60 protein-coding genes and 1 tRNA gene are annotated in these 53,577 nt (G+C 65.0%); 39 read left to right on the top strand and 22 right to left on the bottom strand.

The features are described from left to right. Positions 1-567 precede the first annotated feature (567 nt). Both V9K97_RS25205 and V9K97_RS25200 read left to right on the top strand, forming a co-directional pair. On the top strand, positions 568-1,092 hold the full coding sequence (locus V9K97_RS25205) for an HD domain-containing protein (protein ID WP_337321421.1): 525 nt from the start codon (positions 568-570) through the stop codon (positions 1,090-1,092). A 36-nt stretch (positions 1,093-1,128) separates the two neighbouring features. After that, complete coding sequence (locus V9K97_RS25200; protein WP_337321420.1) at positions 1,129-1,548, top strand: phospholipase D-like domain-containing protein; 420 nt, start codon at positions 1,129-1,131, stop codon at positions 1,546-1,548. Positions 1,549-1,632: 84 nt separating this feature from the next. On the opposite strand, the gene V9K97_RS25195 is transcribed toward V9K97_RS25200, so the two are convergent. From V9K97_RS25195 to V9K97_RS25185, 3 genes are read right to left on the bottom strand one after another with little or no spacing between them, the layout of a single operon-like run. Continuing rightward, positions 1,633-1,983: a hypothetical protein gene (locus tag V9K97_RS25195; protein ID WP_337298174.1), complete on the bottom strand. Its 351-nt coding sequence runs from the start codon at positions 1,981-1,983 to the stop codon at positions 1,633-1,635. Between the two features lie 24 nt (positions 1,984-2,007). After that, positions 2,008-2,415 carry a hypothetical protein gene (locus tag V9K97_RS25190; RefSeq protein WP_337321418.1) on the bottom strand — a complete coding sequence of 136 codons (408 nt, stop codon included), beginning with the start codon at positions 2,413-2,415 and terminating at the stop codon, positions 2,008-2,010. 31 nt (positions 2,416-2,446) lie between these two features. Next, positions 2,447-2,923, bottom strand: coding sequence for a hypothetical protein (locus V9K97_RS25185; RefSeq protein ID WP_337321416.1), 477 nt, complete (start codon positions 2,921-2,923; stop codon positions 2,447-2,449). Between V9K97_RS25185 and V9K97_RS25180 the strand changes: the two genes are divergently transcribed. The 6 genes from V9K97_RS25180 (at position 2,922) to V9K97_RS25155 (ending at position 7,131) form a co-directional block, all read left to right on the top strand. Then, positions 2,922-3,122 carry a hypothetical protein gene (locus V9K97_RS25180; RefSeq protein ID WP_337321415.1) on the top strand — a complete coding sequence of 67 codons (201 nt, stop codon included), beginning with the start codon at positions 2,922-2,924 and terminating at the stop codon, positions 3,120-3,122. The genes V9K97_RS25185 and V9K97_RS25180 overlap by 2 nt on opposite strands. A 21-nt stretch (positions 3,123-3,143) precedes the next feature. Further along, complete coding sequence (locus tag V9K97_RS25175) at positions 3,144-3,584, top strand: helix-turn-helix domain-containing protein (protein WP_337298177.1); 441 nt, start codon at positions 3,144-3,146, stop codon at positions 3,582-3,584. Positions 3,585-4,030: 446 nt separating this feature from the next. Continuing rightward, the gene (locus tag V9K97_RS25170; protein WP_337321413.1) at positions 4,031-4,996 is read left to right on the top strand and encodes a LysR substrate-binding domain-containing protein; all 966 of its coding nucleotides are present in this window, start codon (positions 4,031-4,033) and stop codon (positions 4,994-4,996) included. 153 nt (positions 4,997-5,149) lie between these two features. Further along, entirely contained in the window at positions 5,150-5,725 is a 576-nt protein-coding gene (locus tag V9K97_RS25165) for a Dps family protein (protein WP_337321411.1), read from the top strand. 61 nt (positions 5,726-5,786) lie between these two features. Further along, on the top strand, positions 5,787-6,647 hold the full coding sequence (gene ubiA, locus V9K97_RS25160; protein ID WP_337321409.1) for a 4-hydroxybenzoate octaprenyltransferase: 861 nt from the start codon (positions 5,787-5,789) through the stop codon (positions 6,645-6,647). A 16-nt stretch (positions 6,648-6,663) separates the two neighbouring features. Continuing rightward, positions 6,664-7,131 (top strand): MaoC/PaaZ C-terminal domain-containing protein, encoded by a 468-nt coding sequence (locus tag V9K97_RS25155; RefSeq protein WP_337321407.1) that lies wholly within the window; start codon positions 6,664-6,666, stop codon positions 7,129-7,131. Between the two features lie 6 nt (positions 7,132-7,137). Here the strand turns inward: V9K97_RS25155 and proC are convergent, their stop codons facing one another. Together proC and V9K97_RS25145 are read right to left on the bottom strand one after the other, a co-directional pair. Next, entirely contained in the window at positions 7,138-7,995 is an 858-nt protein-coding gene (proC, locus tag V9K97_RS25150; RefSeq protein ID WP_337321405.1) for a pyrroline-5-carboxylate reductase, read from the bottom strand. After that, positions 7,992-9,170: an esterase-like activity of phytase family protein gene (locus tag V9K97_RS25145; protein WP_337321404.1), complete on the bottom strand. Its 1,179-nt coding sequence runs from the start codon at positions 9,168-9,170 to the stop codon at positions 7,992-7,994. Before V9K97_RS25145 ends, proC begins: the two co-directional genes overlap by 4 nt. 215 nt (positions 9,171-9,385) lie before the next feature. Here V9K97_RS25145 and rplN point away from each other — a divergent pair, with 215 nt between their 5' ends. From rplN to V9K97_RS25055, 18 genes are all read left to right on the top strand, one after another. Further along, positions 9,386-9,754: a 50S ribosomal protein L14 gene (gene rplN / locus V9K97_RS25140; protein WP_009124801.1), complete on the top strand. Its 369-nt coding sequence runs from the start codon at positions 9,386-9,388 to the stop codon at positions 9,752-9,754. 13 nt (positions 9,755-9,767) lie between these two features. Then, positions 9,768-10,100, top strand: a complete 333-nt coding sequence (gene rplX / locus V9K97_RS25135; RefSeq protein ID WP_126748524.1) for a 50S ribosomal protein L24 — start codon at positions 9,768-9,770, stop codon at positions 10,098-10,100. 11 nt (positions 10,101-10,111) lie between these two features. Further along, the gene (rplE, locus tag V9K97_RS25130; protein ID WP_013544114.1) at positions 10,112-10,651 is read left to right on the top strand and encodes a 50S ribosomal protein L5; all 540 of its coding nucleotides are present in this window, start codon (positions 10,112-10,114) and stop codon (positions 10,649-10,651) included. Positions 10,652-10,659: 8 nt separating this feature from the next. Further along, positions 10,660-10,965 (top strand): 30S ribosomal protein S14, encoded by a 306-nt coding sequence (gene rpsN / locus V9K97_RS25125; protein ID WP_258502860.1) that lies wholly within the window; start codon positions 10,660-10,662, stop codon positions 10,963-10,965. 20 nt (positions 10,966-10,985) lie between these two features. Further along, the gene (rpsH, locus tag V9K97_RS25120; RefSeq protein ID WP_021012928.1) at positions 10,986-11,381 is read left to right on the top strand and encodes a 30S ribosomal protein S8; all 396 of its coding nucleotides are present in this window, start codon (positions 10,986-10,988) and stop codon (positions 11,379-11,381) included. A 24-nt stretch (positions 11,382-11,405) separates the two neighbouring features. Then, positions 11,406-11,939, top strand: a complete 534-nt coding sequence (gene rplF / locus V9K97_RS25115; RefSeq protein WP_009124809.1) for a 50S ribosomal protein L6 — start codon at positions 11,406-11,408, stop codon at positions 11,937-11,939. 14 nt (positions 11,940-11,953) lie between these two features. Beyond that, positions 11,954-12,319, top strand: coding sequence for a 50S ribosomal protein L18 (rplR, locus tag V9K97_RS25110; protein ID WP_157616839.1), 366 nt, complete (start codon positions 11,954-11,956; stop codon positions 12,317-12,319). A gap of 18 nt (positions 12,320-12,337) precedes the next feature. Continuing rightward, positions 12,338-12,856: a 30S ribosomal protein S5 gene (gene rpsE, locus V9K97_RS25105; RefSeq protein WP_042577478.1), complete on the top strand. Its 519-nt coding sequence runs from the start codon at positions 12,338-12,340 to the stop codon at positions 12,854-12,856. 35 nt (positions 12,857-12,891) lie between these two features. Next, positions 12,892-13,077 carry a 50S ribosomal protein L30 gene (gene rpmD / locus V9K97_RS25100; protein ID WP_009124818.1) on the top strand — a complete coding sequence of 62 codons (186 nt, stop codon included), beginning with the start codon at positions 12,892-12,894 and terminating at the stop codon, positions 13,075-13,077. Positions 13,078-13,088: 11 nt separating this feature from the next. Then, on the top strand, positions 13,089-13,520 hold the full coding sequence (gene rplO / locus V9K97_RS25095) for a 50S ribosomal protein L15 (RefSeq protein WP_126748522.1): 432 nt from the start codon (positions 13,089-13,091) through the stop codon (positions 13,518-13,520). A 26-nt stretch (positions 13,521-13,546) separates the two neighbouring features. Next, positions 13,547-14,860: a preprotein translocase subunit SecY gene (secY, locus tag V9K97_RS25090; RefSeq protein ID WP_258502853.1), complete on the top strand. Its 1,314-nt coding sequence runs from the start codon at positions 13,547-13,549 to the stop codon at positions 14,858-14,860. Positions 14,861-14,935: 75 nt separating this feature from the next. After that, positions 14,936-15,049, top strand: a complete 114-nt coding sequence (rpmJ, locus tag V9K97_RS25085) for a 50S ribosomal protein L36 (RefSeq protein WP_013544106.1) — start codon at positions 14,936-14,938, stop codon at positions 15,047-15,049. Between the two features lie 23 nt (positions 15,050-15,072). Beyond that, complete coding sequence (rpsM, locus tag V9K97_RS25080; protein WP_013544105.1) at positions 15,073-15,438, top strand: 30S ribosomal protein S13; 366 nt, start codon at positions 15,073-15,075, stop codon at positions 15,436-15,438. Between the two features lie 12 nt (positions 15,439-15,450). Next, positions 15,451-15,855, top strand: coding sequence for a 30S ribosomal protein S11 (gene rpsK / locus V9K97_RS25075; protein WP_009124825.1), 405 nt, complete (start codon positions 15,451-15,453; stop codon positions 15,853-15,855). Between the two features lie 130 nt (positions 15,856-15,985). Beyond that, a complete protein-coding gene (rpsD, locus tag V9K97_RS25070) occupies positions 15,986-16,609 on the top strand; it encodes a 30S ribosomal protein S4 (protein WP_013544104.1) in 624 nt (207 codons plus the stop codon). A 128-nt stretch (positions 16,610-16,737) separates the two neighbouring features. Beyond that, positions 16,738-17,727, top strand: a complete 990-nt coding sequence (locus tag V9K97_RS25065) for a DNA-directed RNA polymerase subunit alpha (protein WP_009124827.1) — start codon at positions 16,738-16,740, stop codon at positions 17,725-17,727. An 82-nt stretch (positions 17,728-17,809) separates the two neighbouring features. Further along, positions 17,810-18,208, top strand: a complete 399-nt coding sequence (gene rplQ, locus V9K97_RS25060; protein ID WP_028258418.1) for a 50S ribosomal protein L17 — start codon at positions 17,810-17,812, stop codon at positions 18,206-18,208. 18 nt (positions 18,209-18,226) lie between these two features. Next, positions 18,227-18,303, top strand: a tRNA-Met gene (locus V9K97_RS25055). Between the two features lie 97 nt (positions 18,304-18,400). Here V9K97_RS25055 and V9K97_RS25050 read toward each other — a convergent pair. The 6 genes from V9K97_RS25050 to V9K97_RS25025 are packed head-to-tail and all read right to left on the bottom strand — an operon-like array spanning position 18,401 to position 25,299. Next, entirely contained in the window at positions 18,401-18,799 is a 399-nt protein-coding gene (locus tag V9K97_RS25050; protein WP_126748520.1) for a RidA family protein, read from the bottom strand. Further along, complete coding sequence (locus V9K97_RS25045) at positions 18,796-20,418, bottom strand: AMP-binding protein (RefSeq protein WP_337321402.1); 1,623 nt, start codon at positions 20,416-20,418, stop codon at positions 18,796-18,798. The genes V9K97_RS25050 and V9K97_RS25045 overlap by 4 nt, the downstream gene beginning before the upstream one ends. 5 nt (positions 20,419-20,423) lie before the next feature. Next, the gene (locus V9K97_RS25040; protein WP_337321400.1) at positions 20,424-21,617 is read right to left on the bottom strand and encodes an acyl-CoA dehydrogenase family protein; all 1,194 of its coding nucleotides are present in this window, start codon (positions 21,615-21,617) and stop codon (positions 20,424-20,426) included. Between the two features lie 4 nt (positions 21,618-21,621). Then, on the bottom strand, positions 21,622-22,476 hold the full coding sequence (locus V9K97_RS25035; RefSeq protein WP_337298184.1) for an enoyl-CoA hydratase family protein: 855 nt from the start codon (positions 22,474-22,476) through the stop codon (positions 21,622-21,624). Continuing rightward, complete coding sequence (locus tag V9K97_RS25030; RefSeq protein WP_126748516.1) at positions 22,473-22,949, bottom strand: MarR family winged helix-turn-helix transcriptional regulator; 477 nt, start codon at positions 22,947-22,949, stop codon at positions 22,473-22,475. Before V9K97_RS25030 ends, V9K97_RS25035 begins: the two co-directional genes overlap by 4 nt. A 1-nt stretch (position 22,950) precedes the next feature. Continuing rightward, positions 22,951-25,299: a bifunctional salicylyl-CoA 5-hydroxylase/oxidoreductase gene (locus V9K97_RS25025; protein ID WP_443304185.1), complete on the bottom strand. Its 2,349-nt coding sequence runs from the start codon at positions 25,297-25,299 to the stop codon at positions 22,951-22,953. Positions 25,300-25,456: 157 nt separating this feature from the next. Here V9K97_RS25025 and V9K97_RS25020 point away from each other — a divergent pair, with 157 nt between their 5' ends. Next, positions 25,457-26,725: a cyclopropane-fatty-acyl-phospholipid synthase family protein gene (locus tag V9K97_RS25020; protein WP_337321396.1), complete on the top strand. Its 1,269-nt coding sequence runs from the start codon at positions 25,457-25,459 to the stop codon at positions 26,723-26,725. Positions 26,726-26,737: 12 nt separating this feature from the next. Further along, positions 26,738-27,064, top strand: a complete 327-nt coding sequence (locus V9K97_RS25015; protein WP_126748513.1) for a DUF1840 domain-containing protein — start codon at positions 26,738-26,740, stop codon at positions 27,062-27,064. 14 nt (positions 27,065-27,078) lie between these two features. Here V9K97_RS25015 and V9K97_RS25010 read toward each other — a convergent pair whose 3' ends face one another. Both V9K97_RS25010 and V9K97_RS25005 read right to left on the bottom strand, forming a co-directional pair. Beyond that, a complete protein-coding gene (locus V9K97_RS25010; protein ID WP_337321394.1) occupies positions 27,079-28,095 on the bottom strand; it encodes a Bug family tripartite tricarboxylate transporter substrate binding protein in 1,017 nt (338 codons plus the stop codon). Between the two features lie 81 nt (positions 28,096-28,176). Next, positions 28,177-29,103 (bottom strand): LysR family transcriptional regulator, encoded by a 927-nt coding sequence (locus V9K97_RS25005; protein WP_337321392.1) that lies wholly within the window; start codon positions 29,101-29,103, stop codon positions 28,177-28,179. A 111-nt stretch (positions 29,104-29,214) separates the two neighbouring features. On the opposite strand from V9K97_RS25005, the gene V9K97_RS25000 reads away from it, so the two are divergent. Beyond that, positions 29,215-29,979, top strand: a complete 765-nt coding sequence (locus tag V9K97_RS25000) for an SDR family oxidoreductase (RefSeq protein WP_337321390.1) — start codon at positions 29,215-29,217, stop codon at positions 29,977-29,979. A gap of 34 nt (positions 29,980-30,013) precedes the next feature. On the opposite strand, the gene V9K97_RS24995 is transcribed toward V9K97_RS25000, so the two are convergent. From V9K97_RS24995 to V9K97_RS24975, 5 genes are all read right to left on the bottom strand, one after another. Then, on the bottom strand, positions 30,014-30,988 hold the full coding sequence (locus V9K97_RS24995) for an alpha-ketoacid dehydrogenase subunit beta (RefSeq protein ID WP_337321388.1): 975 nt from the start codon (positions 30,986-30,988) through the stop codon (positions 30,014-30,016). Beyond that, positions 30,979-32,013, bottom strand: coding sequence for a thiamine pyrophosphate-dependent dehydrogenase E1 component subunit alpha (locus tag V9K97_RS24990; RefSeq protein ID WP_337321386.1), 1,035 nt, complete (start codon positions 32,011-32,013; stop codon positions 30,979-30,981). Before V9K97_RS24990 ends, V9K97_RS24995 begins: the two co-directional genes overlap by 10 nt. Before the next feature lie 74 nt (positions 32,014-32,087). Then, positions 32,088-32,975 carry a LysR family transcriptional regulator gene (locus V9K97_RS24985; protein ID WP_337321384.1) on the bottom strand — a complete coding sequence of 296 codons (888 nt, stop codon included), beginning with the start codon at positions 32,973-32,975 and terminating at the stop codon, positions 32,088-32,090. A 67-nt stretch (positions 32,976-33,042) separates the two neighbouring features. Next, complete coding sequence (locus V9K97_RS24980; RefSeq protein ID WP_337321383.1) at positions 33,043-33,954, bottom strand: amino acid ABC transporter substrate-binding protein; 912 nt, start codon at positions 33,952-33,954, stop codon at positions 33,043-33,045. A gap of 14 nt (positions 33,955-33,968) precedes the next feature. After that, positions 33,969-34,409, bottom strand: a complete 441-nt coding sequence (locus tag V9K97_RS24975) for a VOC family protein (RefSeq protein ID WP_337321381.1) — start codon at positions 34,407-34,409, stop codon at positions 33,969-33,971. A gap of 296 nt (positions 34,410-34,705) precedes the next feature. Here V9K97_RS24975 and xylF point away from each other — a divergent pair, with 296 nt between their 5' ends. The 5 genes from xylF (at position 34,706) to V9K97_RS24950 (ending at position 41,948) form a co-directional block, all read left to right on the top strand. Further along, a complete protein-coding gene (gene xylF, locus V9K97_RS24970) occupies positions 34,706-35,728 on the top strand; it encodes a D-xylose ABC transporter substrate-binding protein (RefSeq protein ID WP_258502824.1) in 1,023 nt (340 codons plus the stop codon). 131 nt (positions 35,729-35,859) lie between these two features. Further along, complete coding sequence (locus V9K97_RS24965; protein WP_337321379.1) at positions 35,860-37,050, top strand: sugar ABC transporter permease; 1,191 nt, start codon at positions 35,860-35,862, stop codon at positions 37,048-37,050. Between the two features lie 314 nt (positions 37,051-37,364). Next, a complete protein-coding gene (locus V9K97_RS24960; RefSeq protein WP_126748502.1) occupies positions 37,365-38,141 on the top strand; it encodes an ATP-binding cassette domain-containing protein in 777 nt (258 codons plus the stop codon). A gap of 34 nt (positions 38,142-38,175) precedes the next feature. After that, entirely contained in the window at positions 38,176-39,336 is a 1,161-nt protein-coding gene (locus V9K97_RS24955) for an ROK family transcriptional regulator (RefSeq protein ID WP_337321377.1), read from the top strand. A gap of 140 nt (positions 39,337-39,476) precedes the next feature. After that, positions 39,477-41,948 carry a membrane-bound PQQ-dependent dehydrogenase, glucose/quinate/shikimate family gene (locus V9K97_RS24950; RefSeq protein WP_337321375.1) on the top strand — a complete coding sequence of 824 codons (2,472 nt, stop codon included), beginning with the start codon at positions 39,477-39,479 and terminating at the stop codon, positions 41,946-41,948. 5 nt (positions 41,949-41,953) lie between these two features. Here the strand turns inward: V9K97_RS24950 and V9K97_RS24945 are convergent, their stop codons facing one another. Continuing rightward, a complete protein-coding gene (locus V9K97_RS24945; protein ID WP_337321373.1) occupies positions 41,954-43,237 on the bottom strand; it encodes a helix-turn-helix domain-containing protein in 1,284 nt (427 codons plus the stop codon). Between the two features lie 160 nt (positions 43,238-43,397). Here V9K97_RS24945 and V9K97_RS24940 point away from each other — a divergent pair, with 160 nt between their 5' ends. Next, positions 43,398-45,518, top strand: coding sequence for a PQQ-dependent dehydrogenase, methanol/ethanol family (locus V9K97_RS24940; protein WP_337321371.1), 2,121 nt, complete (start codon positions 43,398-43,400; stop codon positions 45,516-45,518). 79 nt (positions 45,519-45,597) lie between these two features. On the opposite strand, the gene V9K97_RS24935 is transcribed toward V9K97_RS24940, so the two are convergent. After that, positions 45,598-46,575: a tripartite tricarboxylate transporter substrate-binding protein gene (locus tag V9K97_RS24935; protein WP_258502815.1), complete on the bottom strand. Its 978-nt coding sequence runs from the start codon at positions 46,573-46,575 to the stop codon at positions 45,598-45,600. A 203-nt stretch (positions 46,576-46,778) separates the two neighbouring features. Between V9K97_RS24935 and V9K97_RS24930 the strand changes: the two genes are divergently transcribed. Beyond that, positions 46,779-47,969, top strand: coding sequence for a M48 family metalloprotease (locus V9K97_RS24930; protein ID WP_337321369.1), 1,191 nt, complete (start codon positions 46,779-46,781; stop codon positions 47,967-47,969). 125 nt (positions 47,970-48,094) lie between these two features. Then, positions 48,095-48,664, top strand: a complete 570-nt coding sequence (locus V9K97_RS24925; protein ID WP_337321367.1) for a type 1 glutamine amidotransferase domain-containing protein — start codon at positions 48,095-48,097, stop codon at positions 48,662-48,664. A 27-nt stretch (positions 48,665-48,691) separates the two neighbouring features. On the opposite strand, the gene V9K97_RS24920 is transcribed toward V9K97_RS24925, so the two are convergent. Next, the gene (locus V9K97_RS24920) at positions 48,692-49,858 is read right to left on the bottom strand and encodes a citrate synthase (RefSeq protein WP_337321365.1); all 1,167 of its coding nucleotides are present in this window, start codon (positions 49,856-49,858) and stop codon (positions 48,692-48,694) included. A gap of 77 nt (positions 49,859-49,935) precedes the next feature. Here V9K97_RS24920 and V9K97_RS24915 point away from each other — a divergent pair, with 77 nt between their 5' ends. Both V9K97_RS24915 and V9K97_RS24910 read left to right on the top strand, forming a co-directional pair. Next, entirely contained in the window at positions 49,936-51,054 is a 1,119-nt protein-coding gene (locus V9K97_RS24915) for a citrate synthase/methylcitrate synthase (RefSeq protein ID WP_337321363.1), read from the top strand. Positions 51,055-51,180: 126 nt separating this feature from the next. Then, complete coding sequence (locus V9K97_RS24910) at positions 51,181-52,191, top strand: hypothetical protein (protein ID WP_337321361.1); 1,011 nt, start codon at positions 51,181-51,183, stop codon at positions 52,189-52,191. Here the strand turns inward: V9K97_RS24910 and V9K97_RS24905 are convergent. After that, positions 52,182-53,429, bottom strand: coding sequence for a phenylacetate--CoA ligase family protein (locus tag V9K97_RS24905; protein ID WP_337321359.1), 1,248 nt, complete (start codon positions 53,427-53,429; stop codon positions 52,182-52,184). The two genes, V9K97_RS24910 and V9K97_RS24905, sit on opposite strands and share 10 nt — an antisense overlap. Positions 53,430-53,577 lie beyond the last annotated feature (148 nt).

Raw genomic sequence — 53,577 nt, 5'->3', positions numbered from 1 at the left:
TAGCACGCTGCCAAACTTCAGGAGGCTAAATGCCATCATGCTCGCTAAGCCACTGACGGCTCCCAGCGCGCTCCCGAGAAGCAGACCAATGCGGCTCAGCCCAAATGCCCGGAGACAGAGGTATCCGAGCAGAGAGTGAAGAACTCCTGAAAGCAGAGCCGGTACTACACCGACGAAATACGAAGCGACAAGCACAAACACTAGACCCGCGATGTTGGCGCTGCTTTCCCCTGCACTCGCAATAAATAGCCCAACTGGCGGTCCTATTCCAGCAAAAACAAATGGAGCAAAGTTCAGCTTGTCCGAACTCGCAGTGGTACCGGCATCAATGGTGGGTTGCCTCATGGAGGCCACTGTACCCGGGACACCGCTCCACGCACCTCGACGGTCCGGCCCCGGCCACGTACATCGCCATAGAGAACCTTAAACGCAAGACTGAATGCGCAATGAGTCTGCGCTACGTCTGCTCCGGAGCAAACCGAAAGTCGGCTTAGGGCCCCTCCGCGACGGCAGCGCGACCGGCTACAGTCGGCCATGAGAAGTCGGTCGATTCTGAGTCAGAATTCCATGATGGAACCCTCTAAACTTTCCGCTGCCCGCGCCTATGCGCTCAGCATGCACGGCGCGCAAATGTATGGGCCACACCCTTATTCGCACCACTTAGATGCGGTCGCAGCCACACTCGCGCCGTATGGTCTGACCGCTCAGGTCATCGGGTATCTGCACGATGTTGTTGAAGACACCGGTGCGACGATCGCCGAAGTCTCCTCCCGCTTTGGCGACGAAGTCGCCGCATGCGTAGCACTCCTCACGGACGAACCTGGCGCGAACAGAAAAGAGCGCAAGTCGAAGACGTACGCGAAGCTGGCGAAAGTAGCAGGGTCGGAAGAGCTCGCGCTGATCGTGAAAGTCGCCGACCGCCTCTCGAACGTGAGGGCGTGCGTGGCTGATGCCAATCGTGACCTTTGGAACCTTTATCGCAGTGAGCATGCGGTATTCAAGGCATCCGCATTTAGGGCTGGGCTCTGTGATGAACTCTGGTCTGAACTCGACGGGCTGTTGAGTGATGACAAGCTGCCGCAGGCAGCGTGACTGGAGTTGGCCGTATTCTGCCCTTACCGGGACAATATGCTTCGTGCTGGGATAGAAATATACGAGTTGCATCCACAACTTGGCCAGCGATTGCTGCTTCCCGGTGAGATTGCCAACGCACCCTTGCGTCTGCATTCCAAAGCTGCGGTCATCGATCGCAAGCAGATGTTCATCGGATCGGTAAATTTTGATCCTCGCTCACAAGGGCTAAACACCGAGTTCGGGCTTCTCATACGCAGCCCTAGTCTGGCTGCGGAGGCGCTTAGCCTGATGGAGCTGCTTAAGAAAAATGCCTCATACCAGGTTCGGTTGAAGCAAGGATCGGAGCGCGATTTGGAGTGGTTGTTTGTCGAGAGTAACACTCAAAAGACGATTGATTCCGAGCCCGGCTCGGATGTCTGGACCCGTCTAAAACTTTACATGCAATCGTTGCTGATTCCAGAGTCTTTCCTTTAGAGAGCGTTAACGTTGTTGCCGCAGACAGGGCCAGGGGCCTAACCCCGCCGGGGGACGCGAGCGCGTACTTGTGCATCGGTTCCGTTAGGCGCCGTCGTCGCTCACATCGAACTTCAATCCGCGGGCTTGCAATGCGGCTTGCAGCGATGTGCTTTCCTCAGGAGTAAATCCATCGAAGTAGATCTGCAGCGTCTTCCCGCAGCTCAGAAATAGATCTCTATCCGGAGCAGCCCAAAGCTGGACACCGTGTCCAATCGCCGCTGTAAGAAAACCGAAGGCCTCCTCAGTAGATACGAGGCCAATCTCTTCACCTAGATTGCTCCAGCCCGTGATCTCGGCGCTGACGGGATGCTCGAACTCCCACCCCAACGCTTGCAGGGCATCGAGTAGCTGGACGCAGCTTGCCGGAGAAAGGCGAGCAATCTCTTTCGTCATGACCAAATCGTAGCTGCTGCCACCTCACAGAACACGAACGGCGAAATAGGCTTCGTCGGTATCGCCCAGGTCACGGAAGCCCGCAGTCCTGGCCACATCGAAGGCTTTGATCCAGCGCTTGGACAGTGCGATCTCGCCTTTGGTGAGATCGCTCTCGCCCGACACACTCGCGTTCTGAAACGCGCGAAGCGCCGGCACCACGTCATGGCCCAGTTGCCGGTCAAGCTCGCGCCGGAAGCGTTGCTCCGCCACCTTGGCCGCATCGGCCGCCGGATGCGGATAGTCGGAGAGCCGCACGAGGTAGGCGACGCGAGGTTCCGGTTCCACCTCTTCAAACCGAAACGGTAGGTCGTCATCACTGGCCTCCTGCGGCGCGACGTCGACCGGCGCCGCGGCTACCGGCTGCGGGAAGAAGAGTTCAGCTTGGTCCATGGTCATCTCCTTGAGCAAGTTCGCAAACGCGCTATGCGCTTCCGCCGAGGCTGGAACCGCCGCGGCGCAATGGCCAGCGCTGCAGCGCCTTCGCAATCATTTCGCCGTGGCGCTGCGCCTCCAGGCGGGCGGCCTTCGCATCGGGAGGGGCGGGCGTCGGCACCGGCCGGCAGAACCAGCGCTGCGGGTAGGTGTCCGCCTTGATGTTCTTGAGCGCCCGTCCGCGCGGATTGATCTCGGTGCCTTCGATGAAGAAACCGCCCCGGACTTCAAGCATGTAAGCGCGATTGAGCAGCGGGATCACATAGCTCTCCTGGTCGTCGGCCAGCAGCATGGCGATCATCAGGCTGCGACCAGGGCGCGGGTCATCGATCCTCGGCACGTAGAGCAGCTCTCCGATGCGGCGCGTGTGCTTCACCGCCTCCTTGGTGGAAAGCGCCTGGCCCTCGAACCGGTATCTAAACACTTCGCAGTACACCTGTATGAATATACAGTAGTATGGCGCCATGAAAGACGACATTCCGACCGATCTATGGATCTACTACTGTGCGCAGCAGCTCAAGCGCCATTGGCGGACGGTGGATCCTGAGCAGCTCGAGGAGCTGGCCACCGACCTGGCGTGCGAGGCGCATCTGCGCACGCTGTCGCCCAGGGCCGCCGCGCTCAAATGGCTGGAGCCGGTGATGACGCCAGGGGAGGCCAGATAGCCGGAACGGCACAATGCGCCGATGCCAAACATTGCCTCGATCCTCAAAGCCGAGATCTCCCGCGTCGCTCGCAAAGAAGTGCGCGTCGAGATCGAAACCCTCAAGAAAGCATCTGCTACGCATCGCGCCTCGATTGCCGAATTGCGGCGTCAGGTGAATGCGCTTGAGAAGGAGCTGCATCGTGTCGCGAACGGCGCGGCGCGTTCCAGTGCGGCGTCTGAGTCAGACGCTGAAGCAGCAGGCACGAAGCGCCGATTCAGTGCAACCAGGTTGGCTGCGCATCGAGCCAAGCTCGGGCTGTCCGCGGCGATCTATGGACGGCTGGTGGGCGTTTCCGGGCAGACGATCTACCACTGGGAACAAGGCAAGGCACGCCCGCGGGCAGCGCAGCTCGAAAGCCTTGCGGCAGCAAGGGACCTGGGTGCGCGCGAGGTTGTGGAGCGTTTAACCACGCTGAAGTGAAGAAGGCGGCCCGTTTTCGCGCAGCAATGCGGTCATCGCTGAGCAGACGAGCGACCTCGTTGCTAGCAAAGGTCGTGGGTCGTTCGGAGCTCACGTTGAATGAGGCCGACAAGCTCTATCAATCCGTGGGAGGTGTCCGGGTGCTCTGAACGTCTGTCGCGTATCGGCACCAAGTCAGCGACAGACAAGCGCCCTCCGAACGTTTGCTCACCGATCTCGAACCGCCGCGAGGGCTGACGTTCTGGTCGCCAAAGCTTCTTGTTGTTAGCAGTTGCTGTTGAAGTTGGCCCCAGTCCTCCTCAGATTTTTTTGACACTCTGTTTGGGCGGGGTTTGCTTTAACGCAGAGAATTTTGACTCTCTGTTAGGAAATTTGACACTCTGTAAGGAGCTTCTAACCCCAGACCGCGCCCGGTCACACACCCTTGCGCATAATTGACGCAAGCTATGACTCTCACAGAACTCAAATACATCGTCGCAGTAGCCCGCGAACGGCACTTCGGCAAGGCGGCAGAGGCCTGCTACGTCTCCCAACCGACGCTGTCGGTGGCCATCAAGAAGCTCGAGGACGAGCTCGAGGTCAAGCTCTTCGAGCGCAGCGCGGGCGAAGTGACCGTCACGCCGCTGGGCGAGCAGATCGTGCAGCAGGCGCAAAGCGTGCTCGACCAGGCCGCCAGCATCAAGGAAATTGCCAAGCGCGGAAAAGACCCGCTGGCCGGGCCCCTGAACCTGGGCGTGATCTACACCATCGGCCCATACCTGCTGCCCGATCTGGTGCGCCAGGTGATTTCGCGCACGCCGCAGATGCCGCTGGTGCTGCAAGAGAATTTCACCGCCAAGCTCCTCGAAATGCTGCGCGCGGGCGAGATCGACTGCGCGATCATGGCCGAGCCTTTTCCCGACACCGGCCTGGCGATGGCGCCGCTCTACGACGAGCCCTTCATGGCGGCGCTGCCCACGAAGCACAAGTTCGCGGACCGGGAATCGGTGACCTCCGACGAGCTGCAGAACGAAACCATGCTGCTGCTGGGCACCGGCCATTGCTTTCGCGACCATGTGCTGGAGGTGTGCCCCGAGTTCGCCCGCTTTTCGAGCAATGCCGAGGGCATCCGGAAAAGCTTCGAGGGCTCGTCGCTCGAAACCATCAAGCACATGGTGGCGTCGGGCATGGGCGTGACCCTGGTGCCGCGCCTCTCGGTGCCGGCCGAAGCGCTCAAGCCCAAGGTCAAGGGCCGCAGGGAGCCCGAGCAGATGGTGCGCTACCTGCCGGTGCGCGACGCGCAGGACCGAGACCCGCCCACGCGGCGCGTGGTGCTAGCCTGGCGCCGCACCTTCACGCGCTACGAGGCGATTGCCGCGTTGCGCAATGCCATTTATGCGTGCGAGCTGCCGGGCGTCAAGCGGCTGTCATAAGGCTGCCGCAAGAGAGAGCAAACTCGCGAACTTGGCCTACGTGGAAGCCATTCGAATTCATTCATCGCTGGGATAGAGTGACGCTGTTGCGAAGCCGCGGGCCGGCTTTCAGAATAACGGTGTCCCTAAAACTTGAAGAAAGAGTTTCACGCCATGGCAAGAGATTCGAAGAAAGCGTCGTCGTCCTCTTCATCGGGCAAGGTGCCCAAGAAGGGTGATGCCCTGGTGGCCCAGGAGTCGGGCAGCCGCAATGCGCCGATCATCAACATCGGCATCGAGCGCCAGGACCGTGCCGCCATTGCCGAGGGCCTGAGCCGCGTGCTGGCCGACACCTACACGCTCTACCTCACCACGCACAACTTTCACTGGAACGTGACGGGGCCGCATTTCAACTCGCTGCACGCCATGTTCATGACGCAGTACACCGAGCTCTGGGGCGCGACCGACATCATTGCCGAGCGCATTCGCGCGCTCGGCCACTATGCGCCGGGCTCCTATGCGGAGTTCAGCAAGATCGCCACCGTGCCCGATGTGCCGCAGACCCCGCCCAAGGCGATGGAGATGGTGCGCATCCTGGTGAAGGGCCACGAAACCGTGTCGCGCATCGCGCGCGAGTTCATCCCGGTGGCGGAAGAGGCCGGCGACGACCCGACGGCCGACATGCTGACCGCGCGCTGCACGGTGCACGACCAGACCGCATGGATGCTGCGTTCGCTGCTCGAAGACTGAGCGGGCACGCAAACCCGAACCCCGAGAGCGGCACAATGGCCGCTCTTTTTTTGCCTGCCGCATGCTCGCCCGCCGTTTTGCGCTTTATCTCGACCTGATTCGCTGGAACCGTCCCGCCGGTTGGCTGCTGCTGCTCTGGCCCACGCTCGGTGCCCTCTGGTTTGCGGCCGAGGGATGGCCGGGCTGGCACCTGCTGGCCGTGTTCGTGCTGGGCACCATCCTGATGCGCAGCGCGGGCTGCTGCGTCAACGACGTGGCCGATCGCGACTTCGACCGCCATGTGAAGCGAACCGCGCAGCGGCCGGTCACCAGCGGAGCGGTCTCGGTCAAGGAGGCGCTGGTGCTGGGCGCGGTGCTGGCGCTGCTGGCCTTTGCGCTGGTGCTCACGACCAATCGGGTGACGGTGCTGTGGTCGTTCGCGGCGCTGGCCATCACGCTGGTCTATCCGTTTGCCAAGCGCTTCGTCTCGGTTCCCCAGGCGGTGCTCGGCATTGCCTTCAGCTTCGGTATTCCGATGGCATTTGCGGCGGTGCAGTCCTCCGTGCCGGTGTTCGCCGCCTGGCTGCTCGCCGGCAACCTGTTCTGGGTGCTGGCCTACGACACCGAATACGCCATGGTCGACCGCGACGACGACCTCAAGATCGGCATGAAGACCTCGGCCATCACTTTTGGACGCTTCGACGTGGCCGCGGTCATGGCGAGCTACGGCCTGTTCCTGGCGGTCTGGGCCTGGGCCGGTGCCAGCCGGGGGCTCGGCGTGGTGTTTTTTGCAGCCATTGCCATTGCCGCGGTGCAGGCGGGCTGGCACTGGCGGCTGATTCGCGACCGCACCCGCGACGGCTGCTTCAAGGCCTTCCGGCTGAACCACTGGCTCGGCTTCACGGTGTTTGCCGGCATCGCGGCCGGCTATGCCATCCACTAGACAGACAGGACGCACCATGCTCGAACGCCTGACGCAGAAGGTCGGCCAGGAAGGCCTGTCCGGATGGCACCTCATCACGCAGGAGATGGTCGACCGGTATGCGGCACTGTCGGGCGACGGAGAGGGCGAATGGATCCATCTCGACCCGGAGCGCGCCGCACGCGAGGCGAACTACGGCGGAACGATCGTCCCGGGCTTCTTCCAGGTGTCGCACCTGATCCGGCTGACCGGCGAGGCCATGCGGAGGCTGCTGCCCTTCGATGCGAACCACGCGTTGAACTATGGATTCGACCGGTTGCGCTTTGTCAGGCCGATGCCGGTGGGTGCGCGCTTCCGGGCGCGGGTGCGCATTCTCGAAGTGACGCCCAAGCCTGGCGACAGCTTCCTGCTGAAGGAGGAGGTGCTGCTCGAGCTCGAGGAGGGTACCGTCACGCTGGCGGCTGAGTGGCTGGTCTTCCTCGGGCCGCGCGCATTGCCGGCCTGACGAGGTTCAGGCGCGGCCGAATTCCTCGCCCAGTTCAGCGGCGCGCTGCTGGGCCGCGCGAATGGCGGTCTTGAACTTTGCCTTGACGTCGGCGCCCTCGAGCGACGTGAGGGCCGCATAGGTGGTTCCGCCCTTCGACGTCACGCGCTCGCGCAGCACCGAGGGCGGCTCGGTGGCGCTGTGCGCCAGCGCCGAGGCCCCGGTGAAGGTGCCGACCGCCAGCCGCAGGGCCTGGTCGGACGACAGGCCCATTTCGACGCCGGCCTCGGCCATGGCCTCGATGAAATAGAACACATAGGCCGGGCCCGAGCCGGACATGGCCGTGACTGCGTCCAGCGCGGCCTCGTCGTCGACCCAGAGCAGCTCGCCGGTGGGCGCCAGCAATTGCGCGACCAGTGCGCGGTCGGCAGCGTCCACGCCGGGCCGCGCGTAGAGACCGGTCATTCCCTGGCCGACCAGCGCCGGCGTATTGGGCATGGCGCGCACCAGGCGCTCGCTGCCGAGCCAGCGCGCGATGCTGCCCGACGGAATGCCCGCCGCGACGCTCAGGTGCAGTGCGTCTTCAGCAAAGGCGCGCACCGGGCGGGCGGCTTCCGCAAAGGTCTGCGGCTTGACCGCCCACACCACCACGGCGCAGCGCGAGAGGGCCTCGCTCGCCTCGGCCTGCGCGGTGATGCCGAAGGACCGCGCCAGCTTCTGGCGGGCTTCTTCGAAGGGTTCGACCACCTCGAAAGCGTCGGCGGGCGTGCCCTGCTTGATGAGGCCGCCGATGATGGCGCTGGCCATGTTGCCGCCGCCGATGAAGGCCACGGGAGGAAGCGGGGCCGGCGCGGTGCGGGGCAGGAAAGTGACGGCGATGGTCATGGTCGGTCGGTGTATTCGAATGCCGCGAACTGGGTTGTCTGCAGCGGGTTGAAATTGTCGTCGCTCACCACGACCAGCATGCGCTTGCCGTCCGGCAATGCCGGGCCCCAACAAAGGCCTTCGGTGTTGTCCAGGCGCGAAAGGCCGAGCGAGGCGAAGTCGGCGACCAGCGTTTTTGGCGCCGGCCGGTGGTTGCCTGTGGCGAGCACGTCGGTATTCAGCACATCGGTCGCGTCGCGGGTTTCGATCTCATAGAGGCGCAGCGAGTTTCCGGCGCCAGTGGCGTAGGCGCGCTCGAGCACCAGCATCCGCTTGTTGTCGAGCATCAGGATCTCGCTGATGCCGTTGTCCGCATGGCCGCCGGGGAGGAGCGGCCGCAGCGGAATCGGGTCGGGAACATAGGCGATCTGCCGAACGGCCCGACCGGTTTCCAGGTCGACCTGGGTCAGCCGGCAAGGGCCCCCGGCCGCTTGGGTGGTGGGAACCGGGCCGTCCTGGATCAGGGCGTTCTCCATCGCGAGCCAGGCATGGCGGCCGTCCGGCGTCACTGCGAGGCCTTCAAAACCCAGGTTGTCGCGCGGACCGCGTTGCCGGGCCGGATCGGGGCTGAACATGGCGGGCAGCGCGAATTCACGCAGCAGCCGGCCATCGCGCGCCGATTCATAAAAGCTCGGGCCGAACCCGCGCAACACGTCCCCTTCGCTCACCCAGAGGAGGGTGCCGGCCCCTGGCCGCAGGCGCAGCGATTCGGGGTCTGCCACAGGGGTGCCCGGCTCGGCGCGGCGCCGGTCGGGCCAAGGGCCGCCGCCGGGTCGTTGCAGCTGAACCACATCTCGCGGGGCGGGCGCCTCGGTCCAGGGTGCGGGCCAGGAGGCGATATAGAAACGTGCCGGACTCAAGTCAGATCGATCATCGCTGAGTAGCAAGTACTCGCTTCTTTCTGCGTTGTAGTCCACGCCGGAAAGGCCGCCCGCCGTCGTGCCCTGTATATTCAGCCGGTGCGGCCAGTGGGCCTCCGCGATGCGACGCAGTCGTCCCGCCCCTGGCAGCGGCACCGCCGGACTCCCGCAGCCCCACAGTCCCGAGCCTGCCAAAGCGGCGGCGCCGCCGGCCAGCAGCAGCCGGCGACGCGCGGGTGAAGGGGCTTCCTGGAGGGCTGGAATAACGGTGCGCACGCCGCCAAGTCTAGTCCCGGCGCATTTCCGGGCCAGAAGGCAGTTGACAGCCTTTTGCCTGCGTGCCACAATCGCTGGCTTCGCTTCAAAAAGGCGAAGCTTTCAGCCCAAAGCGGAAGTGCCTCGAGTGGTTCGAGGTGCAGACGACGGGCCCAAGACTGACCGCAGCGTCTCCCTCCTGGAGGCGCATCGGTACAAGTTGGGAACTACTAGCAATGATCCAAACTGAATCCCGGCTCGAAGTGGCCGACAACACAGGCGCGAAGTCCGTCCTGTGTATCAAGGTGCTCGGTGGCTCCAAGCGGCGTTATGCCAGCGTGGGCGACGTCATCAAGGTCAGCATCAAGGAAGCCGCTCCGCGTGGTCGCGTCAAGAAGGGCGAGATCTACAGCGCAGTGGTGGTCCGCACCGCCAAGGGCATCCGTCGCGCCGACGGCTCCCTCGTCAAATTCGATGGCAACGCAGCTGTGTTGCTCAACGCCAAGCTGGAGCCGATCGGCACCCGCATCTTCGGACCGGTGACGCGCGAGCTGCGCACCGAAAAGTTCATGAAGATCGTGTCGCTGGCCCCCGAAGTTCTGTAAGGACAACAACGCCATGAACAAGATTCGCAAAGGCGACCAGGTCATCGTGTTGGCCGGGCGCGACAAAGGCAAGCGCGGCGTCGTCTCGCTGCGCAAGGACGATTCGCACCTCGTCGTCGAGGGCGTGAACATCGTCAAGAAGCACGCCAAGCCGAACCCCCTCAAGGGTACGACCGGCGGCATCGTCGAGAAGACCATGCCCATCCATCAATCCAACGTGGCGATCTTCAATGCCGCGACCGGCAAGGCCGATCGCGTGGGCATCAAGATCACCCAGGGTGCTGACGGCAAGCGCGTGGCTGTTCGCGTCTTCAAGTCCAGCGGCGACGAAATCAAGTTCGCCTAAGAGGTACTCACATGGCACGTCTCCAACAACACTATCGCGAAAAGATCGCGAAAGACCTGACGGAAAAGTTCGGCTACAAGTCGCCGATGCAGGTCCCCCGCCTCACCAAGATCACCCTGAACATGGGTGTGGGTGAAGCTGTCGCCGACAAGAAGGTTCTCGACAACGCTGTCGCCGACCTCACCAAGATCGCCGGCCAGAAGCCCGTGGTCACCAAGTCGAAGAAGGCTATCGCCGGTTTCAAGATCCGCGAAAACCAGCCCATCGGCTGCATGGTCACGCTGCGTGGCGTGCAGATGTATGAGTTCCTGGACCGTTTCGTGACCATCGCGCTGCCGCGTGTTCGCGACTTCCGCGGCATCTCCGGCCGTGCGTTCGACGGCCGTGGCAACTACAACATCGGCGTCAAGGAACAGATCATTTTCCCCGAGATCGAATACGACAAGGTCGATGCCCTGCGCGGTCTCAATATCAGCATCACGACGACGGCCAAGACCGACGAAGAAGCCAAGGCGCTTCTCGCTGGTTTCCGTTTCCCGTTCAAGAACTGAGGTGATCTGTGGCTAAAGCATCTTTGATCCAGCGCGAACTCAAGCGCGACAAGCTGGTCGCCAAGTACGCTGCGAAGCACGCGGAACTGAAGGCAATTTCCAACGACGTGAAGAAGAGCGACGAAGAGCGCGCTGCTGCCCGCCTGGGCCTGCAAAAGCTCCCGCGCAACGCGAACCCCACGCGTCAGCGCAACCGCTGCGAAATCACCGGTCGCCCCCGTGGCACCTTCCGTCAATTCGGTCTGGCCCGCGCCAAGATCCGCGAACTGGCTTTCAATGGCGACATCCCCGGTGTCACCAAGGCCAGCTGGTAAGCCAGGCAGGAGCAAACAACATGAGCATGAGTGATCCCATTGCCGACCTGCTGACGCGTATCCGTAACGCGCAGATGGTGGCGAAGCCCACTGTGTCGGTCCCGTCTTCCAAGGTGAAGATCGCGATCTCGCAGGTCCTGAAGGACGAGGGCTATATCGACGGTTTCCAGGTCAAGACCGAAGACGGCAAGTCCGAACTCGTCATTACCCTGAAGTACTACGCTGGCCGTCCGGTCATCGAGCGCATCGAGCGCGTGAGCCGTCCCGGCCTGCGTGTCTACAAGGCCAGTGCTTCCATTCCGCAAGTCCAGAACGGCCTCGGTGTTGCGATCGTCACGACCCCCAAGGGCGTGATGACCGACCGCAAGGCGCGCGCTACCGGTGTCGGTGGCGAAGTGCTGTGCTACGTCGCCTAACCGAGACATCGAGGAGTAACTGAAATGTCCCGAGTAGGAAAAATGCCGATCACCATCCCCGCAGGCGTGGATGTGTCGATCAAGGAAGACCAGATCAGCGTCAAGGGCACGGGCGGCACGCTCAACCTCGCACGCAACGCGCTGGTCAAGATCGTCAGCAATGACGGCAAGCTGAACTTCGAACCCGCCAACGAATCGCGTGAAGCGAACGCAATGAGCGGCACGATTCGTCAGCTGGTGAACAACATGGTGGTTGGCGTGACCAAGGGCTTCGAGAAGAAGCTCAACCTGGTCGGCGTCGGCTACAAGGCCGCAGCGTCCAACAACAAGTTGAACCTGCAAGTCGGTTATTCGCACCCGGTCAACATCGACATGCCGCAAGGCATCACGGTGGCCACCGCGACCCCGACCGAAATCGTGATCAAGGGTGCTGACCGTCAGCGCGTTGGTCAAATCGCCGCTGAGATCCGCGCTGTTCGTCCGCCTGAGCCTTACAAGGGCAAGGGCATCCGTTATTCGGACGAGAAGATCGTGATCAAAGAGACCAAGAAGAAGTAAGGGGCAGCAAAATGATGTTGACCAAAAAAGCACAGCGTCTTCGCCGCTCGCGCCAGACCCGCATCCGCATCGCGACGCAGGGCGTGGCTCGCCTGACGGTGAACCGCACCAACCTGCACATCTATGCCACCGTCATCTCCGACGACGGCACCAAGGTGATCGCCACCGCATCGACGGCCGAAGCCGAAGTGCGCGCTGCACTCGGCGGCTCGGGCAAGGGTGGCAATGCCGCCGCTGCAACGGCCATCGGCAAGCGCATCGCTGAAAAGGCGAAGGCTGCCGGCGTCGAGAAGGTCGCTTTCGACCGCGCAGGTTTCGCGTACCACGGCCGCGTCAAGGCGCTCGCCGAGGCGGCCCGCGAAGCCGGTCTGCAGTTCTAACCGGACACGAGATTCAAAATGGCAAAGATTCAAGCAAGAACGCAGAACGAAGGCCCTGAAGACGGTTTGCGCGAGAAGATGATCGCGATCAACCGCGTCACCAAGGTGGTGAAGGGTGGTCGTATCCTCGGTTTCGCAGCACTCACCGTCGTGGGCGACGGCGAAGGCCGCGTCGGCATGGGCAAGGGCAAGTCGAAGGAAGTGCCTGCCGCCGTGCAAAAGGCGATGGAAGAAGCCCGTCGCAACCTGGCCAAGATCTCGATCAAGAACGGCACGCTGCATCACCGCGTGACGGGTCATCACGGCGCCGCTTCGGTCGTCATGATCCCCGCCCCGAAGGGTACCGGCATCATCGCCGGCGGCCCGATGCGCGCCGTGTTCGAAGTCATGGGCATCACCGACATCGTGGCCAAGAGCCATGGTTCGTCGAACCCCTACAACATGGTTCGCGCTACGCTCGACGGGTTGAAGAACTCGACGACCGCGTCCGAAGTGGCTGCCAAGCGCGGCCTGACCGTCGAAGAAATCTTCGCCTGAGCGCAAGCTCTCGCAAGGCTGAAGGAAGCATTCAAATGACGACGCAACAACAAACCCTCAAGGTGCAATTGGTCAAGAGCCCGATTGGCACCAAGGAATCGCATCGCGCGACCGTGCGTGGCCTCGGCCTGCGCAAGCTCAACAGCGTGAGCGAGCTGCAAGACACCCCGGCGGTGCGCGGCATGATCAACAAGATCAGTTATCTGGTCAAAGTTCTGTAAGAGAGACTGATATGGAACTCAATGGCATCAAGCCGGCAGCCGGCGCCAAGCACGCCAAGCGCCGTGTTGGCCGCGGTATCGGCTCCGGTATCGGCAAGACCGCAGGTCGCGGTCACAAGGGTCAGAAGTCGCGCGCAGGCGGTTTCCACAAGGTCGGCTTCGAAGGCGGTCAAATGCCGCTGCAGCGTCGCCTGCCGAAGCGTGGCTTCAAGTCGCACCTGCTGAAGTTCAACGCCGAAGTCACGCTGACTGCCCTCGAGCAGCTCGGCCTGGCCGAAGTCGACATCCTGGCGCTCAAGCAAGCCGGCCTCGTGGGCCAGCTCGCCAAGGTCGTCAAGGTCGTCAAGACCGGTGAACTCACCAAGGCCGTCAAGCTGACGGGCGTGGGCGCAACCGCTGGTGCCAAGGCTGCAATCGAAGCAGCCGGCGGCAGCATCGCCTGATCACACTGGACTGAAAGAAGTTCTTCGTGGCAACTAACGCGGCAACGATCGCAAAAACAGGCAAGTTCGGCGACCTCCGCCGCCGGCTCGTCTTTTTGCTGCTCGCGCTCGTGGTCTATCGGATCGGCGCGCACATTCCTGTGCCGGGCATCAACCCGGACCAGCTGGCTGCGTTGTTCCAGGGCCAGCAGGGCGGCATTCTGAGCCTGTTCAACATGTTCTCGGGCGGGGCGCTGTCGCGCTTCACCGTGTTCGCGTTGGGGATCATGCCGTACATCTCGGCGTCGATCATCATGCAGTTGATGACCTACGTGGTTCCTACCTTCGAGCAATTGAAGAAGGAAGGCGAGGCTGGCCGTCGCAAGATCACGCAGTACACGCGCTACGGTGCACTCGGCCTGGCCTTGTTCCAGTCGTTCAGCATCGCGGTGGCTCTCGAGTCGTCGGCCGGTCTGGTGAACTCCCCCGGTTTCGGCTTCCGCCTGACCGCGATGGTGAGCCTGACGGCGGGTTCGATGTTCCTGATGTGGCTCGGCGAGCAGATCACCGAGCGCGGCCTGGGCAACGGCATCTCGATCCTGATCTTTGCAGGTATCGCGGCCGGTCTGCCGAGCGCCATTGGCGGCCTTGCGTCGCTGGTGACGACCGGTGCGATGAATCCGATCATCGCGCTCTTCATCATCGCGATCGTGGTGCTGGTCACCTACTTCGTGGTGTTCGTCGAACGCGGCCAGCGCAAGATCCTCGTGAACTATGCGCGGCGTCAGGTCGGCAACAAGGTCTATGGCGGCCAGTCGTCGCACCTGCCCTTGAAGCTGAACATGGCCGGTGTGATTCCGCCGATCTTCGCCTCGTCGATCATCCTGCTGCCCGCAACGGTGGTCGGCTGGTTCAGCACCGGTGAAGGCGGTTTCCGCTGGATCAAGGACATTGCCAGCGCACTGCGCCCGGGCGAGCCGATCTACGTGCTGCTGTACGCTGCCGCGATCGTTTTCTTCTGCTTCTTCTACACGGCACTCGTGTTCAACAGCAAGGAAACGGCCGACAACCTGAAGAAGAGTGGTGCTTTCATTCCTGGCATTCGCCCGGGTGACCAAACCGCTCGCTATATCGACAAGATTCTGGTTCGCCTGACGTTGGCCGGCGCGGTGTACATCACCTTCGTCTGCCTGCTGCCCGAGTTCCTGATCCTGAAGTACAACGTCCCGTTCTACTTCGGTGGTACCTCCCTGCTGATCATCGTGGTCGTCACGATGGACTTCATGGCCCAGGTGCAAAACTACATGATGTCCCAGCAGTACGAATCGCTGCTGAAGAAGGCCAACTTCAAGACATCGTAGGGCCGTGAGTTTCAGTATTGAGAATATTGGGTGTGGGCGGTGTACCGCCACGTTAAACAGTTTTAGGAGAATGAAATGAGAGTTTCGGCTTCGGTCAAAACCATCTGCCGTAATTGCAAGGTCATCCGCCGTAAAGGTGTGGTGCGTGTGATTTGCACCGACCCGCGCCACAAGCAGCGCCAGGGTTGATTGAAGAGTATTAGAGGACGCACATGGCACGTATTGCTGGCATCAACATTCCGCCGCACAAGCACGCTGAAATCGGCCTGACCGCCATCTTCGGCATCGGTCGCACGCGCGCCCGTCAAATCTGCGAAGCGAGCGGCATCGAATATTCGAAGAAGATCAAGGACCTGACTGACGCCGATCTCGAAAAGATCCGCGACCAGATCGCCTTGTTCACCATCGAAGGCGATCTGCGTCGCGAGACGACGATGAACATCAAGCGTTTGATGGACATCGGCTGCTATCGCGGCTTCCGTCACCGTCGCGGCCTGCCGATGCGCGGCCAGCGCACGCGCACCAATGCCCGCACCCGCAAGGGTCCGCGCAAGGCTGCGCAGTCCCTGAAGAAATAAGGATAGACCAGCATGGCTAAAGCACCTGCAAACAACGCCGCACAGCGCGTTCGCAAGAAGGTTCGCAAGAACGTTGCGGACGGTATCGCCCACGTGCATGCCTCGTTCAACAACACCATCATCACGATCACCGATCGCCAGGGCAACGCCCTGTCGTGGGCTTCGTCGGGTGGCCAGGGCTTCAAGGGCTCGCGCAAGTCGACGCCGTTCGCTGCGCAGGTGGCTTCCGAAGTGGCCGGCCGTGCTGCTGTCGAACAAGGTATCAAGAACCTCGACGTCGAGATCAAGGGCCCCGGCCCCGGTCGCGAATCGTCGGTGCGCGCACTGGCTGCGCTCGGCATCCGGATCAATTCCATTGCCGACGTGACGCCCGTTCCGCACAACGGCTGCCGTCCCCAGAAGCGTCGCCGCATCTGATCGTCAGTCCGCAAGGCGCAGCCGGCTCTTGAGCGGCTGCGCATTTGTTTTTTAACTAAGCCCACCGCCATCCGCGTTTTCGCCGATGGCTCCCGCAGGCAACTGCGGCAGATGACACAAAGGAAACCACGTGGCACGCTACCTCGGCCCCAAGGCCAAACTTTCCCGCCGCGAAGGCACCGACCTGTTCCTGAAGAGCGCCCGCCGCTCGATTCAAGACAAGGCCAAGTTCGACTCCAAGCCCGGCCAGCACGGCCGCACTTCGGGTCAGCGCACGTCTGACTACGGCCTGCAACTGCGTGAAAAGCAGAAGGTCAAGCGCATGTACGGCGTGCTCGAGAAGCAGTTCCGCCGCTACTTCGAAGAAGCCGATCGTCGCCGTGGCAACACCGGCGCCAACCTGCTGTTCATTCTCGAATCGCGCCTGGACAACGTGGTCTACCGCATGGGCTTCGGCTCGACGCGCGCCGAAGCACGCCAGCTCGTGTCGCACAAGGCGATCACGGTGAACGGCCAGTCGGTCAACATCCCGTCGTACCTGGTGAAGACCGGCGACGTGATCGCCGTGCGCGACAAGTCGAAGAAGCAGACCCGCATTGCCGAAGCGCTCCAGCTCGCCCAACAAGTCGGTATTCCGGCCTGGGTCGAAGTGAACGCCGACAAGGCCGAAGGTACCTTCAAGAAGGTGCCCGATCGCGACGAATTCGCAGCCGACATCAACGAATCGCTGATCGTCGAACTGTACTCGCGCTAAACAGACGATAACGGGCCGCTCTTCGCGGCCCGAATTTGATTTTTTTGTTCCCATCGGGAGGCACTTCCGATGGGTGCTTCACCAGCCTTACCGGTGTAACGAGCCGGGGGTATTGAGAGGAAGTCTGCATGCAAACCACCCTGCTGAAACCCAAGACCATTCAGGTCGAGCAACTTGCCGCCAACAAGGCCAAGGTCACGCTCGAGCCTTTCGAGCGCGGCTACGGCCACACGCTCGGCAACGCGCTGCGTCGCGTTCTGCTGTCGTCGATGGTCGGTTATTCGGCCACTGAAGTCACGATCGCCGGCGTTCTGCATGAGTACTCGTCGATCGACGGCGTGCAGGAAGATGTCGTCAACATCCTGCTGAATCTCAAGGGCGTGGTGTTCAAGCTCCACAACCGCGATGAAGTCACGTTGAGCCTGCGCAAGGACGGCGAAGGCCCGGTCCTGGCATCCGACATCCAGACCCCGCACGACGTCGAGATCATCAACCCCGACCACGTGATCGCGCACCTGTCGCAAGGCGGCAAGCTCGACATGCAGATCAAGGTTGAAAAGGGTCGCGGCTACGTGCCCGGCACGATGCGCCGCTACGCCGACGAGCCGACCAAGTCGATTGGCCGCATCGTTCTGGACGCGTCGTTCTCGCCCGTGAAGCGCGTGAGCTACACGGTCGAAAGCGCTCGTGTCGAACAGCGTACCGACCTGGACAAGCTGCTGGTCGAGATCGAAACCAACGGTGCGATCACCGCTGAAGACGCCGTGCGCGCCTCGGCTAAAATCCTGGTCGAGCAACTGGCCGTGTTTGCACAGCTCGAAGGCGGCGAACTGGCTGCATTCGATGCGCCGGCACCGCGCAGCGCTCAGCAATTCGATCCGATCCTGCTGCGCCCTGTCGACGAGCTCGAACTCACCGTGCGTTCGGCCAACTGCCTGAAGGCCGAAAACATCTACTACATCGGTGACCTGATCCAGCGTACCGAGAACGAGCTGCTCAAGACCCCGAACCTGGGTCGCAAGTCGCTCAACGAAATCAAGGAAGTCCTCGCTTCGCGCGGCCTGACCTTGGGTATGAAGCTTGAAAGCTGGCCGCCGGCCGGTCTCGACAAGCGTTGATTTTTGAATTGAGCCCATGAGGGCTCGTGCCCGGGCAGTACCTGATACGGCTGCCTGTTTAATAAAGTAAAGGAAAAGCACCATGCGTCACGGACACGGACTCCGCAAACTCAACCGCACCAGCTCGCACCGCCTTGCGATGCTGCAGAACATGATGAATTCGCTCATCGAGCACGAAGTCATCAAGACCACGGTCCCCAAGGCCAAGGAACTGCGCCGCGTTATCGAACCGATGATCACGCTCGCCAAGAAGCCCACGCTTGCCAACAAGCGCCTGGCTTTCGACCGCCTGCGCAGCCGCGACAGCGTCGTCAAGCTCTTCGGCGAACTCGGCCCGCGCTTCGCAGCGCGTCCGGGCGGCTACACCCGCATCCTGAAGATGGGTTTCCGCGTTGGCGACAATGCACCCATGGCTCTGGTCGAACTGGTGGACCGTCCTGAAATTAAAGAAGAAGCCGCCGAGCAAGGCGCTGCCGAATAAGGTATAATTCCATCTTGCCGCGCGATGGAGCAGCCTGGTAGCTCGTTGGGCTCATAACCCAAAGGTCGCAAGTTCAAATCTTGCTCGCGCAACCAATTTAAAAGGCCCTTTGAAATTCAAAGGGCCTTTTTCTTTGGTCGATGAATCCAAATAAAAAGCCCTCTCGCGAGGGCTTTTTTATTGCTCTGCCGGTCAGTCGGGAATGACCGCCGTCACTTCGATCTCGACCTTGGCACGGTGCTCGACCAGCGCCGCCACCTGCACGCAGGTCATGGCCGGAAAGTTGCGCCCCATCGCTTCGCGGTACACGGGCCCGAGTTCGGCCAGCCGCCGGCTGTATTCGTCGCGGTCCGTCACGTACCAGGTCATGCGTACCATGTGCTCGGGGCCGGCGCCCGCTTCGCGCAGCACTTCGGCGATGTTGCGCAGCGCCAGGCCGCATTGGTCGATGAAGTCGTCCGACTCGAACTGCTGCTGCGCATTCCAGCCGATCTGTCCGCCAACGAACACCATGGTGCCGCGTGCGGCCACGCCATTCGCATAGCCCTTGGGGGGTAGCCAGCCCGGTGGCTGCAAGAGTTTGTTCATCATGTTGTGCTGTTGAGTTGTCTCAGTTTGAATCGCTGGAGCTTGCCGGTCTCGGTGCGCGGAAGCACCGTCACAAACTCGATCTCCCGCGGGTATTTGAAGGGCGCGATGCTGGCCTTCACGTGGTCCTGCAGCGCCTTGACCAGTGCGTCGTCGCCTTCATGGCCGGGCTTCAGCACGCAGAAGGCTTTCACGATCATGCCGCGGTCCGGATCGGGCTTGCCGATGACGCCGCACTCGGCCACCGCCGGATGCTTGAGCAGCGCATCTTCCACCTCTGGGCCGCCTACGTTGTAGCCGGCCGTGATGATCATGTCGTCGGCGCGCGCCTGATAGAAGAAGTAGCCGTCGTCGTCCTGCACGAACGAATCGCCGGGGTAATTCCAGCCGTTCTTCACGTAGTCGGCCTGGCGCGGATCGTCCAGATAGCGGCAACCGACCGGGCCCTGCAGCGCCAGCTTGCCGACCGTACCGCGCGGCACTTCGTTGCCCGCGTCGTCCACCACCTTTGCAGTGAAACCGGGCACCACCTTGCCGACCGCACCGCGGCGCACCTGATCGCCCGCGGCGGAGATGTAGATGTGGAACACCTCGGTGCCGCCGATGCCGTCGAGCATCTCGATGCCGGTGGCTTCCTTCCAGAGCTGCCGCGTCGCGTCAGGCAGCGCTTCGCCGGCGCTCACGCAGATGCGCAGGCTCGGAGCGCCGTGCTGTCGAACGAAGGGCGCCATCTGTCGGTAGAACGTAGGCGCGGTGTAGCAGATGGTCGCGCCGACCTCATTGATGAGCTTCACGAGCCCTTCGGGCGTGAACGGCGCATCGGCAAAGTACACAGAGGCTCCGGCCCACATCGGGAACACCAGCAGCCCGCCAAGTCCGAAGGTAAAGGCCAGCGGCGGCGAGCCGATCACGATGTCGTCGCTTCGAGCCTGCAGCACGTGGCGCGGCCATGTCTCGCACATTGCAAGAACGTCGCGGTGCGTGGTGACCGGTGCCTTGGGCTTGCCGGTGGTGCCCGATGTGAATGCAAGCAATGCGATGTCGTCCGACGCCGTCGGGCACGCCGTGAACACACCGCTTTTGCCCGCCGCACGTGCCGACAGCGAATCGGGCGCATCGGGCTTGTTGAAGGCAATCACCGATGCGAGCACCGGATGCTCCCGCTGCGCAATCGAGAGTTCGTCGAGCAGCCGGCCGTCGCACAGCGCTGCTACCGGTTGCGCCTTCTCGATGATGTCGCCCAGCTCCTTGGCGCGCAGCAGCGGCATGGTGGCCACTGCAATCAGGCCGGCCTTGACGACCGCGAGCCAGGCCAACGCCATGGCCACCGAATTGCCGCCGCGCAGCAGCACACGGTTCCCCGGCACGAGCGCCAGATCTTCGGTGAGCACCTGCGCGATGCGGTTGACCTCGACGGCCGCCTGTGAGTAGGTCAGCGTGCCCGTCGGCGAACGCAGCATCGGCATGTCGCCGAACCCCTTGGCGGGCGCCTTGTCCAGGAGCTCTTCGACCAGGTTCAGCTGATCGGGCAGCTGCAACTCCGGAAGGTCGTAGCGAAAGACCGGCAACTGCTCGGCGGGCGGCAGGCGGTCGTGAACGAAGCGGTCGACTTGGGCAGACACGGTATTTATCCCCGCAGAACGGATTTGCCAATGATCAGTTGTTGAACCTCCGTCGCGCCTTCATAGATGCGCAGCGAGCGGATGTCGCGGTAGAGGCTTTCAATCTTCGTGCCAACCTTCACGCCAAGGCCGCCGTGCATCTGCAGTGCCATGTCGATCACGCGGCTCGAGTTCTCGGTGGCGCACATCTTGGCCATGGCCGCCGCAGCGGACACATCGCCCACTGCGGCTGCACCGCGCTGCTCGGCGTCGTCGCGCATCCACGCGGCGCGATAGGTGAGCAATGCGGCGCTGTCGATCAATGCAGCCATCTCACCCAGCTTGGCCTGCGTGAGCTGGAAGTCGGCGAGCGTCTGCCCGAACATGCGGCGGCTCTTCGCATGCGCGACGGCCTCGGCGAGTGCTCGGCGTCCCATGCCCAGCGCGGCGGCTGCCACCGAGGCGCGAAAGATGTCGAGCGTGCGCATTGCCAGCTTGAAGCCGCCGTTGAGCTCACCCAGCTGCGCCGTGCGCGGCACAACGCAGTTGTCGAAGCGCAGCGTAGCCAACGGATGCGGTGCCATCACGTCAATGTGCTCGGACGTGTCGAGCCCGGGTGTCTTCGCATCGACGATGAACACCGTGATGCCGCGCGTACCGCCCGTTGGGTCCGTCTTTGCGAACACGCAATAGAAGTCGGCGATGCCGCCATTGCTGATCCAGGTCTTCGTGCCGTTCAGGCGCCAGCCCTCGGCGGTGGGCTCGGCGCGCATCGCCATCGCGGCCACGTCCGAACCCGCATCGGGTTCGCTCAACGCAAAGGCCGCGATCTTCTCGCCCTTGCCTACGGCCGTGAGGTATTGCGACTGCTGCTCGGGTGTACCCGCAAGCGTGATCGCACCGCTGCCCAACCCCTGCATCGCAAAAGCGAAGTCGGCCAGCGGCGAGTGGTAGCCCAGTGTTTCGCGCAGCAGCACGAGCGCGCGCGAATCGAGGCGCTCGAGCGCACCACCCGCGCTGCCGGGCACCGCATAGCGCAGCCAGCCGCCGTCGCCGAGGCGCCTTACCCACTCGCGGCAGGCTGCGCGGTCGTCGCGCTCATCGATCTCTTGCGCTGCGCACCAGGGCAGCAGGTCGCGCGCGAGCGAGCGATGGGCTTCGTCGAAGAAGGGCAGCGCGAGATGCGCCGTCGAAGGTGGAGCGGGAATCTTCGTCATCATGGCGTCAGTCCCCACCGAACACCGGCTTGCGCTTGGCGGCGAAGGCTTCGTAGGCGCGCTTGAAGTCTTCGGTCTGCATGCAGATGGCCTGCGCCTGCGCTTCGGCTTCGATGGCCTGGTCGATGGTCATCGACCATTCCTGCGAAAGCATCGTCTTGGTCATGCCGTGCGCGAAGCTCGGGCCTTCGGCCAGTTCGCGCGCCACCTTGGTGGCAGCCTCGAGCAGTGCATCGCTTTCGTGCAGCGCGTTGAAGAAGCCCCAGGCATGGCCTTCCTGCGCCGTCATTGCGCGGCCGGTGAAGAGCAACTCCGATGCACGGCCCTGGCCGATCACGCGCGGCAGCAGTGCGCAGGCACCCATGTCCGCGCCGGCAAGGCCTACGCGTGTGAAAAGAAAGGCAGTGCGCGTGGCGGGCGAGCCGTAGCGCAGGTCGCAGGCCAGCGCAATCATCGCGCCGGCGCCGGCGCACACGCCGTCGATCGCGCCGACGATCGGCTGCGGGCACGCGCGGATCGCCTTGACGAGGTCGCCCGTCATGCGCGTGAACTCCAGCAGCTCGGGCATGCGCATGCCGGTGAGCGGGCCGATGATCTCGTGCACGTCGCCGCCCGAGCAGAAGTTGCCGCCCGCGCCGGTGATGACGATGGCCTTCACGTCGGTGGCGTAGTTCAACGCGCGAAAGAGATCGCGCAGCTCGGCGTACGAGTCGAATGTGAGCGGGTTCTTGCGCTCGGGCCGGTTCAGCGTGACGGTGCCGACGCCGGCTTCATAGCTCCACGCGAAGTGCTTGGCCTCGTAAGGCGCCTTGGCCTCGAATTGCGCGCGCATGGGATTGCCCGCTCCGATGTAGTGCTTCATTCGGCCTCCGCCATCTGGCTGTGTGAGTGTTGCTTGACCTTGCCGAGCAGCTTGTGAAGCTGCGCGATCTCCTTGGCGCTGAGTCCCGCGAAGGCATCGACGATCCAGTCTTCGTGCTGCTGCGCCATTTCATTGAAGAGCTTGCGGCCGCGCGCGGTAAGACGCACGCGCCAGGCGCGCCGGTCGCCCTCGACGTCGACGCGCTCCACCAGCCCTTCGGTCACCAGCTGGTCGGTGATGCCGGTCACGTTGCCGCCCGTCACCATCATGCGGCGCGAGAGCTCGTTCATCTTCAGGCCGTCGGGCGCGCGCTCGAGCTGCGACATCAGATCGAAGCGCGGCAGTGTGGTCGAGAACTGCGAGCGCAGTTCGTTGCGCACCTGCTTCTCGATCAGCTGCGTGCAGGTGAGGAGCCGCAGCCAGAGCCGCAGGGCCTCGGGGTGTTCGCTGTGGGCGCGCGCTTCGAGGTCCATGTCAGTGCGTCTCCTCGTTGTTCTGCGCGGCCATTGCGGCATTGGCCGCCGCGGCCATCTGCTGCTGCTTGGCAATCTCGCGGTACATCTGGTCGCGCCCGCTCAGGTACTGCTTCGGCCAATCGACATCGCGGCTTTGCAGCTTGGCGGCCTCGTGCAGCGTCCAGGCGGGGTCGGCGAGGTGCGGGCGCGCGATGGCGCAGAGGTCGGCACGTCCGGCCGCAATGATGCTGTTGGCCTGGTCCGCATCGGTGATGGCGCCCACTGCAATGGTCGAGATGCCGACCTCGTTGCGGATGCGGTCCGAGAACGGCGTCTGGTACATGCGGCCATACACGGGCTTTGCGGCGCGCGTGGTCTGGCCGGAAGACACGTCGATGAAATCGGCGCCGGCTTCCTTGAAGAGGCGCGCAACGATGACCGCATCCGCGTCGGTGTTGCCGCCGGGCGCCCAGTCGTGCGCGGAGATCCGCACGCTCATCGGCTTGTCTTCAGGCCAGGCGGCGCGCATCGCGCGGAACACTTCGAGCGGATAGCGGCAGCGCGCTTCGATGCCTCCGCCGTACTCATCGGTGCGCAGGTTGGTCAGCGGGCTGATGAAGGCCGACAGCAGGTAGCCGTGCGCGCAGTGCAGCTCGAGCCAGTCGAAGCCGCATTCGGCCGCGCGACGGGTGGATTCGACGAACCGCTCGCGCATGTCGTCCATCTGCTCGCGCGTCATGGCGGCCGGCAACTGGTTCTGCTCGCCATAGGCCACCGCGCTGGCGGACAGCAGCGGCCAGTTGCCGCTCTCCAGGGGCTCGTCGGTGCCTTCCCAGCCCACGCGCGTCGAGCCCTTGGCCCCACTGTGGCCGAGCTGCATGGCAATCTTCGCGCCCGACTGCGTGTGCACGAAATCGACGATGCGCTTGAACGCGGCCTGCTGCGTGTCGTTGTAGAGGCCCGTGCAGCCGGGGGTGATGCGGCCCTCGGGCGTCGGGCTCGTCATTTCGACGAACACCATGGCGGCGCCGCCGAGCGCGCGAGCACCCAGGTGCACCAGCAAGAAGTCTTGAGGCACGCCGTCGACCGCACTGTAGGTGGCCATCGGCGACACCAGGATGCGGTTCTTCAACGTGAGGCCGCGCACGGTAAGCGGCATCAGCATGGGCACCACCGGCTTGCCGCCCGCGAGCCAGCGCTCGTAGCCGCCGAGCCATTCGGTGTCGCGCACGCGCAGGTTCTCGTGGCTGATGCGCTGCGAGCGCGTGAGCAATGAATAGGCAAACTGCTCGATCTGCATGCCGGTGTAGCGCGGCACGTTTTCGAACCATTCGGTGGAGTTGCGGGCCGCGTTCTGGATCTTGAGCACCTCGACGCTGCGGCGTGCCTCGTAGCCTTCGAGCACGTGGTCGACAGTGCCGCCGCGCTCGAATTCATTCGCCAGGTCGATCGCGTCTTCGAGCGCGAGCTTGGTGCCCGAGCCGATCGAGAAATGCGCCGTGTGCGCCGCGTCGCCCATCAGCACCACGGGCACCGAGCGGCCCTGCACGTCGATGCGGTGCGTCCAGCGTTCGCACACCACGCGCGGAAAGCGGATCCAGTTGGCCGAGCCGCGCAGGTGCGTGGCGTTGCTGATGAGCGGATGCCCGCCCAGGTACTTGGCGAACAGCTTCTCGCAGAAGGCGATGGCCTCGGGCTGCTCCATCTGGTCGAGGCCATGGGCCTTCCACACCGCCTCGGGTGTTTCGACGATGAAGGTGGATGTCTTGTCGTCGAACTGGTAGGCGTGCGCCTGGAACCAGCCGTGCTCGGTCTGCTCGAAAGCAAAGGTAAATGCGTCGAAAGTCTGGTTCGTGCCCAGCCACACGAAGCGGCAGTTGCGCAGGTCGATGTCGGGCTTGAACACATCGGCATAGCGCTGGCGGATGCGGCTGTTGAGCCCGTCGCTGGCAATCACCAGGTCGGCGTTGTACTGGGCGGCAATCGCCTGGTCGTCCGTCGCGTCGGTTTCGAAGACCAGCTTCACGCCCAGCGCCAGGCATCGCTCCTGCAGGATGTTCAGCAGCCGCTTGCGGCCGATGCCGCAGAAGCCGTGCCCGCCCGAGCGGACTTGGCGGCCCTTGAAGAACACCTGGATGTCGTCCCAGTGATGGAACTCGTTGCCGATGAGCGCCGCGGTCTCGCCGTCCGCCGCCGCCAGGTTGGCCAGCGTCTGGTCGCTGAGCACAACCCCCCAGCCAAAGGTGTCGAACGGGCGGTTGCGCTCGACCACGGTGATGTCGAGCGCCGGGTTGCGCGCCTTCATCAGCAGCGCGAAATACAGCCCGGCGGGCCCGCCGCCGATGCACAGGATGCGTTGAAGGTCCATGGCGGGTGCGGCTGAAGCGCCGGCGGTAAGGCTGTTCATGATTGAATAGTTTAAGCATAAACAATCTGCTGTCAACGGGACCATTACCACAGGGGGTACCTTGCAGGTTGTGCGATGTCATGCAAAAAACTGAAAAAATCAATACCATGGCCGCACCATGCAAAGCTTGATACCCAAGATCGAGTCGCAGCTTGCGTCGCTGCCCGTGCCCATCGCGCTGGAATTGCCTGATGGCCGAAGAGTTGCCAAGCCGGGGTCCCGCGTCACCCTGGCGTTCAGCGAGTGGTCCGCGCTGGCCAAGCTGGCCGCCCGTCAGGTGGGCGCCATTGGCGAGGCGTATGTAGAAGGCAAGGTCCAGATCGAAGGCGCAATGCGCGACCTGGTCGACGCAACGGTCGGCATGCTGCCCGGCAACCCCGCCGAGACCAACACCACCTGGTGGACCCGCCTGGCCCGGCTGGCCAAGTCCCGCGGCTCGCACTCGCTGAACAAGGATGCGGAGCAGATCCAGTTCCACTACGACGTTTCGGACGACTTCTACGCGCTATGGCTCGACCCGCGCCGGGTTTACTCGTGCGCCTACTTCCGCACCCCCGACCTGACGCTTGCCCAGGCGCAGGAAGCCAAGCTCGACCACATCTGCCGCAAGCTGCTGCTACAGCCCGGCGAGAGGTTCCTGGACATCGGCTCCGGCTGGGGCGGCCTGCTGATGTGGGCGGCCGAGCATTACGGCGTGGACGCCACCGGCATCACGCTGTCGAAGAACCAGCATGCGCATGTACAGCGGCTCATCGACGAAAAAGGCCTGCAGGGCCGGGTGCGCGTGGAGCTGCGCGACTACCGTGAGCTTTCCGCCGATGCGCCTTTCGACAAGATCGCGTCGGTCGGCATGTTCGAGCACGTGGGTGCGGCCAACATGCCGACCTATTTCCGCAAGATCCATTCGCTGCTGAAGCCCGGCGGCCTGGTGCTGAACCACGGCATTACCTCGGGCCAGCTCGACTACCGGCAGCTGGGCGCGGGCATGGGCGACTTCATCGAGAAGTACATTTTCCCGGGCGGCGAGCTGCTGCATGTGACGCATGTGCTGCGCGAAACGGCTGCCGCGGGGCTGGAGATGGTCGACACAGAAAGCCTGCGCCCGCATTACGCGCGCACGCTCTGGGCCTGGTCGGACGCGCTCGAGGCGCAGCTCGGCACCGCACGCGAAGTGCTGGAGCGCACCGGCGGGCCCCAGAGCCGCAATGCCGAGCGCATCCTGCGGGCGTATCGCCTGTACCTGGCAGGCTCCGCCATGAGCTTCGAGCAGGGTTGGATCTCACTGCACCAGATGCTTTCCACCAAGCCGGACGGCAGGGTGGAGCACGGTGCGCTGCGCGGTTCGCAATCGGTGTACCCTTTTGCCCGTGACTACATCTACAAGTGAGTAAAAACAACCATGCTGTATAAATTTCAGTCGCGGGCTACGCCTGACTTCGTCATGCTGGAGGTGCATGCACGCCAGCTGCTCGACATCGTCGGCAAGCCGGCCGCGCCCCAGGGCATCATCACCGTCGAGCAGATTCCCGCCGCCATCGCGGCGCTCGAGTCCGCGCTGGCACGCGAAGCCAGCAACGCCCCCCACAACCACGACGACCACGTCGTCGAAGGCCATGCCGATGACGCCGAAAAGCAGCATGTGAGCCTGCACCAGCGCGCCGCGCCGCTGCTTCACATGCTGCGAGATTCGCTGGCCGAGAAAAAAGACGTCACCTGGGGCACCTGACCAGGCCGGGGCGGTCAGTCGACCTTTGCGCCGGAGTCCTTCACCACCTTGGCCCACTTCACATGCTCGCTGGCAATCAGCTTGGTGAAGTCGGCGGGTGAATTGCCGCTCGGAATGGCGCCTTGCGCCAGCATCTTTTCCTTGATGGCGGGCGTGCCGAGCGACTTGGCCACTTCCTGCTGGATGCGGTTCACGATGTCGGGCGGCGTGCCGGCCGGCGCGAGCAAGCCGAACCAGGAACTCGCCTCGAAGCCCTTGAGCGCCGGGCCACCCGCTTCCTCGACGGTCGGAACATCGGGCAGCGCCGGGGAGCGCTGGGCGCTGGTCACGGCCAGGGCCGTGAGCTTGCCGCCCTTGATCTGCGCCATCGAGGAAGGCAGGTTGTCGAACATCAGGTCGGCATTGCCGCCCGCCAGGTCCAGCAGCGCGGGGCCCGAGCCCTTGTACGGGATGTGCGCCATGTAGGTGCCGGTCATGCTCTTGAAGAGCTCGCCCGCCAGGTGGATGGACGTGCCGCTGCCGCTGGAAGCCATGTTGAGCTTGCCCGGGTTGGCCTTGGCGTACTTGATGAAATCCTGCACGTTGCGGATGTTCAGGGCCTTGGCCTTGTCGGCGTTCATTTCCATCACGTTGGGCACGGCGGCCACCAGTGTGATCGGCACGAAATCCTTGATCGGGTCGAACGGCAGCTTGGGGTAGAGCGCGCGGTTGATGCCGTGCGTGCCCACCGTGCCCATCAGCAGTGTGTAGCCGTCGTTCGGCGCGCGCGCGACAAGCTCGGCGCCCACGTTGCCGCCCGCGCCCGCGCGGTTGTCGACGATGAACTGCTGGCCGAAGGCCTTGGAGAGTTCGGGCGCAACGGCACGCGCCAGGATGTCGGTGGTGCCGCCGGCAGCAAAGGGCACGACGATGCGCACCGGCTTGTTCGGCCAGGTGTTCTGGGCCCACGAAGGGGTTGCCGCAAGGGCGATCACCGCCGCGGAAGCGGCAAGCGCAGCCCGGCGATTCGTTTTGAAGATTGAAGAAGTCATGCGCGCGTTTGTACAGGTGAAGGGCATGGTGCGTCGCGGGTAAAAACCCCGGTGGTGCGCCGGGTATGCCGGTTATGCCGGTTAGGCCACCTGCATCCGCTCGGCGAAGCGCTCGCGGCGAAAGCGCTCCAGCACAAAGTCGATGAACACCCGCGTCTTGGCCGGCAGCAGCTTCTTGCTTGGGTAATAAAGCCAGACCGCGCCCGCATCGAAATGCCACTCGGGCAGCAGGCGCACCAGTTCGCCGCTGCGCAAGCCCCGCTCGACGAAGGGCATCGGCAGCATGGCCACGCCCAGGCCCATCAGCGCGGCATGCGCAATTGCTTCCGGATCGTTGAAGATCGCGCGCGGCCGGGGCAGCTCCACCGTGGTCTGGTCGCCCTTGGCGTGCTGCAGCGTCCAGCTGCGCAGCCGGCCTGTCGGCGAAGAACGGCGCAGCAGCGCATCGAACTGCGCCAACTCGGCTGGATGGCCGGGCAGCGTGCGGCCCGCCAGGTACCCCGGGGCGGCCACCGCCACCACGTGAATGCGCGCCAGCTCGCGCGCCACCATGCCGGGCGACAGCTCGATGCCGCCGCCAATGGCCGCGTCGAAGCCCTCGCCCACCAGGTCCACCTGCTGGTTGTCGAAATGCCAGTCGGGCAGGATCGACGGGTAGCGCGCAAGAAACTCGCCCATCAGCGGCAAGACATGCTCGCGGCCGAACGCCTGGCCCATGCTCACCTTCAGCGTGCCGGCCGGTTGGCCGTCGTCCTTCGAGACATCGGCCACCGCGTCTTTCAGCGTTGCGAGCGCCCCGCCGATCTGCCCCAGGAACCGCTCGCCGCCCTCCGTCAGCGTGAGGCGGCGCGTGCTGCGCTGAAACAGCCTGACGCCCAGGCGCGCTTCGAGCCGGGCAACGTTCTTGCTGACCGCCGCGGGCGTGAGCCCCAACCTTCGGGCGGCGGCCGAGAAGCTGCCGCTTTCCGCGCTCTGGACAAAAGAATCGAGGTGATTGAGCGGTTCCATTCGCTCATTTTCAACCAATGGTTGAATTTGATTGCACCAATTGACGGCTACCGCGAGGGTAATGAAATCCTGACACTGAAGGTCTTCCACTTCACAACTGCAGGAAACAACATGGCCTCCACCCCCCAACCCACCACTCCCGTCCTGGCCGGCAAGGTCGCTTTCATCACCGGCGGTTCGCGCGGAATCGGCGCCGCCATCGTGCGCCGCCTGGTTCGCGACGGCGCCGCAGTGGCCTTCAGCTACGCCAGCTCCAGCGCTCCGGCCGACGAACTCGCGCGCAGCATCGAAGCCGAAGGCGGCCGCGCACTGGCGCTGAAGATCGACAGCGCCGATGCCGCCGCGCTCACCGCCGGTATCGACGAAGCGGCCCGCACGTTCGGCAAGATCGACGTGCTGGTGAACAACGCCGGCGTGTTCCTGGGCGGCAGCCTCGACGACTTTTCGCTCGAGGACTTCGACAAGACGCTCGACATCAACGTGCGCGCCGTGTTCGTCGCGGCCAAGGCGGCCTCGCGCCACATGGGCGAAGGCGGCCGCATCATCAACATCGGCAGCACCAACGCCGAGCGCATGCCCTGGCCCGGCGGCAGCGCCTATGCCATGAGCAAGTCGGCGCTGAAGGGGCTGGTGCAGGGCCTTGCGCGCGACCTTGGCCCGCGCGGCATCACGGTGAACAACGTGCAGCCCGGCCCGGTCAACACCGACATGAACCCGGTCGACGGCCCGAACGCCGCCGCCATGCACGGGCTGATGGCGCTCGCCCGTCATGCGCATCCCGAAGAAATTGCCGGCATGGTGGCGTACCTGGCCAGCCCCGAGGCCGGTTTTGTGACGGGCGCGAGCCTCAATATCGACGGCGGCTTCGCGGCCTGAACGGCTGAGCTGAGATGGGCCCTCAGGGCCGGCATCAGCCCAGCAGTTTTTTCGCGGCCGCCACCACGGCTTCGGCGCCGACGCGCGATTGCGCTTCGAGCACCGGCGCATAGCCGACCGGAATGCGCGGCGCGCCGAGCCGCGCCACGCGGCACCCGGTGGCTTCGGCGGCGCTGGCCGCAATCTCGGCACCGAAGCCGGCCACCTGCACCGCCTCGTGCACCACCAGCAGCCGCTGCGTGCGCGCGCAAGAAGCAAGCACCGTCTCGCGGTCCCACGGCCAGAGCGTGCGCAGGTCGATCAGGTCGGCCTCGATGCCTTCGGCCGAGAGCGCATCACAGGCGGCTGTGCATGCCTGCACCTGCTTGCTCCAGCTCACGATCGTGATGGCGTTGCCTTCGCGTACGCGCCGCGCCTTGCCAAGCGGCACGGCCATGTCTTCGTCCACGTTACCGCGCAGGCCCCACAGCGTCTTGTGCTCGATGTAGACCACCGGATCGCCGCACTGCAGGGCGGCGCGCAGCAGGCTGTAGTTGTCCTGCGGCGTCGAAGGGCTGACCACCACCACGCCCGGCAGGTGCGCGAACCACGCTTCGAGCGACTGCGAATGCTGCGCGGCCGAAGCGTCCCAGATGCCGCCCGGCATGCGCGCCACCAGCGGCACCCGGCCCTGCCCGCCGAACATGAAGCGGTTCTTGGCGGCCTGGTTCACCAGTTCGTCCATGCCGCAGAGCGCAAAGTCGACCACGCGCATCTCGACCACCGGGCGCAGGCCTGCGAGTGCCATGCCCACGCCGGCACCCATGATCGCGGCCTCGCTGATCGGGGTGTCGATCACGCGCTCGGCGCCGAAGGTCTGCTGCAGCCCCTTGTACTGGCCGAAGATGCCGCCGCGGCCCACGTCTTCGCCGAGCACCACCACGCGTGCATCGGCTTCCATTTCGCGTTGAACCGCGAGCACCGCGGCTTCGGAGTAGCTCAAATCCTTGAAATCCTTGTTCAGTGCCATTGGCCGGCTCCGATGGTCTGCACGTCGCTGAAAGCGGCGGTGGCGTCGGGCCAGGGTGCCGCATCGGCAATGGCCAGGGCGGTATCGACCTCGTCGCGGGCAGCGTTTTCAATCGCGTCGAGCGTGGCAGCGCTGACGCCGTGCGACAGCAGGTGCCCGCGTGCCCGTGCAATCGGATCGGTTTCGAGCGCAGCGGCGAGCTCGGCCGGATCGCGGTACGCCGCGAGATCCACCGAGACATGCCCCTTCACCCGGTAGGTCAGCGCATGCAGCAGGCGGGGCCCGCCGCCATCGCGCACTTCGCGCACCAGTCGTGCAGCGGTTTCGTGCACCGCGAACACATCGTTGCCATCGACCTGCGTGGCCGCAATGTCCATGGAGGCAGCACGCGTCGATGCGCCTTCGCCCGCCGTCATCGGCCCGCTCGCCGTGGTGGCGCTCCAGCGGTTGTCCTCGCAGACGAAGAGCACCGGCAGGTCGTACACGCGCGCCCAGTTCAGCGCCTCGAGAAAGGGGCCGCGATTGATTGCGCCGTCGCCGAAAAAGCAGACCGTAATGTCACCGTTTTTCTTGAGCACCTTTTGCGCATGTGCAGCGCCCACGGCAATCGGCAGGCCGGCCGCCACCACGCCGTTGGCGCCGAGCATGCCGACCGAAAAGTCCGCAATGTGCATCGAGCCGCCCTTGCCGCCGTTGAAGCCCGTGGCCTTGCCGAACAGCTCGCACATCATGCGGACCAGGTCAGCGCCCTTCGCCAGCGTGTGGCCGTGGCCGCGGTGCGTGGAGGTGAGGTAATCGCTCACGCGCAGATGGGCGCACACGCCTGCCGGCACCGCCTCTTGTCCGGTTGAAAGATGCAGCGGCCCGCGCACCTTGGCGGAACCGGCGGCCTGCTGGCCATAGGCGCTCACGCCACCCTGGCTGGCCGCTTCGGCGGCGTTCTCGAAGGCCCGAATGCGGACCATGGTGCGGTACAGCGCCTCGCCGATGATTTCTGGCGTGGCGTTTGAATTGCTCGAAACCATTTTGTCTCCAGCGCCGGTGATGCGGGCGCATGGGAAAAAATGGTATCAAGCGTGACGAGCCTTCGGCACGGGGCTTACCCCCGACGCGTCTCGGTTGCCTCGGCCGCTTCTTGCAAGCAGTGTGCGAGCCGCCCCACGATGGGCGGACTGGCTCGCGGCTTTCGTTGGAGAAGGCCCACCTCCCTGTAGAACGTGAGCTCGCCGAGCGAGAGCACGCGAACGCTCGCAGGCAGCGGAAGGTGCGCCTCGACCAGCGGCACCAGGGCAACGCCCAGTCCTTTGGATGTCATGTGGATGAGCCCCGGAATTTCGTCGAGCTCGATCGAGTCGTTGACTACGATGCCTTCGCGGCGCAGGAACCGTTCCACCATGCGTCCGCCGAACGATGCGCGGTCGTAGCGCAGGAACGGTTGCTCCTGGATGAGGGTGCGCCAGTCTTTCCCCGGCATCTTCTTGGGCGCGATGAGCACGTACGGCTCATGCACCAGCGATTGCCACGTCAGGTCCGGAAGAATGCCGAAGGGCGGCCTGATGATGACTGCGGCGTCGATGACGCCGGCATCCAGGTCGTCCATCAGCCGCATCGACACACCGGGCGACACGTGCACGCGAAGTTGCGGAAGCTCCTTGCGCAGGCTGGCAAGCGCCCGCGCGAGCAGCGTCGATTGGGTCGAGGCGATGGCGCCGATCCGCAGCAGTCCGCCATGGGCGGCTTCCTCCGGCAGCTCGCCGAGCTTTGCATAGAGCGCGCAGATTTCTTCCGCGCGCCCCAGCGTCGTCTCGCCCGCCGCGTTCAAGGTAGCCGACCGGCCCGTCCTGTCGAACAGCTCGAAGCCCAGCGCCTCTTCGAGCCGCTTGATCTGGCTGCTGACGGCCGATTGCGTCAGGCCGATGCGCTCGCCCGCGGCGGCAAACGTGCCGTGTCGGCACACGGCAATGAAGGTTCTGAGCTCGTTGATCATGGCCCGAGCATCTCAAGAATCGACGCCCGGTTCAACGACTCATCGCTCGGAGCCATGCATCGACCCGCTACCGCGCCTCGTACTCTTCCATCGGCTTGTCGGTCGGGTTCGCCCAAGCGGCCTTGGTCAGTGCGCTTGCCGGCAGGCCGACCTTCGAGTTGTGGGGCGGAATAGGCTGCACAAACCACTTGTCGTAGATGCGCGCGGCCTCTCCGCTCCTGGCGAGCGACACCACGCTCTGGTCGACGAGCTTCTTGAATGCCGCGTCGCCCTTCGGAAGCATGATTGCAATCGGCTCCACGCTGAGCACCTGGTCGAGCAGCCTGTACTGCGCCGGCTCCCTGCTCTTGGAGATCAGCGTGGCAAGAATCTGGCCATCGGCCGCAAAGCCGTCCACGCGGCCCGATTCGAGCAGCAGGAAGCCCTCGCTGTTGTCCTTGGCCAGCACCTCCGCAATTTCGCCCGCACCATCGCGCTTGAGCTTTCGCAGGATTTGCACAGACGTGGTGCCCGTTGTCGCGGCCACGGCCTTGCCGGCAAGCAGGGCCGGGGAAGCAATGCCGGAAGCTGCCTTGACGGCGATGCGAACTCCTTCGACGTAGAGCGTGGGCGCAAACGCCACGTCTTTCTGCCGCGCCGTGTTGTTGGTCGTGGTGCCGCACTCGATGTCGACCGTTCCGTTCTGCACCAGGGCAATGCGGTTCTGCGGCGTGACCAGCTGGTACTTCACGCCGATCTTCTCGAGCTGCAACGCCTTGCGGATGTCCGCGATGACACGCTCGCAGACTTCGACATGAAAGCCCGTGTAGCTGCCCGGACCGAGCGTGAAGGACATGGCGCCTGAAGCGTCCCGCACGCCCATGGTGATGGCGCCGGATTCCTTGATCTTCTTCAAGGTGTCGGTTTGCGCAGAAGCGTTCGCCGTCGAAAGCAGCAGAGCCGCAGCAGCGGCGCTCGCGATGAGCAAAGGAGTTTTCATGCGGCGCTTCTTTCTCAAACGGCGAACAGCGAATCCAGATTCGCGAACGACTTCATCTCGATGGCATTGCCCGACGGGTCGAGAAAGAACATCGTTGCCTGTTCGCCCGGCTCGCCCTTGAAGCGGATGTAGGGCTCGATCACGAACCTGGTTTGCCGCGCGACGAGCTTGTCGGCCATGGCCTGCCACTTGTCCATTGGAAGAATGGCGCCGAAATGGCGCACCGGCACGTCGTGCCCGTCCACCGCGCTGCTGGCCTTGTGGCCGCATTCGTCGGGGGCGAGGTGCGCCACGATCTGGTGGCCGTAGAAATCGAAGTCGACCCATTCGGGCGCGCTGCGGCCCTCGGGGCATCCGAGCAGATCGCCATAGAACGCACGCGCTTCGGCAATGTCGCGGACCGGAAAAGCCAGGTGAAAAGGGATTCTTTCGTGGGGAGCGTTCATGGCGGACATCGCGGCTGGGAGTTGAAGGTGGGCAAACTTTAAGCAGCGAGCCTCATAACCGAAAACGATATATTTCCTTGCTGAGCATCGATTTCTTAAATGCTTTGCAGCGCACCACCGGCGCTCTTCTGCTGCGTCTCTTGCGTGCCGCCCGCTCACGAAGTCGCCTTGCACTTTGAAACCAGGCTTATCGGGAATTCCCGGATGACCTTGGCCCAACACCAATGGGATAGTTAGTTCGCCCTTCAAACTAACTAATTTCTTACACGGCGTTTTCGCCGGGCACCACCACAGGAGAGACATCGATGCAACTCAAGCACACCTTGGCCGCCATGGCCTTCGGCCTCACCGCAGTGAGCGCACTGGCCCAGACCGTGGTCGGCGTGAGCTGGTCCAACTTCCAGGAAGAGCGATGGAAGACGGACGAGGCCGCCATCAAGGCCCAGCTCGAGAAGCTCGGCGCCAAGTACATCAGCGCCGATGCGGGTGGTTCGCCTGAAAAGCAGCTGGGCGATATCGAGGGGCTGATGTCCAAGGGTGCCAAGGCGCTCATCGTGCTTGCGATGGACAAGGACGCGATCCTGCCCGCCATTACCAAGGCCACTCGCCAGAAGGTGCCCGTGGTGGCGTACGACCGGTTGATCGAAGCACCCGGCGTCTTCTACATCACCTTCGACAACGTCGAGGTCGGCCGCATGGAGGCGCGCGAGGTGTTCAAGGTCAAGCCCAAGGGCAACTACGTGATCATCAAGGGCTCGCCGAGCGACCCGAACGCGGACTTTTTGCGTGCGGGCCAGCAAGAGGTGCTGGACGCCGCCGTGAAGAAGGGCGACATCAAGATCGTCGGCGACGAATACACCGAAGGCTGGAAGCCCGAGGTCGCGCAAAAGAACATGGAGCAGATCCTCACCAAGGTCGGCAACAAGGTCGACGCGGTGGTGGCCGCCAACGACGGCACCGCCGGCGGTGCGGTGGCTGCGCTCACGGCCAAGGGCCTGCGCGGCATTCCGGTGTCGGGCCAGGACGCCGACTTTGCGGCGCTCAACCGCATTGCGCTGGGCACGCAGACCGCCACCATCTTCAAGGACTCGCGCGAGCTTGGGCGCGAGGCCGCCAGCGCTGCCATCGCACTGTCGCAAGGCAAGCCGGTCGAAAAGGCCGCGCCCTGGAATTCCGGGCCGAAGAAGATCTCGCTCTCGTCGCGCCTGCTCACGCCGGTGCCAGTCACGCGCGACAACCTCGACGTGGTCGTGAAGGCCGGCTGGATCAAGAAGGACGAGCTCTGCAAGGGCGTTCCGGCGGCCAGCGCGCCCGCGGCCTGCAAGTAGTAACAACAGCAGCAACAACGACGGCTGCGAGCACAACCGCTCGCTGTTGATCCGCGCAACACTGCGCCGGCCGGCCTGCGGGCCCGGCCGGAGAGCTGCCGCACACCCGTACCTTCGAGAGGGCAAAAAAAATGAGCAACCAAACACCAGGCTGGTGGCGGCGCACCGGCGTCGACCTGCGGCTGCTGTTGATGAGCGTGCTGCTGATCGCGATGGGCGTGGTCTTCAACGTGATGTCCGGCGGCGTGTTTCTTTCGCCCGAAAACCTCTACAACGTGGCGCAGCAGACGGCCGTGGTGGGCATCGTGTCGACGGTGATGGTGCTGGTCATCGTCGCGCGCCACATCGACCTCTCAGTGGGTTCGGTCATGGGCTTCGTCGGTGTGCTGATCGCCTACCTGCAATACACCTCCGGCTGGTCTTGGCCCACGGCCTGCCTGGCAGGGCTTGCGGTGGCGCTGCTGGTGTCCATCTACCAGGGCTGGCTCACGGCCATGCTGGGCGTACCCTCGTTCGTCGTCACGCTGGGCGGCCTGATGTCGTTTCGCGGCGCGGCCTTCCTGGTGGCCGACGGCAAGACACAGCCCGTGAACGACGAGTTCTTTCAGCGGCTCGGCGGAGGCTACGACGGCGGCATCGGCACCACCGCAACATGGGTCATCGCGGCCTTCGTGACGCTGGTGCTGTTCGCCCGCATGCTTCAGAAGCGCCGCGCCCGCGCCCGTCATGAAATGCCCAACGAGCCGCTGTGGATGGAGGTGCTGCTGACGGCGGTGCCCGCAGCTGTGGTGTTCGTCTTCGCGGCAGTCATGAACAACTACCAGATCGCCTCGAAGGACGCGCCGCAGGGCCTGCCGATTCCGGTGTTGATCTGGGCCGTGGTGGCTATCGTGCTCTCGTTCATCGTGCACCGCACGCGCTTCGGCCGCTACGTGTTCGCGATGGGCGGCAACCCCGATGCGGCGGCGCTGGTGGGCATTCCGGTGAAGCGCGTCACGCTGATGCTGTTCGCGTTGCTCGCGGTGCTGGTCACGGTGGCGGCCATCGTGTCGATTGCACGCCTCAATGCCGGCACCAACTCGCTGGGCACCGGCATGGAGCTGTACGTGATCGCGGCGGCCGTCATCGGCGGTACCGCACTCGCGGGCGGTACCGGCTCCATCTTCGGCTCGGTGCTGGGCGCGCTCATCATGCAGTCGCTCGACAGCGGCATGCTGCTGCTCGACGTGCCCATCGGCAAGCGCATGGTGATCATCGGGCAGGTGCTGATCGTGGCCGTTGTGTTCGACGTGCTGTATCGGCGCAAGTTTGGGGAGAACTAGATGAACTTGCGTTGTTCACGGTCTGGTTCGGGGCGCGCTCCCGCCGACGGGGTACCTTTCTCCGCGAATGTCCCCCGGCCTGCGGCCTCCTCCTTTATTTCGCTGCGCAAGGCACCCCGCCAGCGGGAGCGTTGCAAAGAGCGGTCGTTGATCAGCGGTACACCAAGAGCGTGTCCCAGTGCACAGGGCATCGGGTGCTCCACGCAGCGAAATAAAGGAGGAGGCCGCAGGCCGGGGGACATTCGCGGAGGGGAGTACCCGGTGGCCTTTGCACACGCCCTGAACAACAACGTGCCCACAGCAACGGAAGCCAGATGACCACGCCAGACACCGCAAAACCTTTGGTCGAACTGCGCGAAATCCGCAAAGCCTTCGGCGGCGTAAAAGCCGTGGACGGTGTGAGCATCAACCTCCACCCCGGTGAAGTGGTCGCAGTGCTGGGCCACAACGGCGCAGGCAAGTCCACGCTCATGAAGATGCTCGCGGGCGCCTACCCCATCGATTCGGGCGACACGCTGATTGCGGGCGAGAAGGTCCACATCCGCACCCCCGCCGAGGCGCAGGCGCTGGGCATCGAGACCATCTACCAGACGCTCGCGCTGGCCGACAACCTCGACTCCGTGTCCAACCTCTTTCTCGGCCGCGAGAAGATGACGCGCTGGAACACGCTCGACGATCATTTCATGGAAGTGCAGGCGCGCAAGGTGTTCCAGCGCCTGAACAAGAACTTCACCAACATCCGCATTCCGGTGCGCAGGCTCTCGGGTGGACAGCGGCAGGTGGTGGCGATCTCGCGTGCGCTGTATTTCAACGCGCGCATTCTCATCATGGACGAGCCCTGTGCCGCCCTCGGGCCCGAAGAAACCGCCATGGTCGGCGGGCTCGTGAAGCAGCTCAAGGCCGATGGCGTCGGCATCTTCCTGATCACGCACGACATGCCCGATGTGTTCTCGCTCAGCGACCGCGTCGCCGTCATGAAGAACGGCAAGCTCGTGGGCACCTACCGCACCGCCGACGTTACCGAAGACGAAGTGCTCGGCATGATCATCGCCGGCAAGCGCCCCGAAGGAAAAGAGCAGGCGCACAGGTGAACGCGGTCGTGGTTCGTGCGCCGGGGGCTGGTTCATGACCATCGGCGACCAGCAACTTCTCAAGCGAATGAACCGCAGCGCACTGCTGCGCCTGCTACGCGCGCGGCCCGGCCTGTCGCGTGCGCGGCTGGCTGCGGAAAGCGGGCTCACCAAATCGACCGTGAGCCTGCTGGTGCGCGAACTGCTTGACGAGGGCTGGCTCAGCGAAGCGGGAGCCACTGTTGCCGATGGCTTGGGGCGGCCCTCCACGCCGCTGCAGATCAACGTGGGCGTGCGCGCGTTGATGGGCGTCGAGATCGCGGTCGAAACGGTGCGTCTCGTGTGCGTCTCGCTGCAGGGTGAGGTGCTTCATGCCGACACGCAAGCGCTGGCCGACGGCACGCCCGCGGGCGTATGCGCGCAGGTCGCGCGCATGGCCGCGGCGGCGCATGCGCGGCTGAAAAGCCTCGGGCTGCGCCTGTCGAGCATCGGTGTCGGCGTGCCGGGCGCGGTGGACGATTGCACCGGCGTCGTCCGCTTCGCGCCCAATCTCGGCTGGCGCAATGTGAGCCTGCTGCCTGCGCTAGAGAAAGCCTTTTCCGCTGCGGGGCTGCCTGGTGTGACCGTGCAGCTGCAGAACGATGCCGATGCCGGCGCACTCGGCGAGTATGAATTCTTCGGCAGCGAAGGCGGAGACCCGCTGATCTTCGTCAGCTGCGACGTGGGCGTGGGCGCCGGCGTGGTGCTGAACGACCGCCTCTTCACCGGCGCGCAGGGCATGGCCGGTGAGATCGGCCACACCATCCTGCAGATCGACGGGCCGCTGTGCTCGTGCGGCCGCCGGGGCTGCGCCGAAGCCTTCTTCGGCTCGCGCGCGCTCGAGCGCGAAGCGCCCGGCATGGCGCATGCGGCCGCCGTCCTCGGTGTGCTGCTGCAGAACCTGTGGGTCACCTTCGATCCACGCGCCATCGTGCTCGGCGGCAAGTCGTGCACCAACCATCCCGGCCTGTTGCAAGCGGCATTCAAAGTGGTCGAGCGCCAGGCCGAAGCGGCCGGCATGCCCGCGCCCGACCTGCGCCTGGCGCGCTACGGCGACCTTGCGGCTGCTGTCGGCGCTGCGGCGCTGGCGCTGCATGAATACCTGCGGCCGCTGCAGCCCGATGCGCGCACGCGCCGTGCCCGCGCCGCGCGCGAAGACCGAGTACCTTCGAACTAAAAGACTCTCTTCAAAGCGGCATCGCCACCGGCATTGCACGGCCACATGCGCAAACCGCCTACGCGCGTCGCCGTGGCCTTGGCCTAGGTTCTTGACTTCGCAGTCTCCAAGAACCCGGGAACAACAAGGAGCTTCATGCCATGCCCGACGCCGCCGCGCGCCTACGTGCGCCATCTTCCGCGCTGCTGACCGTCACTGCCGTCGTCATCGGCCTTGCAGGCCTGGCGCTGGCTGCTGCGGGCGCATGGCTCGTCGTGCTCGGCGGCTCCTGGTACTACCTGGCCGCGGGGCTCGGACTCATCCTTGCCGCGGTGCTGCTGCCGCGCGGAGGCGGCGCGGGCCTGTGGGTCTATGCGCTCGTGGTGGCATTCACGTTGGCGTGGGCCTTGTGGGAGGTGGGCTTCGACTGGTGGCCGTTGGCGGCGCGCGGCGATGTGTTCTTCGTGATCGGCGTGTTCCTGCTCACCCCGTGGACGGCGCGCGCACTCGCGCGCCGCAATGCCGTTGGCGTGGCGCCCGCGCGCGGTTTTCTTGGCGTGGTGCTGCTGACCTTTCTGCTGGCCGCGGTGGTCTCGTGGACGCGAGACCCCGCCACGCGTGTGGAAGGCACCATGCCCGCACCCACGGCACCTGTGGCCGCCGCCGCCCCATCCGCCAGCCCGCCGCCCCCCAGGCAGGATTGGACTGCCTATGGCGGCAACGGCATGGGCCAGCGCTATTCGGCGCTCGACCAGATCACGCCGGCCAATGTCGGCCAGCTCCAGGAGGCATGGCACTTTCGCACCGGCGACGTGCGCGGCCAGAGCGGCGACCCCGAGGAGACGACCTTCGAGGTCACGCCGCTGAAGATTGGCGAGCGGCTTTTTCTTTGCACGCCGCACCAGTCGGTGGTGGCGCTGAATGCGACCACGGGTGAGCAGCTGTGGCGCTACACGCCCGAGATTCGCCGCCCGCTGGCATTGCAGCACCTGACCTGCCGCGGCCTTTCCTATGACCCGGGCAGTGCCGTTCGGCCTGCGGCTGCTTCCACTGCTACGCCGGCAGCCGCTGCGCAAGCACCCGCACCCGCACCCGCACCCGCCGGAGGCGATTGCGACGCCAAGCTCTTCATGCCCACCGCGGATGGCCGCATCCTCGCGCTCAACCCCGAGAGCGGCAAACCCTGCATGCGTTTCGGCGGCGGCACCGGGCAGATCGATCTCTGGAAGAACATGCCCAACGTGAAGCCCGGTTCGTACTACTCCACTTCCCCGGTGGTCGTGACGCGCTCGCTCATCATCGTCGGCGGCACCGTGCTGGACAACGTCTCGACCCAGGAGACCTCGGGCGTCATCCGCGCCTTCGACATCGACACCGGCGCGCTGGTGTGGAACTGGGACTCGGGCAACCCCGACGACACTGCGCCCATTGCGGCCGACCGCAGGTACACCGCCAATTCGCCGAACAGCTGGTCGATCTCCAGCGTCGACGAGGCGCTGGGCATGGTCTACGTGCCCACCGGCAACCAGCCGCCCGACCAGTGGGGCGGCAAGCGCACCGAAGGGGCGGAGCGCTACTCGTCCTCGGTGGTGGCGCTCGACCTGGCCACCGGCCGCGTGCGCTGGAGCTTCCAGACCGTGCACCACGACTTGTGGGACTACGACGTTCCCTCGCAGCCCAGCCTCATCGACTTGCGCGTCGGCAACGAGACGGTGCCCGCGCTGGTGCAGCCCACCAAGCAGGGCGAGCTGTTCGTGCTCGACCGCCGCGACGGCAAGCCCGTGGTGAACGTGCATGAGCGGCCCGCGCCGCAAGGTCCGGCCGAAGGCGACCACACCTCGCTCACGCAGCCCGTGTCGGACTTGTCGTTCGATCCGCCCGCGCTCACGCCGGCCGACATGTGGGGCGGCACCGTGTTCGACCAGCTCGCATGCCGCATCGCTTTCCACCGCCTGCGCTACGAGGGCCGCTACACGCCGCCCTCGACCGAAGGCTCGCTGATCTACCCGGGCAACTTCGGCGTCTTCAATTGGGGCGGCGTCGCGGTCGATCCGCAGCGGCAGATGGCGTTCACCACGCCGGCTTCGCTGGCCTTCGTGTCCAAGCTCATTCCGCGCAAGGACGACACCTCGCTCTACGTGCAGGGCAAGGACCGCCCCAACGACAGCCTGCCCGCGCTCAACGAGAACTTTGGTGCGCCCTTCGCGGTGCAGCTCAGCGCCTTCACCTCGGTGCTGGGCCTGCCGTGCCAGGCACCGCCCTGGGGCCACGTGGCGGGGGCCGACCTGCGCACCGGCAGGGTGGTGTGGAAGCACAAGAACGGCACCGTGCGCGACAGCTCGCCGTTGCCGCTGCCCTTTGCGATGGGAGTGCCCAGCCTCGGCGGACCGATCATGACGGCCGGTGGCGTGGCCTTCTTGTCGGGCACGCTCGACTACTACCTGCGCGCCTATGACGTCGCCAACGGCAAGGAGCTGTGGCGCAGCCGCCTGCCGGCCGGCGGACAGGCCACGCCCATGACCTACACCGGCAGCGACGGACGCCAATACGTGGTGGTGGCCGCGGGTGGCCACGGTTCGCTCGGCACGCGCACGGGCGACCATGTGATCGCCTACGCATTGCCCAAGCGCTGAGGGGCTCAGCCCGCTGCGAGCGGCGCGCCCTGGCCGTCCTCTTCGCGCCAGCCGCGCAAGCGCCGGTACAGCGTGCCGCGCGACACGCCCAGCTGGCGCGCCGCCTGCGACACGTTGCCGCCTTGCGCCGCCAGGGCTTCCTCGATCAGCTTGCGGCTGTGCTCGCGCAGGGTTTCACCGTGCGACGCTTCCGCTTGCATGGGGTTCGGCATGGCCGGGTCCGCGCAACCTTCTGCCGCGGGCGCCTTCATCGCGGCTGCAGGTTCGATCGGCAACACCGGCGCGGCCTCGCCGGGCATTGCCACCGCGTGCCTGAAGTCCGCGCCGTCCGCTGCTTTCAGCCGTGCCTGCACCCAAACGCCGAGGCCACTCGCCAGTCGCATCGGCTGCGCGGCTTCACGCCGGCCCAGCCTGAGCAGGCTCGCCAGATCGTGGCCCAGCATCGACTCCACGGCGCGCTCGCAGCTGTCTTCGGGCAGGCGGCCGATGAGCCGCGCGCCGGCGCCGTTCAGCCAGGCGATGGTCCCGTCGGGCGCCACGCCGGCCAGCGCTTCCATCGGCGTGCCGAGCAGGTTGGGGCTGGCCTGAAAGCGCAGGATCAGGTGGTCGCGCGACTGCGCCTGCAGCAGTCGGTTCTCGATGATCGTCGCGTACAGCGCCACCATCGACGCCGCGTCGAAACCGAAGCGCCGCGCTTCCATCGTGATGTCGAGCACGCCGGCCAGCTGGCCTGTCACGCCGCGAATGGGCGCCGCAGCGCATTGCATCTGCGACAGCACGTCGAAGTAGTGCTCCGCCCCGTCGACGGTGCAGGCCTGCCCGGTGGTCGCCACGATACCCGGCGCGGTGGTGCCGACGATGCGTTCGGAAATGTTCACGCCCACGCGCGCGGTCTTGCGCAGCACCGGTTGGTATGCGGCGGCCGGCTGCTGCGTGACATGCACCACCACGCCTTCGCCGTCGGTCAGGATCACGCGGCAATCGGTGCCCGCAAGCGCGCTTTCCATGCTCGCGAGTTCCTGCCGCGCCACTTCGAGCAGCTCGCGGTTGCGCGCCAGCGTGGCGTGCAGCCGGCTGGGCGTGACCGCGTCGAAGGGAACGATGCGCTGCCTGTCGCTGTGCGTGCGGGTGCAGCGCAGCCACGACTGGATCACTGCTTCGCCGACCAGCCCCGAGGGCCGCACGCCTTCCTCGAAGAACTGCTGCCGCGCGAGCGCCACGCGCTGCGCCGGCGTCGTTGAAAAGAGTTGGCGCGGCGCATTGGCCTTGCCCAGCCTTTCGAAAGCCATGCTGTTCGCTGCTCCTCGAAACGGGAAATCGGAGGGGACGAAGGGGAGTTGCTGACCCCTGCGAATGTGTTCCGCAATGGAACAGCGCCGGACTGGGGAAATCCCGAGGGTGAAGGCGAGTGCGGCAAAAACGATCCTTGCGGCACAAAGGAGACTCACGATGAAAAAGATCCACTCCGGCCTGCTTGTGCTTGCCGGTGCATTGCTGAGCCTGTGCGCGCCGGTGGCCACCGCGCAGGGTTCCGCCAGCGCACAAGACCGCGCGGGCGCTGCCGTCAAGAAGGTCAACGGCGACTTCATCCGCGCCAACGCGGCCCAGAAGAAGACACCCGACTGGCCAAGCTACGGCCTCGACTACGCCGAGACCCGTTTCAGCAAGCTCGACCAGGTGAACGCCGGCAACGTGAAGCAGCTCGGCCTGGTGTGGTCGTACAACCTGGAGTCCACGCGCGGCGTGGAGGCCACGCCGCTGGTGGTGGACGGCATCATGTACGTCACGGCCTCGTGGAGCGTGGTGCACGCCGTCGACACGCGTACCGGGCAGAGGCTCTGGACCTTCGATCCGCAGGTCGACAAGTCCAAGGGCTTCAGGGGCTGCTGCGACGTGGTGAACCGCGGCGTGGCGCTGTACGAGGGCAAGGTCTACGTGGGCGCCTACGACGGGCGCCTGATCGCACTCGATGCGGCCACGGGCCAGAAGGTCTGGGAGAAGAACACCATCGAGGGGCAGAAGGGCTCCTACACCATCACCGGCGCGCCGCGCGTCTTCAAGGGCAAAGTCATCATCGGCAACGGCGGCGCCGAGTACGGTGTGCGCGGCTACGTCACGGCCTACGACGCCGCCACGGGCGAGCAGAAGTGGCGCTGGTTCACCGTGCCGGGCGATCCGTCCAAGCCCTTCGAGGACGAGTCGATGGCGCGCGCGGCCAAGACCTGGGACCCCAGCGGCAAATATTGGGAAGCCGGCGGCGGCGGCACCGCGTGGGACACCTTCGCCTTCGATCCCGAGCTCAACCTGATGTACGTGGGCACCGGCAACGGCTCGCCGTGGGCGCGCAGCAAGCGCAGCCCCGGCGGCGGAGACAACCTCTACCTCGGCTCGGTGGTGGCCCTCAACCCCGACACCGGAAAGTACGTGTGGCACTACCAGGAAACCCCGGGCGACAACTGGGACTACACGTCGACCCAGCCCATGATCCTGGCCCACATCCAGATCGGCGGCAAGCCGCGCAAGGTCATCCTGCATGCGCCGAAGAACGGCTTCTTCTTTGTCATCGACCGCACCAACGGCAAGTTCATCTCGGCCAGGAATTTTGTCGAGGTGAACTGGGCCACCGGCTACGACACCAACGGCCGCCCGATCGAGATTGCCGCCGCGCGCCAGAACGAAAAGCCCGGCGACAGCATTCCGGGGCCCTTCGGCGCGCACAACTGGCACCCGATGTCGTTCAACCCGCAGACCGGCCTGGCCTATGTGCCCGCGCAGCATGTGCCGCTCAACCTGATGGACGACAAGGACTGGAAGTTCGACCAGAACGTGCCCGGCCGCCCGCATGGCGCCATGGGCTGGAACACCGCCATGTTCGCCAATGCCGAGCCGCCCAAGAGCAAGCCCTTCGGCCGGCTGGTGGCATGGGACCCGGTGGCCCAGAAGGAAGCATGGGGCGTCGACTACGCCTCGCCGTGGAACGGCGGCACGCTCACCACCGCGGGCAACCTGGTGTTTCAGGGCACAGCCGACGGGCGCCTCCTGGCCTACAACGCCAAGACCGGCGAGAAGCTGTGGGAAACCCCCACCGGCACCGGCGTGGTCGCGGCACCCTCGACCTACATGGTCGACGGCAAGCAGTACGTGTCGGTTGCGGTGGGCTGGGGCGGCGTCTACGGGCTGGCGCAGCGCGCCACCGAAAGGCAGGGCCCGGGCACCGTGTACACCTTTGCCGTCGGCGGCACCGCCAAGATGCCGGAGTTCGTGCAGTACCGCATGAGCAAGCTGGTCGAAGGCGTGAAGTACGACCCCGCCAAGGTGCAGGCCGGCACCATGCTCTACGTGAGCAACTGCGTGTTCTGCCACGGCGTGCCGGGCGTGGACCGCGGCGGCAACATCCCCAACCTGGGCTACATGGACGCGGCGTACATCGAGAACCTGGACAAGTTCGTGCTCAAGGGCCCGGCCATGGCGCGCGGCATGCCCGACTTCACGGGCAAGCTCTCGGGTGACGACATCGAGAGCATCAAGGCCTTCATCCAGGGCACGGCGGACGCGATACGGCCCAAGTAAAGCAACCAGCCGCAGCATTAAAAAAGCCGCCGGACCTGAGGTCCGGCGGCTTTTTACTTGTCCGAAGATTCGAAAACGATCAGTCGGCGTACACGCCTGCGGCCTTGATGATCGGGCCCCACTTGGCGATTTCAGCCGAGACGAACTTCTTGTGCTCGGCCGGCTCCACGCGCTTGTCGGTGGTGATCACCGCGCCAAGGCCTTCCTGGCGCTTGATGAAGCCCGGGTCCTTCATGGCGGCCTTGATGGCTTCGTTGAGCTTCTTCAGCACCGGTGCCGGCGTGCCCTTGGGCGCGTACACGCCGTGCCAGATGGTCACTTCGAAGTCCTTCAGGCCCGATTCGGAGAGCGTGGGCAGGTCTTTCAGCACCGCCGGCGTGGTCAGGCGCTTGGACGTGGTCACGGCGTAGGCCTTGACCTTCTTGGCTTCGATCTGCGACGTGGTGTTGGTGGTCTGGTCGCACAACAGGTCGATCTGGCCGCCCAGCAGGTCGGCAATGGCCGGTGCCGTGCCCTTGTAGGGAACCGGGGTCATTTCGGTCTTGAGGGCGCTCTGGAACAGCAGGCCGCACAGGTGCGAGGCTGCGCCCAGGCCGGCGTTGCCGAGGTTGATCTTGCCCTTGTTGGCCTCGATCCAGCCCGTCAGTTCCTTGTAGTTGTTGGCCGGCAGGCCGGGCTTGCCGATGAGCGTCATCGGAACTTCATTGACCATGCCGAGGTATTCGAAGTCGTTCTCGACGTTGAACGGCAGCTTGCGGTACAGCGCCGGCATGGTCGACATGGCGATGTGGTTCAGCAGCAGCGTGTGGCCGTCCGGTGCGGCGCGGGCCACCTTGGCGGTACCGATGGAGCTGCCGGCGCCGGCGGTGTTGTCCACCACGATGGTCGCGCCGAGGGTCTTCTGCAGCGATTCAGCCAGGTCGCGGGCCACCCGGTCGGTCGGGCCGCCGGCCGTGAACGGCACCACGATGGTGACGGTCTTGCCTGCGGGGAAATCCTGGGCATGGACGCCGACGGCGGCAGCGGCAAGCGCCGTGAGTGCAAGCAGTTTCTTCATGGTGTCTCCGGAGACGGTGAAATTGAAAATGGCCGCGATCATAAGGGCTGACCGTGACCTGACCTCTAGCGAATAGCCCTTAGGACGGGCCCGAAATATGCCCTTTCCTGGGGCATGATGCGCGCTCGCAACTCGCGCCTGAGGGGGCGCGAAAAATAACCACAACACTGCTGGCCCCAAGGCCGCATCGAGGAGGAATTTCAATGGATCCCTGGGTTTATCCGCGCGAGCGCTGGCTCGGCAACATCACGCTCGGGCTCGGCCTGCTGGTCTGGGCGGCGCTGGTGCTCGGCACTTTCGGCATTGCACTTATTTATGTGCTGCTTGGTTTCATCGGCTACGTATTCGCACAATCGGCCGTCATTGCCTGGATCAAGGGCACGGCCGTCAAGCTCTCGCCCACGCAGCTGCCCGAGCTGCATGCACGCTTCCAGGCGTGCTGCGGCTATCTCGGCATCGAGGAGCCGCCCGAGGCCTACCTGCTGCACGGCGACGGCATCTTCAATGCCTTTGCCACGCGCTTTTTCGGCCGCAACTTCGTCGTGCTGCTGTCCGACGTGGTCGACGCCATGGAAGCGCAGCCCGACGGCATCAACTTCTACATCGGCCACGAACTCGGCCACATCCGCCGCGGCCACCTCACGGGCCACATCTGGCGCGCACCGGTGCTCTGGATTCCGCTGCTCGGCGCCGCCTATTCGCGCGCCCAGGAATACACCTGCGACCTGCACGGCGCCGCCTGCTGCGAGCAGGCCGACTCCCCACCCCGCGCACTCGTGGCCTTGGCGGCCGGCGCGCAGCAATGGCGCAATGTCGACCTGCAGCGCTATGCCAACCAATCGGCCGGCAACAGCGGTTTCTGGGCCTCGTTCCATGAACTGATCGCCGGCTATCCGTGGCTCACCAAGCGCGTGGCGCGCACCATCGATCCGGCCGCCAAGTTGCCGAGCCGCAATCCGCTGGCCTATGTGCTCGCGATCTTCGTGCCCTACACCGGTCGCGCCGGCGGCGGCGCGCTTGGCCTGCTGGTGGTGGTGGCCATCATCGGCGTGCTGGCTGCGGTGGCCTTGCCGGCCTACAAGGACTACGAGTCGCGCGCCGCGGTTTCGCAGGCTTGGTCCGAAGCCGCGCCGGTGCGCGAAGCCCTTGGCAACTACTACAAGGAGAAGCAGGAGATTCCCGAGTCCCTTGCAACCGCCGGCGCACCCGAGGCCTTGCCCGGCGGCTCGGTGCTGACGCTCGACACCGACACCATGGTGGTCGATGTGGAGCTCCCCAAGGCAAAGGGCACGCTGCGCATGGAACCCTCGGCCACCGAAGACGGCATTGCCTGGAATTGCGTGGCCGGCGACGACCTGTCGCAAAAAGCCTTGCCGGTTTCTTGCCGCAAGTAACTGCAGGCCAAGCGTAAGAGAAGTTTTCCGCCTGTCGAACTGTCCGACAGGCGGACCCGGCCAGTGCCGATGCACGGCGCGGGTGCGGGCCTTAGGGTGAACTCTTGTCCAAGGAGTTTTCACCCATGCCCGTAATTTCTTCTTCACTCGACGGAATGAAGGTTGCCATCCTCGTGTCCGACGGCTTCGAGCAAGCCGAGATGACCGAGCCGCGCAAGGCGCTGGACGGCGCCGGCGCGCAGACGCAGATCGTTTCGCCGCTCGACGGCAGCGTGCGCGGCTGGAAACACCTCGACCCGGCCGACACCTTCGAAGTCGACGTGCCGCTGAAGAACGCCAACGCCGATGAATTCGATGCGCTGCTTTTGCCCGGCGGCGTCGTCAACCCCGATGCGCTGCGCATCAACCCGCAGGCCGTGGCTTTCGTTCGCGCATTCGTCGAAGCGGGCAAACCCATTGCCGCAATCTGCCATGGCCCATGGACGCTCATCGACGCGGGCGGCGTCAAGGGCCGCAAGATGACCTCGTGGCCGTCGCTGCGCGCAGACCTGCAGAACGCCGGCGCGAAGTGGTTCGACAAGGAAGTGGTGGTCGACCAGAACCTGGTGACGAGCCGCAAACCCGATGACCTGCCCGCGTTCAACCGCGAGATGACGAAGGTGTTCGAACTCTCTTACGAAGACGCCATTCATTGATGCGGGCTGAAACGGGTTCTGCTGCGTTCAGCGCGTGAACTCCGGCCCTGTGTAGCGCGCACGCGGCCTTATCAGTTGCCCTGTGGCCTGCTGCTCGAGCACGTGGGCCGTCCAGCCCACCGTGCGCGCGAGCGCAAAAAGCGTGAACGGCGCATCGGCCGGCAGCTTGTGCACGGCCGCCATGGCCACCAGCGCAAAATCGATGTTCACCGCTTCGCCCAGCAGCCTTTCGCCTGCGGCACGCAGCTCCGCGAACACGGGCGGAAGCTCGATGCCCGCGAGCAGCGCCGCACAGCGCGCGTCACCTTGCGGATACAGCGGGTGGCCGAAAGCCGCGAGCGGCCGGTCGTGCGCGAGCCACTCGCGCACCGCGGGCTCGCTGCCCGATGCGGCGGCGCTACGCACGAGCGCCTGGACCGCCGCCGCGGCCCCGCCATGCAACGGACCTGTCAGCGTCGAAAGGCCGGTGAGCAGGCACGCCGCCATCGAAGCACCGGTCGATGCGGTCACGCGCGCCGCGAAGGTCGATGCGTTGAGTTCATGGTCGGCCATCAGCACCAGCGCGCGGCGCAATGCATCGGCCGCTTTGGGGCGGCGCCAGGCCGCGGCAAGTCGCGCATGCAAGGGCAAGGCGGCCGAAGAGGCCGGCCCCAGCAGTGCATTGGCCAGCGTGCCGATCGCTTCCGCTGCCTCGGCCTGCAGCACCGCGCGCGAGCGGCCGCGCGAGGGCGGGTCGACCGCGGCTCGCGCCGCGAGTGCGAGCAGGCCCGCCTGCAAGGACGTCGCTTGCTTGGTGTTGCTCACCGGTAGGGAGGCAGTGCATGCGAAGCGCGGCGGTGCGCTCTCCCACAGCAGCCCCGCCACGTCTTCCAGCGTTGCATGCTCCGCCAGCAGGCAGGCGTCCTGCCCGCGGTACCAGAGCCGCCCCTCGGCCACCGTGGACACGCCGGAGGACAGCACCGGCTCGCCCCATTGAATGGCTTCGCTTGCCACCGCCTCGCTGCTGCGCCGCCCGCGCGTGCGCGCGGCAATGCGCTGCACGTCATCGCGGTTGTAGAGGCTGCGGCGCGGGTCCGCCGCGTCGGGCTTGGCGCGAATGCGGCCACGGCTCACGCTCGCGTAGAGCGTTTGCGGCCGCACCTGCATCAGTTCGAGCGCCTCGGCGGCGGGCAGCCAGAGTGGTGGTTTGGTCATGTTGATGGATTAAATCAAGATTGACGTCAATGTTAGCGCCGACAGAATGAACGCCATCTCATCAAGGAGTGCAAGAAATGAACGACGAAGATGGCGGCCTCGAAGGCGTGGTGGCCGCGCACACGGTGTTGTCCGACGTAGACGGCGCGGCCGGGCGGCTGGTGATTCGCGGCCACGAGCTCGATGAAATCGCGCAGCACTGGCGCTACGAAGAAGCGGTGGCGCTGCTGCTCCAGGGCTTCTTCGACAAACTGCCCGACGCAGCCGGCCTGCGCGCAGGGCTGGGCCGCGCACGGCGCGAGGCCTTCGAGCGGCTGCAACCCAATGACGATGCCATGCTGCGCAAGCTGCCGCCCATCGAAGCAGTCCGTGCCCTGCTGGCGCGCCTGCCCGACGGCGACGACCTGTCCACCGCGCTGCGGCTGGTGGCGGCGCCCGCGGTCTACACCGCAGCGGTGATGCGCTGGCGGCTGGGCGTGCAGGCGCTCGCACCCGACGAAGCGCTGCCGCAGGCTGCCGACATGCTTCGCATGCTGCACGGCCGCACCCCCACCGAGGCGCAGGTTGTCGCGCTCGACACCTACCTGGTCACCGTCTGCGATCACGGCCTGAATGCGTCGACCTTTGCCGCGCGGGTGGTGGCCTCGACCGGCGCGGGGCTTGCGTCGGCGGTGCTCGCCGGCATCAGCGCGCTCAAGGGCCCCTTGCATGGCGGTGCGCCCGGCCCGGTGCTCGATGCGCTCGATGCCATCGGAACCGCGGCCAATGCCCGTGCCTGGCTCGAAGAGGCCGTGGCCGGCGGCCAGCGGTTGATGGGCTTCGGCCACCGCATCTACCGCGTGCGCGATCCGCGCGCCGATGCGCTGAAGGGGGCACTGCGCCGGCTGGACGCCGAGGGCGGCGTCAATGCGGCGCGCTTCGAACTGGCCGAGGCTGCCGAGAAAGCCGCGCTCGCCATCCTGCGCGAGAAGAAACCCGGCCGCGCGCTGGAAACCAACGTGGAGTTCTACACCGCGCTGCTGCTCGAAGCGCTGGGCTTCGGCCGCGAGAGCTTCACCTGCGTGTTCGCCGCCGGACGCGTGAGCGGATGGATCGCGCATGCGCGCGAGCAGGTGAAGAAGGGGCGGTTGATAAGGCCGCAATCGGTGTACGTGGGGCCCGCGCCTGAAGAGGCCGAGGCCGCGCTCGCGCACTGAGCTCAAGCAGGCCGCATCGCGTGGTCTCCGGATTGCCGCCGCGTTCCGGTACGCTCGCCGTTTTCGAATCGCCCGGCCCACGCACGCCGGGCGACGGATTCATCAAGGCGAAAGTATTCCCATCGTATGGCGGCATCCCCATCTTCCTTCGAGCGCGCGCAGCGCCTGCCCATGGACTTCGCATGGATCGTGGTGGCGATCGATGCGGCCCTCTTCATCGTGAACATGACGGTGCAGCTGCTGCCTTCGTCGCCCCACAGCGAGCAGATGCGCAGCGTGTACGCGCAGCCGGGCGTGTGGGTTCCGCTGCTGTCCCGCGTTGCCACGGTGTGGCTGCTGGCCGCCACGCTGGCGTGGTGCCATGCGCGCAAGGCGCTCGATGAGCGCGGCGCCGCCCGTGTTGCGCAGCTTCGCAGTCCAACGAGCCGTTTTGCCGCCGTGTTCCTGCCGGCGATGGTCATCAACGCGCTTGCATTGACGCCGCTCTTCTACCAGGCACAGGTGCTCTTCATGCCGGGCGGCTCGCTGCACGAGACGGTCGACATGTATGGCCTGCGCTCGATCATGGCCATGTCGATGCTGGTGCAGTCGGTCATCCAGATGATTGTTCTGGTTGCGAGCGTGTGGCTTGCCGCCCGTTTCGCGCTGCGCGAGCGCGGCATGGCCATCGAGGATGACGCGCCCGCAGCCGCGGCATCGACCCGCCGCGCGGTGGCGCTCGTGATCGCCGCGATGTTCGTCTCGCTGCAGATGTGGATCGGCAACGTTGCGAGCGGCTGGGTCGACACTTCGAGGGACTCCGAACTGCTGCCGCTTCTTCTCGGCTGGTTCGCGGTGCCGCTGCTGGTCTATGGGCTGGCGTTCTGGGGCGCATGGCTCGGCGCCGCGCCGGCGCCCGTGCAAACGCGTCCCTTCAGGGCCGTGGCGGCGGCGGTCACGGCCTTCACGCTGCTGCAGGCCGTCTGCATCGCCCTCGCGGTCGGCGGGCTGGTGTGGGTGGCCAGCGTGAGCTTTTCGGGCCGCAGCAGCGACGGCAATCTCTTGATGCTCGCCGTTGCAATGGCGGCGGTCTACCTGGTGCTGCTGGTGGTGCTGGTGCGCGCCACCACGCGCCGCCTCTACCGCCGCTACTTGTAGCTGCGCGCGTCCTCGATCACCTTGCCGTCGTTCGGCAGCGTGCCCGGCGCTACCAGCTCGATGGTGCCGCGCAGCTTGGTCACTTCGCGCACCGCATCGGCAATGCGCGCATCGAGCCCGGCCGGCGCGCCGGCGCACTCGAGCCTGAAGGTCATCTGGTCGTCGCCCATTTCGCCTGACACCACGAGGCGCGCACGCACGATCTCCGGAAAACGCCGCACGATCTCGGCCACCTGCGAAGGATGCACAAACATGCCGCGCACCTTGGTGGTCTGGTCGGCGCGGCCGAGCCAGCCCTTGATACGCTTGTTGGTGCGGCCCGTGGGGCAGGTGCCCGCGAGCACCGCGGAGAGGTCTCCGGTGCCAAAGCGCACCAGCGGGTAGTCGGGGTTGAAGGTGGTCACCACAATCTCGCCCACCTCGCCGTCGGGCACGGGGTCTCCGGTGCCGGGGCGCACGATCTCGACCAGCACGCCTTCGTCGATCACCAGGCCTTCGCGTGCGCTGGTCTCATAAGCGATCAGGCCGAGGTCGGCAGTGGCATAGCACTGAGTGCCCTTCACGCCATGCGCGGCAATCCAGTCGTGCAGGCTGGGCGGAAAGGCTTCGCCGGAAACAAGGGCCTTGGTGAGCGAAGGCAGCTTCAGGCCTTTCTCTTCGGCCTTTTCGAGCAAGATTTTCAGGAAGCTCGGCGTGCCTGCATAGCCCTCGGGTTTCAGGTCGACCATGGCTTCGAGCTGCTGCTCGGTCTGGCCGGTGCCGCCAGCAAACACGGTGCAACCCATGGCACGCGCGCCGCTCTCCATGATGGAGCCGGCCGGTGTCATGTGGTAGCTGAAGCTGTTGTGAATAAGCTCGCCGCTGCGAAAGCCGGCTGCATGCAGTGCGCGCGCGGTGCGCCAGTAGTCGCGCGCTTCACCTTCGGGCTCGTAGATGGTGCCGGGGCTTGCGAACACGCGGGGCATGCGGGTGCCGCGGCCGATGGTCGAGAAGCCGCCGAAGGGGTCGTCGGCGCGGCGCTGTTTTTGCAGTTCGAGAAGCTCGGTCTTGCGCGTGACTGGCAGCCTGGCGAGTGCTTCGCGTGTCGTGATGTCGGCGGGCTTTACACCGTCGAAAATCTTTGCGAAGGCGGGCGCGGCGGTCTGGGCCTGCGCAATCTGCTTCGGCAGCGCGGCCAGGAGGTCGCGCTCGCGTTCGGCGGGGTCACGGATTTCTAGCTTGTCGTAGTGGTCGGTCATGTCCGTACCCTTCATCTTTCAGTTCTGTTATTCCGTGAGGCTGGTTTGCGGCGCTGTGCAATGCGGGAGCCTTCAGGGCGTGTGCAAAGGCCACCGGGTACTCCCCTCCGCGAATGTCCCCCGGGGCTGCGCCCCTCCTCCTTTATTT

This window comes from Variovorax sp. CCNWLW186, from assembly GCF_037203865.1.
Taxonomy (GTDB): Bacteria; Pseudomonadota; Gammaproteobacteria; order Burkholderiales; family Burkholderiaceae_C; genus Variovorax.
The sequence above is the reverse complement of the archived record's forward strand: the minus strand, read 5'-3'. Positions and strand labels throughout refer to the sequence as shown.

Coding starts and splice junctions, on each gene's coding strand:
- V9K97_RS25205 (WP_337321421.1), top strand. CDS start 568: ATGATGGAACCCTCTAAACTTTCCGCTGCCCGCGCCTATGCGCTCAGC.
- V9K97_RS25200 (WP_337321420.1), top strand. CDS start 1,129: ATGCTTCGTGCTGGGATAGAAATATACGAGTTGCATCCACAACTTGGC.
- V9K97_RS25195 (WP_337298174.1), bottom strand. CDS start 1,983: ATGACGAAAGAGATTGCTCGCCTTTCTCCGGCAAGCTGCGTCCAGCTA.
- V9K97_RS25190 (WP_337321418.1), bottom strand. CDS start 2,415: ATGGACCAAGCTGAACTCTTCTTCCCGCAGCCGGTAGCCGCGGCGCCG.
- V9K97_RS25180 (WP_337321415.1), top strand. CDS start 2,922: ATGAAAGACGACATTCCGACCGATCTATGGATCTACTACTGTGCGCAG.
- V9K97_RS25185 (WP_337321416.1), bottom strand. CDS start 2,923: ATGGCGCCATACTACTGTATATTCATACAGGTGTACTGCGAAGTGTTT.
- V9K97_RS25175 (WP_337298177.1), top strand. CDS start 3,144: ATGCCAAACATTGCCTCGATCCTCAAAGCCGAGATCTCCCGCGTCGCT.
- V9K97_RS25170 (WP_337321413.1), top strand. CDS start 4,031: ATGACTCTCACAGAACTCAAATACATCGTCGCAGTAGCCCGCGAACGG.
- V9K97_RS25165 (WP_337321411.1), top strand. CDS start 5,150: ATGGCAAGAGATTCGAAGAAAGCGTCGTCGTCCTCTTCATCGGGCAAG.
- ubiA (WP_337321409.1), top strand. CDS start 5,787: ATGCTCGCCCGCCGTTTTGCGCTTTATCTCGACCTGATTCGCTGGAAC.
- V9K97_RS25155 (WP_337321407.1), top strand. CDS start 6,664: ATGCTCGAACGCCTGACGCAGAAGGTCGGCCAGGAAGGCCTGTCCGGA.
- proC (WP_337321405.1), bottom strand. CDS start 7,995: ATGACCATCGCCGTCACTTTCCTGCCCCGCACCGCGCCGGCCCCGCTT.
- rplN (WP_009124801.1), top strand. CDS start 9,386: ATGATCCAAACTGAATCCCGGCTCGAAGTGGCCGACAACACAGGCGCG.
- rplX (WP_126748524.1), top strand. CDS start 9,768: ATGAACAAGATTCGCAAAGGCGACCAGGTCATCGTGTTGGCCGGGCGC.
- rplE (WP_013544114.1), top strand. CDS start 10,112: ATGGCACGTCTCCAACAACACTATCGCGAAAAGATCGCGAAAGACCTG.
- rpsH (WP_021012928.1), top strand. CDS start 10,986: ATGAGCATGAGTGATCCCATTGCCGACCTGCTGACGCGTATCCGTAAC.
- rplF (WP_009124809.1), top strand. CDS start 11,406: ATGTCCCGAGTAGGAAAAATGCCGATCACCATCCCCGCAGGCGTGGAT.
- rplR (WP_157616839.1), top strand. CDS start 11,954: ATGTTGACCAAAAAAGCACAGCGTCTTCGCCGCTCGCGCCAGACCCGC.
- rpsE (WP_042577478.1), top strand. CDS start 12,338: ATGGCAAAGATTCAAGCAAGAACGCAGAACGAAGGCCCTGAAGACGGT.
- rpmD (WP_009124818.1), top strand. CDS start 12,892: ATGACGACGCAACAACAAACCCTCAAGGTGCAATTGGTCAAGAGCCCG.
- rplO (WP_126748522.1), top strand. CDS start 13,089: ATGGAACTCAATGGCATCAAGCCGGCAGCCGGCGCCAAGCACGCCAAG.
- rpmJ (WP_013544106.1), top strand. CDS start 14,936: ATGAGAGTTTCGGCTTCGGTCAAAACCATCTGCCGTAATTGCAAGGTC.
- rpsM (WP_013544105.1), top strand. CDS start 15,073: ATGGCACGTATTGCTGGCATCAACATTCCGCCGCACAAGCACGCTGAA.
- rpsK (WP_009124825.1), top strand. CDS start 15,451: ATGGCTAAAGCACCTGCAAACAACGCCGCACAGCGCGTTCGCAAGAAG.
- V9K97_RS25065 (WP_009124827.1), top strand. CDS start 16,738: ATGCAAACCACCCTGCTGAAACCCAAGACCATTCAGGTCGAGCAACTT.
- rplQ (WP_028258418.1), top strand. CDS start 17,810: ATGCGTCACGGACACGGACTCCGCAAACTCAACCGCACCAGCTCGCAC.
- V9K97_RS25050 (WP_126748520.1), bottom strand. CDS start 18,799: ATGATGAACAAACTCTTGCAGCCACCGGGCTGGCTACCCCCCAAGGGC.
- V9K97_RS25040 (WP_337321400.1), bottom strand. CDS start 21,617: ATGATGACGAAGATTCCCGCTCCACCTTCGACGGCGCATCTCGCGCTG.
- V9K97_RS25035 (WP_337298184.1), bottom strand. CDS start 22,476: ATGAAGCACTACATCGGAGCGGGCAATCCCATGCGCGCGCAATTCGAG.
- V9K97_RS25030 (WP_126748516.1), bottom strand. CDS start 22,949: ATGGACCTCGAAGCGCGCGCCCACAGCGAACACCCCGAGGCCCTGCGG.
- V9K97_RS25025 (WP_443304185.1), bottom strand. CDS start 25,299: ATGGACCTTCAACGCATCCTGTGCATCGGCGGCGGGCCCGCCGGGCTG.
- V9K97_RS25020 (WP_337321396.1), top strand. CDS start 25,457: ATGCAAAGCTTGATACCCAAGATCGAGTCGCAGCTTGCGTCGCTGCCC.
- V9K97_RS25015 (WP_126748513.1), top strand. CDS start 26,738: ATGCTGTATAAATTTCAGTCGCGGGCTACGCCTGACTTCGTCATGCTG.
- V9K97_RS25010 (WP_337321394.1), bottom strand. CDS start 28,095: ATGACTTCTTCAATCTTCAAAACGAATCGCCGGGCTGCGCTTGCCGCT.
- V9K97_RS25005 (WP_337321392.1), bottom strand. CDS start 29,103: ATGGAACCGCTCAATCACCTCGATTCTTTTGTCCAGAGCGCGGAAAGC.
- V9K97_RS25000 (WP_337321390.1), top strand. CDS start 29,215: ATGGCCTCCACCCCCCAACCCACCACTCCCGTCCTGGCCGGCAAGGTC.
- V9K97_RS24995 (WP_337321388.1), bottom strand. CDS start 30,988: ATGGCACTGAACAAGGATTTCAAGGATTTGAGCTACTCCGAAGCCGCG.
- V9K97_RS24990 (WP_337321386.1), bottom strand. CDS start 32,013: ATGGTTTCGAGCAATTCAAACGCCACGCCAGAAATCATCGGCGAGGCG.
- V9K97_RS24985 (WP_337321384.1), bottom strand. CDS start 32,975: ATGATCAACGAGCTCAGAACCTTCATTGCCGTGTGCCGACACGGCACG.
- V9K97_RS24980 (WP_337321383.1), bottom strand. CDS start 33,954: ATGAAAACTCCTTTGCTCATCGCGAGCGCCGCTGCTGCGGCTCTGCTG.
- V9K97_RS24975 (WP_337321381.1), bottom strand. CDS start 34,409: ATGTCCGCCATGAACGCTCCCCACGAAAGAATCCCTTTTCACCTGGCT.
- xylF (WP_258502824.1), top strand. CDS start 34,706: ATGCAACTCAAGCACACCTTGGCCGCCATGGCCTTCGGCCTCACCGCA.
- V9K97_RS24965 (WP_337321379.1), top strand. CDS start 35,860: ATGAGCAACCAAACACCAGGCTGGTGGCGGCGCACCGGCGTCGACCTG.
- V9K97_RS24960 (WP_126748502.1), top strand. CDS start 37,365: ATGACCACGCCAGACACCGCAAAACCTTTGGTCGAACTGCGCGAAATC.
- V9K97_RS24955 (WP_337321377.1), top strand. CDS start 38,176: ATGACCATCGGCGACCAGCAACTTCTCAAGCGAATGAACCGCAGCGCA.
- V9K97_RS24950 (WP_337321375.1), top strand. CDS start 39,477: ATGCCCGACGCCGCCGCGCGCCTACGTGCGCCATCTTCCGCGCTGCTG.
- V9K97_RS24945 (WP_337321373.1), bottom strand. CDS start 43,237: ATGGCTTTCGAAAGGCTGGGCAAGGCCAATGCGCCGCGCCAACTCTTT.
- V9K97_RS24940 (WP_337321371.1), top strand. CDS start 43,398: ATGAAAAAGATCCACTCCGGCCTGCTTGTGCTTGCCGGTGCATTGCTG.
- V9K97_RS24935 (WP_258502815.1), bottom strand. CDS start 46,575: ATGAAGAAACTGCTTGCACTCACGGCGCTTGCCGCTGCCGCCGTCGGC.
- V9K97_RS24930 (WP_337321369.1), top strand. CDS start 46,779: ATGGATCCCTGGGTTTATCCGCGCGAGCGCTGGCTCGGCAACATCACG.
- V9K97_RS24925 (WP_337321367.1), top strand. CDS start 48,095: ATGCCCGTAATTTCTTCTTCACTCGACGGAATGAAGGTTGCCATCCTC.
- V9K97_RS24920 (WP_337321365.1), bottom strand. CDS start 49,858: ATGACCAAACCACCACTCTGGCTGCCCGCCGCCGAGGCGCTCGAACTG.
- V9K97_RS24915 (WP_337321363.1), top strand. CDS start 49,936: ATGAACGACGAAGATGGCGGCCTCGAAGGCGTGGTGGCCGCGCACACG.
- V9K97_RS24910 (WP_337321361.1), top strand. CDS start 51,181: ATGGCGGCATCCCCATCTTCCTTCGAGCGCGCGCAGCGCCTGCCCATG.
- V9K97_RS24905 (WP_337321359.1), bottom strand. CDS start 53,429: ATGACCGACCACTACGACAAGCTAGAAATCCGTGACCCCGCCGAACGC.